The sequence below is a fragment of the Dolichospermum sp. UHCC 0406 genome, from assembly GCF_009712025.1.
GTDB classification, from domain to species: domain Bacteria; phylum Cyanobacteriota; class Cyanobacteriia; order Cyanobacteriales; family Nostocaceae; genus Dolichospermum; species Dolichospermum lemmermannii.
On the sequence record NZ_VILA01000017.1, the window covers coordinates 170693 to 228363 of the forward strand.

General features: G+C 37.4%; 57 protein-coding genes (2 of these 57 running past the window's edge). 26 read left to right on the forward strand and 31 right to left on the reverse strand.

Going from position 1 to position 57671, the window contains the following annotated elements; all coding sequences use genetic code 11:
* Together FJR09_RS16915 and gatA are read right to left on the reverse strand one after the other, a co-directional pair.
* Positions 1-911, reverse strand: partial view of a hypothetical protein gene (locus FJR09_RS16915; protein WP_015078464.1) — the 5' portion only. It extends 94 nt beyond the left edge of the window; the window shows 911 of its 1005 coding nt (coding positions 1-911); it begins with the start codon at positions 909-911; its stop codon lies beyond the left edge, outside the window.
* A 109-nt stretch (positions 912-1020) separates the two neighbouring features.
* The gene (gatA, locus tag FJR09_RS16920; protein WP_168651652.1) at positions 1021-2481 is read right to left on the reverse strand and encodes an Asp-tRNA(Asn)/Glu-tRNA(Gln) amidotransferase subunit GatA; all 1461 of its coding nucleotides are present in this window, start codon (positions 2479-2481) and stop codon (positions 1021-1023) included.
* 208 nt (positions 2482-2689) lie between these two features.
* Between gatA and FJR09_RS16925 the strand changes: the two genes are divergently transcribed.
* The 5 genes from FJR09_RS16925 (at position 2690) to FJR09_RS16945 (ending at position 4263) form a co-directional block, all read left to right on the forward strand.
* Entirely contained in the window at positions 2690-3106 is a 417-nt protein-coding gene (locus tag FJR09_RS16925; RefSeq protein ID WP_041457582.1) for a XisH family protein, read from the forward strand.
* Entirely contained in the window at positions 3094-3429 is a 336-nt protein-coding gene (locus FJR09_RS16930; protein WP_015078467.1) for a XisI protein, read from the forward strand. Before FJR09_RS16925 ends, FJR09_RS16930 begins: the two co-directional genes overlap by 13 nt.
* A gap of 72 nt (positions 3430-3501) precedes the next feature.
* A complete protein-coding gene (locus FJR09_RS16935; protein WP_041457583.1) occupies positions 3502-3687 on the forward strand; it encodes a hypothetical protein in 186 nt (61 codons plus the stop codon).
* Between the two features lie 121 nt (positions 3688-3808).
* Positions 3809-4054: a type II toxin-antitoxin system HicB family antitoxin gene (locus FJR09_RS16940; RefSeq protein ID WP_015078469.1), complete on the forward strand. Its 246-nt coding sequence runs from the start codon at positions 3809-3811 to the stop codon at positions 4052-4054.
* The gene (locus FJR09_RS16945) at positions 4051-4263 is read left to right on the forward strand and encodes a type II toxin-antitoxin system HicA family toxin (RefSeq protein ID WP_015078470.1); all 213 of its coding nucleotides are present in this window, start codon (positions 4051-4053) and stop codon (positions 4261-4263) included. The genes FJR09_RS16940 and FJR09_RS16945 overlap by 4 nt, the downstream gene beginning before the upstream one ends.
* A gap of 315 nt (positions 4264-4578) precedes the next feature.
* On the opposite strand, the gene FJR09_RS16950 is transcribed toward FJR09_RS16945, so the two are convergent.
* On the reverse strand, positions 4579-4740 hold the full coding sequence (locus tag FJR09_RS16950; RefSeq protein ID WP_217361130.1) for a hypothetical protein: 162 nt from the start codon (positions 4738-4740) through the stop codon (positions 4579-4581).
* Positions 4741-4752: 12 nt separating this feature from the next.
* Here FJR09_RS16950 and FJR09_RS16955 point away from each other — a divergent pair, with 12 nt between their 5' ends.
* Positions 4753-6114: an OB-fold nucleic acid binding domain-containing protein gene (locus FJR09_RS16955; protein WP_168652724.1), complete on the forward strand. Its 1362-nt coding sequence runs from the start codon at positions 4753-4755 to the stop codon at positions 6112-6114.
* Positions 6115-6563: 449 nt separating this feature from the next.
* Here the strand turns inward: FJR09_RS16955 and FJR09_RS16960 are convergent, their stop codons facing one another.
* From FJR09_RS16960 to FJR09_RS16975, 4 genes are all read right to left on the reverse strand, one after another.
* Positions 6564-8171 (reverse strand): HlyD family efflux transporter periplasmic adaptor subunit, encoded by a 1608-nt coding sequence (locus FJR09_RS16960; RefSeq protein ID WP_168652725.1) that lies wholly within the window; start codon positions 8169-8171, stop codon positions 6564-6566.
* Positions 8172-8435: 264 nt separating this feature from the next.
* Positions 8436-11429 (reverse strand): peptidase domain-containing ABC transporter, encoded by a 2994-nt coding sequence (locus tag FJR09_RS16965; protein WP_168652726.1) that lies wholly within the window; start codon positions 11427-11429, stop codon positions 8436-8438.
* Positions 11430-11485: 56 nt separating this feature from the next.
* On the reverse strand, positions 11486-12217 hold the full coding sequence (locus FJR09_RS16970) for a peptidylprolyl isomerase (protein ID WP_168652727.1): 732 nt from the start codon (positions 12215-12217) through the stop codon (positions 11486-11488).
* A gap of 639 nt (positions 12218-12856) precedes the next feature.
* A complete protein-coding gene (locus FJR09_RS16975) occupies positions 12857-13624 on the reverse strand; it encodes a COP23 domain-containing protein (RefSeq protein ID WP_168652728.1) in 768 nt (255 codons plus the stop codon).
* A gap of 572 nt (positions 13625-14196) precedes the next feature.
* Between FJR09_RS16975 and FJR09_RS16980 the strand changes: the two genes are divergently transcribed.
* Together FJR09_RS16980 and FJR09_RS16985 are read left to right on the forward strand one after the other, a co-directional pair.
* The gene (locus FJR09_RS16980) at positions 14197-15012 is read left to right on the forward strand and encodes a type 1 glutamine amidotransferase (protein ID WP_168652729.1); all 816 of its coding nucleotides are present in this window, start codon (positions 14197-14199) and stop codon (positions 15010-15012) included.
* Between the two features lie 306 nt (positions 15013-15318).
* Complete coding sequence (locus FJR09_RS16985; RefSeq protein ID WP_174782870.1) at positions 15319-15882, forward strand: GAF domain-containing protein; 564 nt, start codon at positions 15319-15321, stop codon at positions 15880-15882.
* Positions 15883-15909: 27 nt separating this feature from the next.
* On the opposite strand, the gene topA is transcribed toward FJR09_RS16985, so the two are convergent.
* The 3 genes from topA to FJR09_RS17000 form a co-directional block, all read right to left on the reverse strand.
* Positions 15910-18096 carry a type I DNA topoisomerase gene (gene topA, locus FJR09_RS16990; RefSeq protein ID WP_168652730.1) on the reverse strand — a complete coding sequence of 729 codons (2187 nt, stop codon included), beginning with the start codon at positions 18094-18096 and terminating at the stop codon, positions 15910-15912.
* Between the two features lie 87 nt (positions 18097-18183).
* A complete protein-coding gene (locus tag FJR09_RS16995) occupies positions 18184-18675 on the reverse strand; it encodes a DUF29 family protein (RefSeq protein WP_041457586.1) in 492 nt (163 codons plus the stop codon).
* Between the two features lie 181 nt (positions 18676-18856).
* On the reverse strand, positions 18857-22153 hold the full coding sequence (locus tag FJR09_RS17000) for an Eco57I restriction-modification methylase domain-containing protein (protein WP_168652731.1): 3297 nt from the start codon (positions 22151-22153) through the stop codon (positions 18857-18859).
* A 277-nt stretch (positions 22154-22430) separates the two neighbouring features.
* On the opposite strand from FJR09_RS17000, the gene FJR09_RS17005 reads away from it, so the two are divergent.
* The 3 genes from FJR09_RS17005 to FJR09_RS17015 all read left to right on the forward strand — a co-directional run bounded on the left by FJR09_RS17005 (position 22431) and on the right by FJR09_RS17015 (position 25550).
* On the forward strand, positions 22431-22994 hold the full coding sequence (locus tag FJR09_RS17005; protein ID WP_168652732.1) for a Uma2 family endonuclease: 564 nt from the start codon (positions 22431-22433) through the stop codon (positions 22992-22994).
* 61 nt (positions 22995-23055) lie between these two features.
* Complete coding sequence (locus FJR09_RS17010) at positions 23056-24267, forward strand: class I SAM-dependent methyltransferase (protein ID WP_168651662.1); 1212 nt, start codon at positions 23056-23058, stop codon at positions 24265-24267.
* A gap of 404 nt (positions 24268-24671) precedes the next feature.
* Positions 24672-25550, forward strand: a complete 879-nt coding sequence (locus FJR09_RS17015) for an NAD(P)-dependent oxidoreductase (RefSeq protein ID WP_015078484.1) — start codon at positions 24672-24674, stop codon at positions 25548-25550.
* Between the two features lie 47 nt (positions 25551-25597).
* Here FJR09_RS17015 and FJR09_RS17020 read toward each other — a convergent pair whose 3' ends face one another.
* Positions 25598-26125: a single-stranded DNA-binding protein gene (locus FJR09_RS17020; RefSeq protein ID WP_168651664.1), complete on the reverse strand. Its 528-nt coding sequence runs from the start codon at positions 26123-26125 to the stop codon at positions 25598-25600.
* Between the two features lie 723 nt (positions 26126-26848).
* Between FJR09_RS17020 and FJR09_RS17025 the strand changes: the two genes are divergently transcribed.
* Positions 26849-27280: a hypothetical protein gene (locus FJR09_RS17025; protein WP_015078486.1), complete on the forward strand. Its 432-nt coding sequence runs from the start codon at positions 26849-26851 to the stop codon at positions 27278-27280.
* Positions 27281-27428: 148 nt separating this feature from the next.
* Entirely contained in the window at positions 27429-27866 is a 438-nt protein-coding gene (locus FJR09_RS17030) for a helix-turn-helix transcriptional regulator (RefSeq protein WP_015078487.1), read from the forward strand.
* A 7-nt stretch (positions 27867-27873) separates the two neighbouring features.
* On the opposite strand, the gene FJR09_RS17035 is transcribed toward FJR09_RS17030, so the two are convergent.
* From FJR09_RS17035 to FJR09_RS17055, 5 genes are all read right to left on the reverse strand, one after another.
* Complete coding sequence (locus tag FJR09_RS17035; RefSeq protein ID WP_015078488.1) at positions 27874-28623, reverse strand: DevA family ABC transporter ATP-binding protein; 750 nt, start codon at positions 28621-28623, stop codon at positions 27874-27876.
* A 38-nt stretch (positions 28624-28661) separates the two neighbouring features.
* A complete protein-coding gene (gene devC / locus FJR09_RS17040) occupies positions 28662-29843 on the reverse strand; it encodes an ABC transporter permease DevC (RefSeq protein ID WP_015078489.1) in 1182 nt (393 codons plus the stop codon).
* A gap of 32 nt (positions 29844-29875) precedes the next feature.
* Positions 29876-31165, reverse strand: a complete 1290-nt coding sequence (locus FJR09_RS17045) for an ABC exporter membrane fusion protein (RefSeq protein WP_168654138.1) — start codon at positions 31163-31165, stop codon at positions 29876-29878.
* 46 nt (positions 31166-31211) lie between these two features.
* A complete protein-coding gene (locus tag FJR09_RS17050; protein WP_015078491.1) occupies positions 31212-31805 on the reverse strand; it encodes a TetR/AcrR family transcriptional regulator in 594 nt (197 codons plus the stop codon).
* A 119-nt stretch (positions 31806-31924) separates the two neighbouring features.
* Positions 31925-33544, reverse strand: a complete 1620-nt coding sequence (locus FJR09_RS17055; protein WP_015078492.1) for an RluA family pseudouridine synthase — start codon at positions 33542-33544, stop codon at positions 31925-31927.
* A gap of 96 nt (positions 33545-33640) precedes the next feature.
* On the opposite strand from FJR09_RS17055, the gene FJR09_RS17060 reads away from it, so the two are divergent.
* Complete coding sequence (locus FJR09_RS17060; RefSeq protein WP_041457591.1) at positions 33641-33835, forward strand: hypothetical protein; 195 nt, start codon at positions 33641-33643, stop codon at positions 33833-33835.
* Positions 33836-34169: 334 nt separating this feature from the next.
* Here the strand turns inward: FJR09_RS17060 and FJR09_RS17065 are convergent, their stop codons facing one another.
* Positions 34170-34358 (reverse strand): hypothetical protein, encoded by a 189-nt coding sequence (locus FJR09_RS17065; protein ID WP_015078494.1) that lies wholly within the window; start codon positions 34356-34358, stop codon positions 34170-34172.
* A 495-nt stretch (positions 34359-34853) separates the two neighbouring features.
* Between FJR09_RS17065 and FJR09_RS17070 the strand changes: the two genes are divergently transcribed.
* The gene (locus tag FJR09_RS17070; RefSeq protein WP_168654139.1) at positions 34854-35756 is read left to right on the forward strand and encodes a DUF4351 domain-containing protein; all 903 of its coding nucleotides are present in this window, start codon (positions 34854-34856) and stop codon (positions 35754-35756) included.
* A gap of 161 nt (positions 35757-35917) precedes the next feature.
* Here FJR09_RS17070 and FJR09_RS17075 read toward each other — a convergent pair whose 3' ends face one another.
* From FJR09_RS17075 to FJR09_RS25405, 3 genes are all read right to left on the reverse strand, one after another.
* Complete coding sequence (locus FJR09_RS17075) at positions 35918-37069, reverse strand: alanine--glyoxylate aminotransferase family protein (RefSeq protein ID WP_168654140.1); 1152 nt, start codon at positions 37067-37069, stop codon at positions 35918-35920.
* Positions 37070-37240: 171 nt separating this feature from the next.
* Positions 37241-37693 carry a hypothetical protein gene (locus FJR09_RS25400; RefSeq protein WP_254433134.1) on the reverse strand — a complete coding sequence of 151 codons (453 nt, stop codon included), beginning with the start codon at positions 37691-37693 and terminating at the stop codon, positions 37241-37243.
* 60 nt (positions 37694-37753) lie between these two features.
* Positions 37754-38542: an NB-ARC domain-containing protein gene (locus tag FJR09_RS25405; protein ID WP_254433135.1), complete on the reverse strand. Its 789-nt coding sequence runs from the start codon at positions 38540-38542 to the stop codon at positions 37754-37756.
* Between the two features lie 402 nt (positions 38543-38944).
* Between FJR09_RS25405 and FJR09_RS17085 the strand changes: the two genes are divergently transcribed.
* The 3 genes from FJR09_RS17085 (at position 38945) to FJR09_RS17095 (ending at position 40724) form a co-directional block, all read left to right on the forward strand.
* Complete coding sequence (locus tag FJR09_RS17085; RefSeq protein WP_015078498.1) at positions 38945-39193, forward strand: hypothetical protein; 249 nt, start codon at positions 38945-38947, stop codon at positions 39191-39193.
* Positions 39194-39338: 145 nt separating this feature from the next.
* Complete coding sequence (locus tag FJR09_RS17090; RefSeq protein ID WP_015078499.1) at positions 39339-39863, forward strand: N-acetylmuramoyl-L-alanine amidase; 525 nt, start codon at positions 39339-39341, stop codon at positions 39861-39863.
* 108 nt (positions 39864-39971) lie between these two features.
* Positions 39972-40724, forward strand: a complete 753-nt coding sequence (locus FJR09_RS17095; protein WP_168633886.1) for a CHAP domain-containing protein — start codon at positions 39972-39974, stop codon at positions 40722-40724.
* Between the two features lie 168 nt (positions 40725-40892).
* Here FJR09_RS17095 and cruG read toward each other — a convergent pair whose 3' ends face one another.
* Both cruG and cruF read right to left on the reverse strand, forming a co-directional pair.
* The gene (gene cruG, locus FJR09_RS17100; protein WP_168652739.1) at positions 40893-42062 is read right to left on the reverse strand and encodes a 2'-O-glycosyltransferase CruG; all 1170 of its coding nucleotides are present in this window, start codon (positions 42060-42062) and stop codon (positions 40893-40895) included.
* 371 nt (positions 42063-42433) lie between these two features.
* On the reverse strand, positions 42434-43342 hold the full coding sequence (cruF, locus tag FJR09_RS17105) for a gamma-carotene 1'-hydroxylase CruF (protein WP_015078506.1): 909 nt from the start codon (positions 43340-43342) through the stop codon (positions 42434-42436).
* A 278-nt stretch (positions 43343-43620) separates the two neighbouring features.
* Between cruF and FJR09_RS17110 the strand changes: the two genes are divergently transcribed.
* Positions 43621-44046, forward strand: coding sequence for a hypothetical protein (locus tag FJR09_RS17110; RefSeq protein ID WP_015078507.1), 426 nt, complete (start codon positions 43621-43623; stop codon positions 44044-44046).
* Positions 44047-44102: 56 nt separating this feature from the next.
* Here FJR09_RS17110 and rpmA read toward each other — a convergent pair whose 3' ends face one another.
* Together rpmA and rplU are read right to left on the reverse strand one after the other, a co-directional pair.
* Positions 44103-44387 (reverse strand): 50S ribosomal protein L27, encoded by a 285-nt coding sequence (gene rpmA / locus FJR09_RS17115; RefSeq protein WP_015078508.1) that lies wholly within the window; start codon positions 44385-44387, stop codon positions 44103-44105.
* A gap of 138 nt (positions 44388-44525) precedes the next feature.
* The gene (rplU, locus tag FJR09_RS17120; protein WP_015078509.1) at positions 44526-44945 is read right to left on the reverse strand and encodes a 50S ribosomal protein L21; all 420 of its coding nucleotides are present in this window, start codon (positions 44943-44945) and stop codon (positions 44526-44528) included.
* A 470-nt stretch (positions 44946-45415) separates the two neighbouring features.
* Between rplU and FJR09_RS17125 the strand changes: the two genes are divergently transcribed.
* From FJR09_RS17125 to FJR09_RS24465, 4 genes are all read left to right on the forward strand, one after another.
* A complete protein-coding gene (locus FJR09_RS17125; protein ID WP_168652740.1) occupies positions 45416-46504 on the forward strand; it encodes a DNA polymerase beta superfamily protein in 1089 nt (362 codons plus the stop codon).
* A 413-nt stretch (positions 46505-46917) separates the two neighbouring features.
* Complete coding sequence (locus tag FJR09_RS17130; protein WP_168652741.1) at positions 46918-48207, forward strand: tetratricopeptide repeat protein; 1290 nt, start codon at positions 46918-46920, stop codon at positions 48205-48207.
* A 93-nt stretch (positions 48208-48300) separates the two neighbouring features.
* Positions 48301-48570, forward strand: coding sequence for a colicin E5-related ribonuclease (locus tag FJR09_RS17135; protein ID WP_015078512.1), 270 nt, complete (start codon positions 48301-48303; stop codon positions 48568-48570).
* A 64-nt stretch (positions 48571-48634) separates the two neighbouring features.
* Positions 48635-48922 (forward strand): hypothetical protein, encoded by a 288-nt coding sequence (locus tag FJR09_RS24465; protein WP_015078513.1) that lies wholly within the window; start codon positions 48635-48637, stop codon positions 48920-48922.
* 170 nt (positions 48923-49092) lie between these two features.
* Here FJR09_RS24465 and FJR09_RS17145 read toward each other — a convergent pair whose 3' ends face one another.
* Positions 49093-49554: an anti-sigma factor gene (locus FJR09_RS17145; RefSeq protein ID WP_015078514.1), complete on the reverse strand. Its 462-nt coding sequence runs from the start codon at positions 49552-49554 to the stop codon at positions 49093-49095.
* Positions 49555-49670: 116 nt separating this feature from the next.
* Entirely contained in the window at positions 49671-50327 is a 657-nt protein-coding gene (locus FJR09_RS17150; protein WP_015078515.1) for a sigma-70 family RNA polymerase sigma factor, read from the reverse strand.
* Between the two features lie 335 nt (positions 50328-50662).
* Here FJR09_RS17150 and FJR09_RS17155 point away from each other — a divergent pair, with 335 nt between their 5' ends.
* Positions 50663-51364 (forward strand): L,D-transpeptidase, encoded by a 702-nt coding sequence (locus FJR09_RS17155; RefSeq protein WP_015078516.1) that lies wholly within the window; start codon positions 50663-50665, stop codon positions 51362-51364.
* 41 nt (positions 51365-51405) lie between these two features.
* Here the strand turns inward: FJR09_RS17155 and FJR09_RS17160 are convergent, their stop codons facing one another.
* The 5 genes from FJR09_RS17160 to FJR09_RS17180 form a co-directional block, all read right to left on the reverse strand.
* Positions 51406-51942 carry a late competence development ComFB family protein gene (locus FJR09_RS17160; RefSeq protein ID WP_015078517.1) on the reverse strand — a complete coding sequence of 179 codons (537 nt, stop codon included), beginning with the start codon at positions 51940-51942 and terminating at the stop codon, positions 51406-51408.
* Between the two features lie 304 nt (positions 51943-52246).
* Positions 52247-53155 carry a M23 family metallopeptidase gene (locus FJR09_RS17165; protein ID WP_041457595.1) on the reverse strand — a complete coding sequence of 303 codons (909 nt, stop codon included), beginning with the start codon at positions 53153-53155 and terminating at the stop codon, positions 52247-52249.
* A gap of 265 nt (positions 53156-53420) precedes the next feature.
* Complete coding sequence (locus FJR09_RS17170; protein ID WP_168652742.1) at positions 53421-55112, reverse strand: NAD+ synthase; 1692 nt, start codon at positions 55110-55112, stop codon at positions 53421-53423.
* 47 nt (positions 55113-55159) lie between these two features.
* On the reverse strand, positions 55160-55906 hold the full coding sequence (locus FJR09_RS17175) for an NUDIX domain-containing protein (protein ID WP_015078520.1): 747 nt from the start codon (positions 55904-55906) through the stop codon (positions 55160-55162).
* A complete protein-coding gene (locus FJR09_RS17180) occupies positions 55876-56466 on the reverse strand; it encodes a nicotinate-nucleotide adenylyltransferase (protein WP_015078521.1) in 591 nt (196 codons plus the stop codon). Before FJR09_RS17180 ends, FJR09_RS17175 begins: the two co-directional genes overlap by 31 nt.
* A gap of 584 nt (positions 56467-57050) precedes the next feature.
* Between FJR09_RS17180 and FJR09_RS17185 the strand changes: the two genes are divergently transcribed.
* Positions 57051-57338: a hypothetical protein gene (locus FJR09_RS17185; protein ID WP_015078522.1), complete on the forward strand. Its 288-nt coding sequence runs from the start codon at positions 57051-57053 to the stop codon at positions 57336-57338.
* A gap of 2 nt (positions 57339-57340) precedes the next feature.
* Positions 57341-57671: the 5' portion of a type II toxin-antitoxin system VapC family toxin gene (locus FJR09_RS17190; RefSeq protein WP_168652743.1), read on the forward strand. It continues 86 nt past the right edge of the window; only the first 331 of its 417 coding nucleotides appear in the window; its start codon is at positions 57341-57343; the stop codon falls past the right edge of the window.

Consider the following 57671-nt stretch of genomic DNA (forward strand, 5'->3'; position numbering starts at 1 on the left):
CTTTGTAGCTGAGAATCAATTTGACCAAAACGCACTTGCAGGATACTTTCAATCATAGCGCGTCGTTCTCTTTCTACACCTGCTTGGAGTCCTTCTTGTCGTCCTTCCTGAAGTCCTACATGAATTCCTTCCTGAAGTCCTTCTTGTCGTCCTTCTTGTCGTCCTTCTTGTCGTCCTTCTTGTCGTCCTTGTTTTTTCAGTTCTTCTAATTGTTGCTGATAAATTTCCGATAATTTCATAATCAACTCCTGATCATCTTTATCAATATCTTGTTCTTGACGCTGACGAGCCGATAACACAGCAATTAGGTTATGTACTAATTGTATAATATCCGCGAGAAAAGGACTATCATTAGCCAGTGTTTCTAATTCTTCCACCGCTTGTCTTTGCACTTTTCCTTTTCCTAAAACCCTCAAAAACAGTGTTTCTGGTGTAATAGGGAGTTGGTGAATGGCAATAATGATGGTTTTGAATCCTTCTCCAAAAAAATAAATCCCTTTTCCCCAGTTTTCTTCATCCGTAGTCCCATTAAAACTGGCTAGGAGTTCTATTGATGCTGTCGGAGTAAAAATCCACAGCCGAGGTAATTCTGCTTCATTTATTCGCGTATTATTGCGGTTAGATTGCCGTTCTAAGTCAGCATGGATGTCAAATAATTTACCCATACAACTGCGAATTTCACTTTTGCTGACAGCATTGCGAAATGGTTCAAATATAGCATATTTTGTGGCCATTCGCCCTAGTAATCCGAGTCTTTCTAGGCTTTGTGTGGGTTGAGGTGAGGGGATAAATAAAACGTCAATTTGTCTAACTTCTGCGGTGATATCTTTGCTGGTTTCTACTTGTCCATAAGGTGTTAATAGTTCCGTGAGATATTGCTTGGCGAATTGGTCATGTATAAAGCGAGTCATTTAATTTGATTTTGACTAATACAGAAATATTAATTTAACATTCTTTGGATCATGATGATTCCTATTGAGAATATAGGGGTTGACGATGTAAACCCCTACAAGTGAAAAACTAAGCCATTTTAGGTTTTTGTAAATGCCAATTAGTTGATTGTTCATAGGCATAAGCTACTTGAAAAAGTTGCTCTTCTCCTAGCACTTTACCAACTATTTGCAGTCCAATGGGTAAACCTTTACTATCAAAACCGCAAGGTAAACTGATTCCTGGTAAACCAGCTAAATTAGCAGGAATAGTCATTAAATCATTTAAATACATACTCAAAGGATCAGTAGTTTTTTCTCCGGCTCGAAATGCGGTGGTAGGTGCAGTGGGAGAAATTAAAACATCTACTGTTTTAAAAGCTTTTTCAAAGTCTTGTTTAATGAGAGTGCGGACTTTTTGTGCTTTCAAATAATAGGCATCATAATAACCAGCGGAAAGGGCATAAGTACCAATCATAATCCGGCGTTTGACTTCCGCCCCAAAACCTTGAGAACGAGTTTTGGTATACATTGATAAAAGATTGTCCGCATCAGGGGAACGCAACCCATATTTAACGCCATCGTAACGCGCCAAGTTAGCTGATGCTTCCGAGGGGGCGATAATGTAGTAAGTTGGTAAACCATAGCGGAAACTGGGACAGGAAATCGGATGAATTTCTGCACCTAATTCTTGCAGTTGTTCAATGGCTTTGGTGACAGCGGCTTCTACTTCTGGATCTAAACCTTCACCAAAGGTTTCTGTAATGACACCAATTCTAAGTTTCTTCCTAACTTTGAGATCCGGTTTTAAACTAGCCGCATAGTTAGGAATGGCAACTTTGAGACTGGTAGAGTCTTGCGGATCATAACCGGCGATCGCACTTAATAATATAGCCGCATCTTCTACACTCCGTCCAAAGGGGCCAATTTGATCTAGAGACGAAGCATAAGCCACTAAACCATAACGGGAAACTAACCCATAAGTCGGTTTCATCCCCACAACACCGCAGAAGGACGCAGGTTGCCGAATTGAACCCCCTGTATCCGAACCCAGGGAAACCACACATTCATCGGCTGCTACGGCTGCTGCTGAACCACCGGAAGAACCACCAGGAACACGGGATAAATCCCAAGGATTAGCGGTAACTTGGTAAGCGGAGTTTTCAGTAGAACTCCCCATAGCAAACTCATCTAAGTTGGTTTTACCTACCATGACACCCCCAGCGTCAGCTAGTTTTTGGGTGACGGTGGATTCGTAAGGTGGGATAAAATTTTCCAAAATCCGGGAAGCACAGGTGGTGACAATCCCCTTGGTACACAAATTGTCTTTAATGCCGATGGGAATCCCCGCTAACAGTCCAATTTCTTCTCCCGCAGCGACTTTTGCATCCACAGCTTGAGCTTGTTTTAAGGCTTGTTCTGTCGTGACTGTGAGGAAACTGTGCAGTTTGGGTTCTAACTCTTGAATCCGATTTAATGCTTCTTGGGTAATTTCAACGGCAGAACGTTCTTTACTAATTATCTGTTCGTGCAACTCGCGGATGGATGCCATAATTGTTCTCTTTATGATTCAAGTCATTGATTTTAGCATTTACAGGGCTGGGGTTTGGGGAATTTGCGTCTGAAGTTACAGGATATTTTTTGTCTCACGCAGAGGCGCAGAGGCGCAAAGAGAGTTTTGAGAATTTAGTTATACTAAAAATATTAGTTATGGTTGGATAATCAGTTTATACGGATGGTTGGGAAAAGCCAATTTTAATATGCCGGCAAAGGACATCTATCACAATGCTGTTAAAAATGCCTTAATTCAAGAAGGTTGGATAATTACAAATGACCCTCTACATTTAAAATGGGGTCAAAAAGATATGTATGTATATTTAGGAGCAAAACAACTTTTAGCGGCAGAACAAGGAACTAGAAAAATTGCCGTAGAAATTAAAAGTTTTGTCAGTCCTTCGGAAATGGCTGATCTTAAAGATGCTATTGGTGGATTTGTTTTATATCGTGCTGTTATGAATCGTCTAGAACCTGATAGAATATTATATTTAGGAGTGCGTGATACTGTATTCACAGATTTATTTGAAGAACCAATTGGTAAACTTTTAAGAGAAAGCGAAAATCTAAATTTACTTGTTTTTAATTCTGATACTGAGAGGATTACCCAATGGATACCTTAGATAATTATCGCCGGGTTATTAAAGAAGTGTTAATACCTTATACACAAATTCCTTACTCCTATGGAGTGATTGAATGTAAAACAGTTTTTGATGATGAAAATGATAGCTATTTATTAATAACTCTTGGTTGGCATGATCATAAAAGAATTCATGGTTGTCTGGTGCATCTTGATATTATTGATGGTAAAATATGGGTACAAAGAGATGATACAGAAGATGGTGTTACCTATGAATTAGAAGCAGCCGGAATTCCTAAAGATAAAATTGTTTTAGGTTTTCACCCGCAAAATGTTAGGCAACATACGGGATATGCTGTGAGATAAAGTGCTTTAGTAAAAAAGAAATTTGAATTAAAAAAACAGAAATACGTTGGAACAATTCGCTTTGATGATAACATGAATCCACCTCCTTGGACTAAAAATCTCTTTACAGAAGCAGATGCAATTTCTCTTCTTAATGGGAAAAAAGTTACTGCTATGCGGTTTATAAAGTTAAAAGAAAAAATTAAGACAACTTTTGAGTTAGGTAATCAAATTGCTTCCGCACTGAGTATGAGTATTTCTACCTCTGGCGAGGGTTAATAAACAACAATGAGATTGCCTATCTTGTAGCTTGAATTAAAGAAAGCAATCTGTGGAGGAATAGCGATCGCTAAATCCAACCTTAAATAAAATAGAATAAACTCAACTATACCATCACAATATGTTCTACAAAATTCCACTACTACTTACACCTCAACCAGAAGGAGGATTCACTGTAACTTCTCCACTATTACCAGAATTGATAACTGAGGGGGATTCTATGGATGAGGTTTTAGCCAATGTTAGAGATGCTTTTGAAGCAGTTCTGGAAACATATCAAGATTTAGGTAAAGAGCTTCCGCTTAACCTACAATCTGTAGACCAAAACTCACCAGCTTTAATAGAAACAATTATCTCCATCAGATGAACTATAGAGAAGTTGCGAAGAAATTATCTAAACTTGGATGTGAAGAAATCCCCAGACGTGGTGGAGGTTCACATAGAAAGTGGTTTAATGCAATTACTCAGAAAGCAACTGTAATTCCTGATTGGAGTGGCCGCGATCTAAAATTAGGAACGTTACGCGCAGCCATAAAACAACTAGGAATTGAGTGGGCTGACTTTGAAGAAGTATAACAAATTATAGCGACAAATTCTTCCATACTTATGAATGACAAACTCCAGACCGAAAAAGATAAGCTCCAGACAAGCACTAATATAGTGATAAATCAAGAAACAGAGAAGGAAGAGGTTCTCTGTCCCCATTGTCTACGCACTGCAACAAATGGTATTAAATGTAAAGGTATCTGTGTTGCCGATAATGACTATTAAGGTGTAAATAAACAAGTTTTACAAAGCTAAGTAGGGTCTGCGGAATAAACCTATAACTGAGATATATCAAGAGTTGGAAGGTAAAAAAGGTGAAACAAGTGCAAGGAATAAGCATTGAAACTACCAAAACCCTATCACTTGACCAAATTCAAGACTATTCTGATCTTCTTCTAATTCTTCCTCCTGACTCCTGACTCCTGACTCCTGACTCCTGACTCCTGACTCCTGACTCCTGACTCCTGACTCCTGACTCCTAGCCCTCACAGATAACTTTTTCAGCAACCCCTAAGTAATATGGTTAAAATAGTTTCTCGTACTTATGTCGGTCAAGCCAATGTTTATGATATTGGTGTGGAAAATGACCATAATTTTGTGATTAAAAATGGTTTTATCGCTTCTAATTGTTTTAATAAATCCCACTCGACGGCTTACGCTTATGTAACTTATCAAACATCATATTTAAAAGCAAATTATCCATTGGAATATATGGCGGCATTGTTAACCGCTAACAGTGGGGATACAGACAAAGTGCGGAAGTATCTTGATAATTGCTCTAATATGGGGATTGTTATTGATGCCCCAGATGTGAATCGCTCTGGTTTAGATTTTACCCCGGCAGGTGAGAAGATTTTATTTGGATTTTCGGCAGTGCGGAATGTGGGACAAAATGCGATCGCCTCAATTTTAGAAGCCAGGGAAGAATCAGGAGAATTAGTCCCCTTTAAATCTTTGGCGGATTTTTGCGATCGCGTTGATTTACGTGCCATGAATCGGCGTACTTTAGAATCATTAATTAACTGCGGAGCTTTTGACAAAATTCAAGCTAATCGCAACCAATTAATTCATGATTTAGAATTAGTTTATGAGTGGGCGCAATCCCGTGCTAGAGACAAAGCTAGTGGACAGGGAAATATATTTGATTTATTAGGAGGTGGATTTGCAGGTAATAATAATCAACCCCAAAAGAATGCTTATGAATCTGCACCTAAAGCTCCTCCTGTCAATGATTTACCACCTCAAGAAAAATTGAGAATGGAAAAAGAATTATTAGGATTTTATCTCTCAGATCATCCTCTTAAATCCATCAGACAATCATCCTCCGTCCTTGCACCTATTAACCTGGCACAATTGGGAGAACAAAAAGATGATGCTATCCTTTGTGCAGTAGTAATGTTGAATAATGTGAAAAAGGTTGTCACCAAAAAAGGTGACTCTATGGCAATTTTGCAAGTTGAAGATTTATCTGGATCTTCGGAAGCTGTGGTTTTTCCTAAAACCTATGAGCGCATTAGTTCCGTTTTAGAAGTTGATGCCAGATTAATTATTTGGGGTAAAATAGATCGCCGTGATGATCAAGTTCAATTTATCCTAGAAGACGCGGAAACTGTCGAAACAGTAAAAATGATTTTAGTGGAACTGAGTCCACAACAAGCCGGGACAATTGAAGAACAACATCGTTTGAATACAATTCTCAAATCACAAGCTGGGGATAAGGATAAATCAAGAATACCTGTAATTGGTATTGTTCAAGCCGGAAATCACCGGGAAATTGTCCGCTTTGGGAGACAGTTTTGGGTACAAGATTCAGGAACAGCAGTGCAAGCATTACAAAACGGTAAATTCCGCGCTGATATCAAACAACTAACCAGCGGTTAAAAGAATGCAGAATTTAGAATTTAGAATTTAGAATTACGTTTTGCAACGGGGATTTTGCCCCGACGCAAAACCCGCTGCTTGTAGAAGCAGGGGACTTTAACCCCCAAAGGTAAGTTAAAGCATAATAGACATCTGGTGAGAATTAAATGTACGTGACTTGAAACCCTTGTAGAGACCTTCCATGGAACGTCTCTACGATCTTTTTCGGAGATGTCTAATATATCAGTTAGTTTTTCGTCACCTGAAAATCTGCTTTGTAGAATCTTTCCTAAATTAATCTATTTCTCTGCTTAATCTTAGAAAAATAGGAATTACGCAAAATTTGGCTGAAAACTCTCTTCTTGCGTAGCGATAATTTATGAATTACCGCTACTTGTGTTCTATTTTGTTTAATTCCTAAAAAACTAACATCTAATTAGGGCTTGCTGAATAATTAATTTCAACAATCCCTAACGAACCTCATTCAAACTCTCGATTTGCTTTGTAAACATCTCTGTAAACAAACTCATCACTGTCCGTTCTTCCCGGACTTTAATATTAGCAGTAATAGACATCCCCGACTGTAAGGATATCTTTCTCTCTTGATTGGTGAGACTTAATTGTTGTTTATCTAACTTGATTTTGGCTGGGAATCTATAAAATTGATGGTTTTGATCTGGAGGTAAAGCATCTGAACCGATATCAATTACTTTACCCTTAATATCACCAAATTCACTAAAGGGAAAGGAGTCAATTCTCACATCTACATTCATTCCTTTCCTCACAAAACCAATATCTTTATTGGTGATGAAAACTTCCGCTATTAGACTATCTTTAGGGACAATTTGCAGTAATTTTTGGGTAGAATTAGCAACAAAACCGGGATTTTTAGCTTGTAAATCAAAAACTACACCTCCCACTGGAGCGCGAAGTTCTTGATATTTAACATTTAATTGTGTTTGCGATATTTTGCTATTGACATCTGCTAAACGCTGTTCATTGTCTAAAATAATCTTCATGAATTGACTATCAATTTCCGCAATCCGTTGTTTGTTACTACCTATTTTCTCCAAAATAGTCTTATCAGAACTAGCAACTGTATTGGTTGATTGCTGTTTTCCTTTATCAATATCGAATTTTAGACGTTTTTCTTCTTCTTGTAATTGTGATATTTCAGCTTTGAGAGTTTGTACCTGTTGTTGTTGGTTAAGATATTGAAGTTTAGAAATACCACCTTCTTCAGCTAAGGTTTTAAGACTAACTAAAATCTGACTTTGAATTGCTAAACCATTTTTAGTATCTTGGAGTTTAAATTCTGTTTGAGAAAGTTGCTTTCTGGTTTTTTCAACTTCCAACTCTGCGGCTTTGGAACGAGATGCTAATTCTGTTTTAGCAACTGTTAATAGTTGTTGTTCATCAATTCCTGTCCCTGCTGCTCCTGGTAAGTTTCTTAATTGAGAACGTAATAATTCATTTTCTGCTACTAAGGAAGCGCGACTTTTGAGCAGAAAAGCTGATTCTCCCGGTAGTTTACTGCGTAAAAATGCTATTTCAGCATCTATTCCGGTACTTGCTCCCATTAAGCGCCGATAGATATTGTTTTCCTGAATTAAAGCCACACGAATTTTATTCAATGAATTTAATTCGGCTAGGGTAGCAATAGAATCAAAGGTTAATAATAAATCTCCTGTTTTTACCTGTTGTCCATCTTTTACATACAGTGACTTCACAACTCCATTAATAGGAGCTTGCACATCTTTAACTGTTCCTTCTGGTTTTAATTGTCCTGTAGCGGGAACTACTTGTTCAATTTTTGCTAAACAAGCCCAAATAATTCCAAAACACGCTAACCCCATGAGAGTAATCATGATGGTTCGTGACCAAATTGGGGATTGACGGAGAACTACAGATTGCTCGAAGTTATCAAAATTGAAGTCGGGTTTTGGCTGTTTGGGAGTGGGTTTGGGCGATGTTAATACTTGTGCATCTCTATGGGATGCTCTCCCATTTCCGTTACCCTTTCCGTTACCCTTTCCATTGCCATTTCCGTTGGTGTAATTACCATTAATTTGAGTCATAATAAGTTTAGATTTTGGATTTTAGATTGAATATTTAGTGGTGCGTAATTTTATCTTTAATCAGTTATCAGTTGAATCTTATAGCACTTTCCGGTGTTATGAGGTACATATCCAGCGGGCAAGACTTGTACTGAGCTTGTCGATAGCGCAGCGTGGCGTTAGCCATAGTATGCCCGCACTATCAAGAGTTTTATAATTCAAGTTTGTATCTCATTAGAGCGAAATCTGCTGTATAGAAACAACTGACAACTGACAACTGACAAGTTACAAGTTTACTTCCTGTTGTTGATAAAGATAGAAATAATGACCTTTAGCTGCCATAAGTTCTTGATGACTACCTTGTTCTATCATTCTACTATTATCCATGACGACGATAGTATCGGCATTACTAACAGTATTCAAACGGTGGGTAATGAAGAAGACTGTATTACCTTTAAAAGCGCGAGCTAAGTTCAGACCAATTTGCTTTTCTGTCGGATAATCTAGGGCGCTGGTGGCTTCATCTAAAACTAATATTTTAGGTCTTTGCAGGACAGAACGAGCGATCGCAATTCTCTGTCTTTGTCCACCAGAAAGGGCTGATCCTCGTTCCCCAACTCGTGTATTATAACCATTGGGCAAGGTCATAATAAATTCATGAGCAACAGCAATTTGAGCCGCTTCAATAATTTCCTCAGTTGTGGCATCAGGATTAGTTAAAGCAATATTTTCTTGAACTGTGCCATCAAATAAGAGCGTATCTTGGGGAACTACGCCAATTTGCCGCCGCAGCGAATAAAGTTCTACTTTGGAAATGTCGTAACCATCAACTAAAATTCTCCCAGATTCTGCATCATAAAGTCTGAGCAGTAATTTCATCATTGTACTTTTTCCTGAACCACTTTGCCCGACAATACCCACAAATTCACCTGCGGCAAATTCGACGCTGACATTGCTGAGTTGTAGTGGTCCGCTGGCAGCAAATCGGAAGGAAACGTTTTCATATTTAACAGCACCGCTAACAGCAGGAAGGGGAATATTATTCCGATCTATTTCTGCTTCTTGTGGTGTATCCACAATATCACTTAATCGTTCTAAAGATAAACCAGTTTCTTGGAAGTTTTGCCAGATTTGTGCCAAGCGTAAAATCGGGGTAGTAACGTAACTAGAAATAATCCGAAAGGCAATTAATTCTCCTAATGTTAATTCTCCTTTCAAAACTAAATAAGCTCCCACCCATAAAACTAATAAGCTACTAAGTTTACTCAGAAACTGACTGGTTGAATTCGCTAATGTGGAAGTGATCACAGTTTTAAAACCGGCAGCGACAAACTTGGCATATTTCTTTTGCCAAGAAAACCGGGAGCGTAATTCAATATTTTGGGCTTTAACTGTTTGAATACCTGACATAACCTCAACCAAATAAGATTGAGTTTCGGCATTACGTTCAGCTTTGGTTCTTAATTGTCTACTCACTGTGGGAGCAGCGATTAATGTCACTACCACAAATAGAGGAATTGTTCCTAAACCTACGAGAGTTAGTTGCCAACTGTAGAACAGCATGACAACTATATAAACAACGGAAAACAGGGCATCTAATACTACTGTTAAAGCCGTACCGGTGAGAAACTGACGGATATTTTCTAATTCATTAATTCTGGTGGATAGTTCACCAACTGGTCTTTTATCAAAATAGCGCAGTGGTAAGCGCAGCAAGTGGTCAATAATTTGTGACCCCAAACTCATATCAATGCGGTTGGTGGTATCTACAAATAAGTAAGTCCGCAAGGTGGTTAATACTGCTTCAAAAACACCCACTGCTAATAGTAATACTCCTAAAATATTCAGGGTACTAATACTATTTTGCACAATGACTTTATCAATAATTAGCTGAATAACTAGAGGATTAGCGAGGGCTGCCAGTTGGACGAAGAAGGAAGCAATAAATACTTCTATCAGCACCCGACGGTAACGCGATAAATAGGGAACAAACCAAGATAAACCAAAGCGTTCTTTCGGTGTTTCTTTGGTTGCACTCAGTAATAAAACTCTAACTTGTGGTTGAAGATTAGCGTCATCAGTTTCTAATTCTTCTACCAATTGACTAATTTGGCAGTTGATAATACCTTGAGATGGCAAACCCAAAACTACTGTTTTTCCATCTACTGCATAGAGAACAGCAAAACTGTCACGATAGCGAATTAATGCTGGGGTAGGAATCCGATTAATGGAAACAGCAGGAACATCAACTAGCTGGGATTTAAGTCCAATTAGTTCCGATAAATAAGCGCAAACTTGAAAAGATATACTCCCTTGACGCTTAATTTGGTCGGTTAAAATCCGCCGTACTACTTCTTTCCGAAAGGGCATTTCTAAATGCTTGGATAGCATTTGAAAACAAGCCAGACTAGAATCTAATTCTCCTTGTCCCCGGAAAAATGGATAGTTTTGATTTTTTAACGGCTGGTTTGATGTGGTGGGGGGAACAAATTCTGGTTCTTGGGCGTAGGGAATTTCCGAATCTACTCTGCTATCTGATATAGTTTCTAATGTTTCTGATTCGATGGAAATACCATCAAGTAGTGATAGATCTTGAGGATTAATGCCCAATAAACGAACAAGAATGTTGCCTTTAACTTCAATTACGTCGGTTTCTAGACGAGAACCAGGTGGGAAATTGGGCAGGGAACTACGACCACTCACAAACCAAATGCGATCGCTGTCTAATTCTCTTAAGGCGGTTTTTCCTGGTGATAAATAATGAATTTTTGCTTCTAACTGAGCCTGTTGGGTAATGTTTTTGAGGTTGTGATTTACTAAAGCTTTTTGTGCTACCTGGGAACTCAAAATATCAAAGATCTCAATTAGGTGACTTTGATTTTGACGAGCTTTAGCGAAGGCTGGATTGCGGTTGATAAATTGCAAATAATCTGCGGCTTTCCAGGTTAAACAGATTACTTCTGTGGAAGCTATGGCAGTTTCACAAGGAAGCTCACGTAACCAAGAAATTTCGCCAATTGTTGCCCCTGGTTGGAGTAATTTTAATGTAATTGGTAATTGGTTTTGGGGATTATATCCCAATAGTCTGACGTTACCCTGATGAAGAATGGCGATCCTTTCTGGTAGTTGTTCTTTACCAATAATTTTTTGTCCTACACGATAACGTAAAGGCTGGAGAATTTGTGATGATAAGAGGTTGTTAATTTCCTCTTTTGATAATTGATCAAATCCTTCAATACTAGCAATGAATTCTTCAAAGTTACTCTGAATATAAGTCATATTGATTGAGTTAGTTATTTCGCTTTGTATTGGCTAAAAGGTTGATATTTGGCGATTTATACGGTCTGAATTTGAAATTTTTGTTCTGTCATTTGTGTTTGTAACCACTGATTAAATCGTTCATTTAGTAACCGTTGTCTTGTGGAACGATCTAATTGGGCTGGGAGTATTTTTTCTAATCGGACAATTACTATCACATTATTAATTTGAGTTGGTGGTGATAGTTGTTGTGGTTGACTTTTGGCAAGGATATTTACCAATGTAGGATGGAGAGATTGTAAATCTATTGGTCCGACTAAGCCATCTGTTTGCGATTCGGGACCTTGAGCATATTCCCGCGCTAATTGGGCAAAGGATTGTTCACCCTCTTGAATACGAAAGTAAATTTCCTGAGCGATCCCAATTTCTGAGGTGGTAATTAGGGAATAAATCACCCTATCTAACTGGCTTTTACGTTGGAAAAAGTAGGAGTTTAAATCCCCTCCCCAAGTTTCCTCTTTAAACTTTTCTAGTTTTAATTGTCGTACCGCCATAATTTTCAACTTTTGGAAACTTTCGCTCTGTGGTTCTAGTCCCTGATATTGTTGGGCTAATTGTTCGCAGGCTAGTTGTTCTTCTTCTGGAGTACAGACAATTTCTGCGATCGCTTGATCAATGAATATTTCTTTCATTAATAGCGGTAATAGCTGATATTCCGATAATAATGATAAAACCTCTGTGGGCTGGAAGATGCGATCGCCTAATTGTAGAACTTGATTCATATTGCTTGTGATCAGGTTTGTTGTCATTGTTAATTTCTTTTGAAAAGATAATATAACTAGATTGTCACTAAGTTATATTTTGGTTAAATTATACAATTTATTGCAACTTTACTCTGGATTGGTTTCAGTGTAGTATTTAAATACTAATTATTTGCCAATTACCAAAAGTTGATTTTTTGAATTTAAGTAGGTTGGCGTTAAAAATTGTCGTTATGACAAGGGAACAGGGAAGAGGTTTTGGGTAACTTTACTTTTTGTTATATATTACTCTTCGAGAAGCCGCTCCGCGTCTACGGTTTTTTCCCGTTCACCTACTTAGTCACAGTGTTGATATTTGGATATTATCTTACCAAATTACCATAAATTGATAAATTTGTCATATCAAACTTATTTACTAGGGAATGGGGCATAATGACGAATTAGCAACCTAAATTAGATAACCAGTCACCTCGGTTATTGCGGGATCTTCACTTACTAACTAATCTTCAAAAATCAATCCAGCCTGAGAAATAATTACAACACCTAATAAGTTAATACAGGACAAAATTATATAAAGGGTAAATTTAATTTCTCTAAAAAGGTAAATATAATCACAAAAATACTGTAAGGGCAAACCCCCCGTGGTTGCCCGGAATTGTGGTTGCCCAAAATCGGAGACAAACTTAGTTAACGAAATTTGCTAGGATTTAGACGGCTGGGAGCTTGGCGTGTGGTATTGGTATTACGTCTAATTTCTACTCCATTTCTCAGTTTTCCGCCTGTACCACCGTCTTTAGGATCAAGATAAGGTTTCAAATTAATGCCCTGTTTAGCAGAACTCACCTGATTTTTACCACCTAAAAGCGTTTGTCCCAGGCTATATAAGCTATCTCCATTACCTCTGTTACGATTGGTGTAGGTATTAACGGCATTAGTCTGTTGTCCACTATCAGCGGTAGTTAGGTTTTGGAATACACTATTGCGAATAGTATAGGGATCTTTACCACGGGGTACTGTCAAGACAATTCGACAATTGGGCTGAGATTCAGTGGTGACACAGATAATATTTTCGTTATTTTCTACAGCTATTTGTAATTCTTGTAATCCATCGGGGCGATATAATTCTAAACGGCTGGCGATCGTTTCACAACGTCTTTGAGCATCCCAATTCCCGCCTAAAGTTTGAGGTGCAGCCCAAGCAAAATATTGTCCAGGTTGACTTTGGGGCTGATACATGACCGTAGGTTGTCCATTCTTATATTGACAACTAAACCTTTTACTACTGTCAACTGTGGTGGAAGTTGGTATGGTGGTTGATGAGCCTGATGGAACTGTAGTAGATGAACCTGATGGAACTGTAGGCACAACAACTTGAGCAAAAGCTACAGTATTACCAAAAAATAAAGAACAGCCCAGACTACTCAACAATAAAAACCGAAGTGATTGTAATGACATAAATATAACCTCTGTTAGAAACAGGTAAATAGTTGATATCTCTATTGACGGAGAATATATTTTTTTGATTCAATAACAATACCTGTTTTTTGTGTTTTTAGTATACACAGGAGAAACCGCCACAAGCTACGAAGGATTATCAGCAGCTTACAGCGGTTTCTTGATTAGGTTGTAGTTCAATACAAAAATATATAAGTGGACTGGACAAGCAATCAATTAAATTCGACTTAAATTACGCTTCCATTGTTTTCAATTATCAGGTACTTCTGGCTGTGAGTTCCACACCTCCAATAACAATTTGGTGAGATTTAGGCGAAAAAACTTTGATAGGAAGCTACAAGAAAAAATTGATTGCCGGGACACTAGAGCAGGAGGCACAAACTCTAATGAAAAAGTTTGGATTTAAGGTTTGACTTTTAACCTTTTTGTACCATGCCCTTAATCTAGCACGAGTTTTTTGATTTATGTTATCTGTTTACTAAACTTGAAATTCATTAACATATTGCAACAATTCTGACTGGGCGCACGCCCTGCGCTCCTACTTTGGTGACTCCTGCTATATTAGAGGTTTTATGAGTTCTGCACCGATGGAAATTATTATTGGTTGGCTATATCCTAAGTTGATGAGTACCTACGGCGATCGCGGAAATGTGATCACTATTCAACGCCGCGCTCAATGGCGGGGGTATAATGTGATCGTATTACCCTTGGATCAAGACTCTACCGCTGAGGATATAAAATCAGTAGATGTGATTGTTGGTGGGGGCGCACAAGACCGTCAGCAAGAAATTGTCATGCGGGATTTACAAGGGGCAAAAGCGGAGGCAATGCGTGATAAAATCGAACATGGAACGCCGGGAGTTTTTACCTGTGGTTCTCCCCAATTGCTAGGAAATTATTATGAACCAGCCTTTGGACAAAGAATTGAAGGTTTGGGAATTTTAGATTTAGTTTCTATTCATCCTGGTGAAAATACGAAAAGATGTATTGGTAATTTAGTGATAGAAGTTACAGCTTCACGATTGGCACAGGAAATAGAAGCAATGACAGGGACAAAACCTTATTTAATCGGGTTTGAAAATCACGGTGGCCGGACGACATTAGGGCAGGTGGAAGCTTTGGGGCGTGTGGTGTATGGTTTGGGGAATAATGGAGAAGATGGCACAGAAGGAGCGTTTTATCAAAATGCGATCGCTACCTATTCCCACGGGCCATTATTACCCAAAAATCCTTTCGTTGCTGATTGGTTAATTCAAACGGCGTTAAGGCTGAAATATCAACAGGAAATCAAACTGTCACCTTTAGATGATACCTTGGCAATGCAAGGACGGGAAGCGATGTTAAAACGGTTGAAAGTGAATTCACCCAGTGTAGCTGGAGTTAGTTAGAGAATTCCACAAAAAAGATGATCCAATTTTGTAGGATGGGCATCTTGCCCGTCCTTGTGTTGTTAGCGGGCAAGATGCCCGCACCACAAGAGATTTTGGGATATTTTTTTAATTGGAAGTCTCTTAGGAAAATAGGTAATGGGTAATGGGTAAAAGTTTAATCATGCAATTACCAATCACCGATTACCAATTACCAGGTTAATAAACTACATTATTTTTTTATAAAATAAGAACGATTTTCGGTAAAATGTCTGATAAGTTACTATAGAAATCCGAAATTGTTTAGTTAGTCATTATTTTAAATCTGTGCAACTTCCTTTCGACTCCGCTCAAGGTAAACCTTCTTTCCCAGAATTTGAAAATCGCTCAAGTTACCACCCCAATCAGGGTTTGCGAAAATTACTTAATCGTCTTGTCATCAAAATGCAACGGGATGAACTGATCAGACAAACGACAAATCACCTGAGAGAATCACTTCAGGCTAATCGTGTAGTATTGTATTATTTCTATGAACAATGGCAAGGGCAGGTAACATTTGAATCATTGAGTGCTGATGAATATTCGATTCTTGGTTTTACCGGACCAAGCGATTGTTTTAACCATGAGTATGCTGCTTTGTACTTAGAAGGACGGGTTAGAGCGATCGCTGATATAGAATTAGAAGCAATTCAGGATTGTCACCGTGATTTCCTTCGCAGTATGCAAGTTCGCGCTAATTTGGTAGTACCAATTTTGATACCAAGAGGATTATGGGGACTATTAGTAGCACATCATTGTCAAAGTTCCCGTAATTGGACTGTAGCAGATATTGAACTAATGCAAACAGCAGCGCGAACTTTAGCCACAGACTCTAACATTTTAAAGAGTTAAAAATCAAATCCATTAATTCATCCGCGTTTATCTGCGTTCATCTGCGTTCAAATCATTTAAATTCCCAAATTTAGGACTCCACCATCCTTTTGCAGTATGAAAATAAGCCACATCCTTATGTTTGGTATCCTTCCATGAATCCTGACCAGAACACCGCAACATAGTTTTATTTTGCCCATCTTTGAGGTAACTGTATTCCTCCAAAGGTTTCCTGCATACAGGACAGGGATATGCAGTGATTTTTGCTGAAGGTTTGGGAGCATTTTCATCTGCAGATGTTTTAGTTTTCGGTGCTTCCCACTTTTTGTGAAAATCACTCCAAAATAGCACAATGTTTTCGCAACCACTCACACATTTAAGAAAGTATTTCTTTTTAACTTTACTGCTGGGAATTTTGGCTAAACAGTTCTTACAATCAGGACAACGAGTTTTAGAAGTTTCATATTTACGCTCAAGAAAATTATTAGTTTTAGCTGTATTTGATGAATTAGCAACCACAGTTTTAGCTTTGGAAAGTGCAGGAACAAAATAACTTTGATTCCAAGTAGTTAGGTAATGTTGCCAAGAGTTTTTTCCTTCAGAAATTGCATCTAGGGCATCTTCCATTTTAGCAGTAAATTCCGCTTCTAATAAATCTGGTAAAGCCTTTTGTAAAAATTCATCAACTTCTAAACCCAAAGCTGTGGGTTGAAGATTATCTTTTTTCAACTCCACATAATTGCGTTTCTTTAAAGTAGCAATTGTTGGAGCATAAGTGCTAGGACGACCAATGCCTTTACGTTCCATTAATTGGACAAGTTTGGGTTCGCTATATCTGGGTGGTGGTTGGGTTTGTTTTTGGTCATGTCCAGCTTTGGCTAAAGTTAGGATTTGTCCCTGTTGCAATAAGGGTAAAACGGCATCTTTGCTAAGATTCAGCCAATATTTTGCATAACCGTAAAATTCAATTACCTGCCCTCTAGCTTGCCATAAGATATTACCTGATTTCGTAATTACCAACGTTTTACGAAGTTGTGCTGGACGACATTGGGAAGCGATCGCTCTTTTCCAAATCATCACATATAGGTTAAACTCATCTTCAGGTAATTCTGCCCGTAATTGCACCGAAGGACGAAAAACATCTGTGGGACGAATGGCTTCATGTGCTTCCTGAGCCGTTTTACTACTACGCTGCTTGGCTACTTGTTGGGGGACATTCTCAGGGTCATTTTGTTCCAACCATTGACGAGCGCTCGCACAAAATTCAGGACTCAACATCACTGAATCGGTTCGCATATATGTAATTAATCCTGCCTCATATAGCTTTTGTGCCACCTGCATGGTTTTGTCAGGGGAAAATTTCAACTTTGAACCGGCAGCTTGTTGGAGGGTAGAGGTGGTAAATGGTGGAGGGGGTTGACGATAAACCAGTTTCCCTTCTAAGTGAATAATTTGATGAAGATGACGTTTTGCTTCCTCAACTAATCTGTTTGCTTCTGCTTCCGAAAGAACGCGCTGAGATTCGGGTTTTTCTGGGTTGTTACTAGCTGCATCATCATGAGTTTCTGTTTCTGGTTCTGATGTTTCTTTCTCAGTATTGTCCGTACCTTTGTAAAAAGCCCGAAATCCTTCTTGATAATCTACCCACACACTCCAATAATCTTGGGGGACAAAAGCCAGAATTTCTCTTTCGCGCTGACAAATTAGATGTAATGTGGCGCTTTGAACTCTACCGACACTTTTTGCCCCGTTATTTAATGCCCAAACCAGGGGACTACCTTTGTAACCTACCAGTTTATCAAGACAATCTCGACATAATCCGGCACCGATTAAGTTAGTGTCAAGTTTTCGGGGGTGTGCGATCGCATTCCGCACTGCTGATGGTGTAATCTCAGTATAAACTACTCGTTTGGGGTCTTTTAATCCTAACGTTTCTTTAAGATGCCAAGCAATGGTTTCTCCTTCTCTGTCTGGGTCTGTAGCTAAAACAACTTCATCAACCTGTCTAACAGCCGCTTTTAATTGTTGAATTGTTTCCTTTGCACGTTGGTCACGGGGGATATAATTGCAGCGAACAGTATTACCATCCATTGTAAATCCTAGTGAATCATCACCCTCATTACTGAGTTCGCGGATATGTCCACAACTAGCGCGGACAATCCAATCTGCACCGAGAATTTGACTCAGTTTTTTAACTTTTCCGGGAGATTCAACCACTAGGAGACGTTTGGGCATAGCATTTATTTTTTATATCCGTTAATTCATCCGCGTTCATCTGCGTTTATCTGCGTTCAATTATTCTTAATATCTTATTCTTCGCACCTACTTACAATCATTCAGATAATCATCCATAATAGCTGGTAACTCCTTTGCTGAACAAGTATAAGTTAGGGATAAAAATGTAATAGCTTTCGTAATTATTTCTTTTCTATCTAGAATTTCTGATAATTGAGAACGAGTGTATTTACCATTCATTGTTTCTAGACTAGCATCAGCGATCGCATCTTCAATTACTTCTTCCTCAATTAAATTTTCCCATTCATCTTCATTTACATAATAGGATCTTTTATTTTCTTTAAGATTAATTTTTTGAATTTCCCTAATTGAATTACGAATAGAAGCCATCCAAGAATTTGTTAATCGCTGTTCTATTTTATTTTTAATCAAGTGAATCAGTAAAATCTTTAAATACGATTCTATATTTCGCAATATTGCTTGTTTACTCATTCCTTCTAATTCATCTACAATTGCTAAAGCATCTGTATAATTTCCTTGTAAAATGCTGTTTCTGAGGTCTATTAATTCTTGAGTCATTTTCATTAACCTCCAGTATAATTTACATATTGATAATAACACATATTTTTCTGAAAAAGCACATTCAGGTAACTTTAAATTTAATGCTTAAATATCTATGCAATAAGAGTTTTAAGATAAAACTCGTTCAGAAATCAAATGGGATTCCTGTATTTTTATAATTGTCAAAATCAGGATATCTTTATTCTAACAATTGCGGCATTCTTGGTGGTGCTGTTTTCCACATTAAATCAATTTCTTCCGGTGTGAGTTGATACGCTTGATTAATTAAATCAGAAAGACGCTGTTCTAATTTTAAAGCTTCGTTTTTCCGGCTGTTAATTTCGGGAACATAATCATTATGTGCTTTACGCAAAGCTGTAAAAGCAGATATATCTAGAGGAGGTATAATTTTTTTTGCAGTTGTTTTCCTTACCATTCTTCTTCTCACTTCTTCTACAAAGTCTGGAAATTCCAAAGTAGCAAAATCTTCTAATTTATTGCCCAGTTTCTCAATTTTGTATTCTATTTGCAACCAGTCAAGAACATCTTTATAAACTTGTCCGTTGAGTTTGGTAATTTCAATTAACCGGGTGACAATTGCTTCTACTTCTGCGCGGATTTTTTCTGTGGGTTGTGCAATCGGAATATTTTCTGTATAAATGTTTTTCAGACGTAATACTTCATCTTTACCATGAATTGTATTTCTCCACAACCATGACCACATAAGAGGTGAATTGAGAACAGCAAGCAACCATAAATCAGAACAAGGTAAAGCAAAACAAGTCATGTCTATGAATACATTTTGTTTATCTAAACAAAATCGTGAATGAAAAGCTAAATCCTGCCAAATAATTTTAGGTTCTTCAAAAAGATGATAAGATGATGGTGATGCTTGTAATTGCCACCATAACTGTTTACCTGCTCTAGCCTCTAACTTATTTCTATAAATTTCTAAATGTTCTTTAATCACAGGATATTGTTCTATATCTATATCTTTGTGAGCAAAAATTATCCAAACTTTATCCCATTCAGGAATCCATCTTTTAATATCTTGACCTCTCAATAATGGCTTGATGATTTCTGCACATTTTGGGTCAGCTTGAACTAATTTATTCTTAGTAGCATCATCTATGAAAAAAGCCTCATTAAAACCTGTTTTTATTCCACATATCGGTTTAACCCCAGCAAACTCCTTTAACGGAACTCCTACCCGTTGAATTTTCCGCATTAAATCATCAACCGCAGGAGGTTCTAAACTCCAAGCATTAGCAGTAAACCGCGACCAAGGAATAGTAAAACTGTTTTCTGGATTCTGCACATATTGAATGAGGTTAATATTTTTCAACTCCCCACGGGGAACAGCACAAATTAAAACCGATTTTTCCTCATTCTCTGTATTTGAAACTTCAGATTTCCTCGCAGCGATAATACAAGGAAAAGTATCAGCGTCTTCAAAAATTGGTGCGTGTCCAAAATCAATAATTTGTTCAAAGACACTTTCTTGAGAAAAGAACCGTCGCAAAGGTTCACCATAACCAGAACGTAACCATTTATTAGTGACAATATAAGAAATAATTCCTGCTGGTTTGAGCAGATTTAAACCCTTTTCATAGAAATAAATATAAATATCTGCAACTCCGTCATAAGTTTGATAATTTTCCTGTAAATAAGGTTTAAATGGTGATAATAACTCCTGACGAATATAAGGAGGATTTCCAATAACCACATCAAAACCACCTTCAGCAAATATCTGGGGAAATTCATTTTCCCAATTAAAAGGTAAGTCTGTGATTTTTGCATCATTAATGATGGAATTACCGATTTTAATATTATCGTCCAAATAACTTAAAGTTTTTCCCTGAGTTGCAGTTTTTAACCACAAAGATAACTTAGTAATTTCTACCGACTCTGGAGATAAATCAACCCCAAATAAATTATTACTGAGAATAGTTTTATCTAATTCCATATTTTCTGTAGTTTGATGTTTCAGAAATTGCAAATTATCATTAACTCGTTGATACTGACTTGCAAAATAATCAAAAGCTGCAATTAGAAACGCACCAGAACCACAAGCAGGATCAATAACTCGCGTTTTTACTAATACTTCGTCTCTGTAACTTTGCCAAAATTCAATTTCCCGTTTTTGATTTTCTGCTGTATCTGTAAATTCCCCTAATTTAAACTTTTCTCTTAATTCATCTTCACGGTTTTGTAAATATCCACCAATTGCAACTTCGACAATATATTGAGTAATATAAGCAGGAGTGTAAAATACGCCTAACTTTTTCCGTTTACCTTGTTTTCTATCAAATTCCTGTTTAGCAACATCAGCTTTTAATTCTTCTAAATCTGTAATTGACTGCTCAAAAATTCGTCCTAAAATATCTACAGAAACTTCTGAATCAAAATCAAAGCGTGTTAGTTTTTTAAGTTTAGTACATAAAGGATCGGGAATATCTAATTGTGCATCTAAAATTGGATCATATTGAAATAAACCACCATTATAACCGGGTATTGGTGGATCTTCATTACCTTGGTCAACCCAACGAAAAACGGCTTTATAATTTTCCCAAATTCGTCGCGGATTATAAGCATCTTTGCTATCATGAGCTTTAGCAATTGTCTTTTCTGGCAATAATCCTCTATACTCACAAAAAGCAATAAATAAAATTCTGTCTAATGTTTTTTGTGCTTTCTCAATTAATACTTGATCACGGTTAGGAATATTCAACTTACTACCAAAACGAAACCGGAAATCTTTAACTATATTTAATCTAACTTGTTTATATTCTTCATAAAGTTTTTTAGTAATGTCCTCTTGTGCTTCCTCAGAAGTTACTAACAAAGTATCAATTTTAGATACATCTTTAATTGGTAAAAAGTTTTCCCGACAAAGCAAAAAATAAAATCTTTTAAATTCCTCTAAATTTGCCAAATCAACTAATAAAAACTTTTCATAATAAGCCGGAGTTTTATTGGTATGATATAATCGTAATTCTCGATAATTAGAAATAATAATCCAATGACAATCAGGTGTATAATTAGCATAGCGCCAACCCTGATCAACGGCGGATTCTTTTCTTCCTGGTGCGGGTCTATCTAAATCATCTTTTGTCCCTTTTAACTCAATTGGTGCAACAACTTTACCCTGTAATTTTACCTTTCCTTTGTTATTTTCTGTAGCGGTAAAAAAGCCCACAGCAGCATCAGCAGAACCCCCACCGTCAGCAATAGTTTGTTCTGCGTGAATTTCCCAAAGTTTGCCACCACCTGCAATAATGGAAGAATAACCTAAAACATCTTGAAAGATATCTTTGAGAAAATCACCATGCAAAGAAACTTCTTTTACTTGATTAAGAGTCCCTGAATTTAAAGCTTCAATCCATTTTTTAATAATTTTGTGCCGTTCTTCCAAATCTGACGGAAATTTAAAATTAACCAAGGCATTTTTTAACGTCTTTTTCTGAAATAAAGTTTTAGAAAATTGTTGATTCATAACTATAATTTATAAATGTAGATCATTTCATTTAGCTCCCCGACCTCTCAAATAAGTCGGGAATCTGGGTAACATATCAATTTAATGATATCATACAAGAGTAAAAAAGTTTCTAGTACATCACAAAAATCTTTACATCTAAAAAACCTTAACGCAAACCAACATCCTATACATCCTTAAATCCTGTACTTCGACTTCGCTCAGTAACCGGATATCCTGATTCTGACAATAATTAAAAAATGGTACAATATTAATAATCCACAAACCCGAAATGGTAATGCTTCAAACTCCTATCAAAACCTTAACCCTTGATGAATTTCTCAAATTGCCAGAAACCAAACCAGCAAGGGAATTTATTAACGGTGAAATCATTCAAAAACATAAGCCTCAAGGAAAACATAGCACAGTTCAAAGCGATTTTGTTTCTGCGGCTAATACGGTTCTCAAACCCCAGCGTATAGCCCGTGCATACTCTGAATTACGCTGTACCTTTGGCGGTAGATCCATTGTACCTGATATTGCCATCTTCACTTGGGAACGCATTCCCCGCGATGAAAATGGTGAAGTTTCTAATACTTTTGCTATCCCTCCTGACTGGACAATTGAAATACTTTCTCCTGAACAAAGTCAAACTAAAGTTGTGCGGAATATCCTCCATTGTCTTAGTCATGGTACTCAAATGGGTTGGCTAATTGACCCCGCAGAAAAATTAGTTTTTGTCTATTTTAATGATCAACGGATTCTATTATTTGAACTAGAAACAGATAGCTTACCTGTTCCATCTTTTGCAGAATCATTTAATCTTACAGTAGGTCAACTTTTCGGTTGGCTAAATGAATAAATATTCGACATATTCTTTTATTTGAGTTAGAAGCATTAGTTAACAATCAACTACAAACTTTATGGATTCTCATTCCCCGTTATGTCAAGCCATAGCTCATCGGATTATCACCAGTCCTCAAAAAAGAATTACCTTTGCGGAATACATGGATATGGTGTTATATCATCCAGAATATGGTTATTATTCCAGTGATGCTATCAAAATCGGATTTCGGGGCAGTGATTTTTTCACATCTGCCAGTTTAGGCGCTGATTTTGGGGAATTACTAGCAAAGCAATTTTACCAAATGTGGGAGATTCTAGATCAACCTATCCATTTTGATTTAGTAGAAATGGGAGCAGGACAAGGTATCTTAGCATCCCATATTCTCAATTATATACAGCAACAATACCCAGATTTTTTGGCAGCAGTCAAATATATTATTGTTGAAAAATCACAAAGTTTAAAACAAGAACAACAACAACGGTTACAAGATTTTTCTGTAGATTGGTGTAACTTAGAAGAAATTCCCTCCAAATCTATTAACGGCTGCTTCTTTTCCAATGAATTAGTAGATGCTTTTCCAGTCCATCAATTTACTTTAGAAGCAGGGGAATTGCGGGAAATTTATGTCACGATTGGGCAACAATCGGAGGAAGAAAATTCTGCTTTACCTTTCGACTCCGCTCAAGGTAAACCTCTATTTATGGAAATAATAGGAGAACCATCAACACCACAATTAGGAGAATATTTTAAGTTAGTGGAAATTGATTTAAGCCAAAATACTTATGAAAATGGCTATCGTAGTGAAATTAATTTAGCAGCTTTGAATTGGTTGGGTATAGTGGCAGACTGCTTGGAACGGGGGTATGTGCTAACAATTGATTATGGCTACCCTGCTCATCGTTATTATAACCCCAGGCGATCGCAGGGAACTCTCCAGTGCTACTACCAGCATCGTCATCATGATAATCCTTATATCAATATTGGGCAACAAGATATCACTGCCCATGTTGACTTTACAGCCTTATCATCTTGGGGTGAACGGTGCGGACTCAAAAACATGGGTTGGACTCAGCAAGGGCTATTTTTGATGGCATTGGGAATAGGTGAAAGGTTAGCTGCACTCTCCTCTCAACAGCAACCAATATCACAGTTGCTACAACGCCGAGAAGGATTACACCAACTAATTAACCCGGGGGGATTAGGCAACTTTGGCGTTTTAGTCCAAAGCCAGGGACTAACTGAACAAGAAGCATCACAACCACTCCAGGGATTAGTCGTACCAGAGTAGAGATCAAAGAGAAAGGTTAAAAATCTCTTTAACAATCCTGTATTAGTCCTGATTGCACTAGCATAACAGAGATGACATTTAAGTCAAAAATCTACCCAAGAGAAATAATTATGAATGCTCATGATCTGTTAGTGCTAGTAACTCTACTTTCCCCCGGACTCTTACTTTCCGTCATCATTATGGTGACTTTTGCCGCTGGAGGCTAGTACCGCTTCGCGGAAGTCAAAAGTCAAAAGTCAAAAGTCATAAGTCATAAGAGGAAAGAGAAAGAAAAAGGAAGAGGAAACGGAAAGGACTTTTTTTATTTATTCTTTCACTTTTCTTTCTCCTGACTCCTGACTCCTGACTCCTGACTCGGTGACTTCTTCTACTAACAACTGACCACTGACAAAGGAACGTAAAACATGAAGGTGGCATTTCTGGGAACTGGATTGATGGGACTACCGATGGCTCAAAGGTTATTAGCTACCGATATAGAACTAATTGCCTATAATCGCACCCCAGAAAAATTAGAACCGCTACGGAAAGCAGGGGCGCAAATTGTGACGAAACCCCGCGAAGCCATCCGTGCTGCTGACTGTATCGTGCTAATGCTTTCTAACGCCGCAGCTATTTATCATGTACTTCTGACAGATACTTCTTGGCATACTTTATCAGGACGCAGCATCATTCAAATGGGGACAATTAATCCCTTAGAAAGCCAAGAAATCAGAGATACAGTAGTTGCGGCTGGTGGTGAATATATAGAAGCACCTGTCCTCGGTAGTATTCCCGAAGCTCAAACTGGCAAATTAATTGTCATGGTAGGTGGAGAGGAAGAACAATATCAGCGTCATTTAAAGTTACTCCAACATTTTGGCGAAAATCCTGTATATATAGGCGCTGTGGGTTCGGCATCAAACCTCACCCTGGCGCTCAATCAACTGATTGCTTCTCTCACAACTAGCTTTGCTCTGAGTTTGGCATATATCCAGTTGCAAGGCATTGATGTTGATTTGTTTATGCAGGTTCTGCGCGAAAGTAAACTTTATGCGCCTACTTTTGATCAAAATTTGCGGCGAATGTTAGATGGCAATTATAATAACGCCAACTTGCCGACAAAACAACTGATCAAAGAAATAGATTTATTTATCTCGGAAGCAAAATCCTTGGGTTTGAATCTCAACAGCATTGAGGGTGTAAGGCAAATCTTACACGCAACTATGAAAATGTCCTATCCAGAAGATGATTATTCATCCGTATTTCCAGCAATTCGGGAATGGGGTGAAGTCAGTGGAGGTTGAAAAAGAATGTAGAGACATTCCATGGAACGTCTCTACAAGGATTATGACTAAAACGGGATGTCATCTGGATCGGGTTCTGGCGTAACTCCTACAGGGGATGGAGACTGCACAGGGGCGGGTTGGTATGTCGGCTGAGATGGCGCTACCTGGGGCATTGGGGCTGATGTCGGATAGTTTGATTCATAATTAGTCTGGCTGTAGGTTGGTGGCGCTACAGGGGTTTCATAGGCTGGTGTGGTTCTCGTGGCTGCTGGTGGTGAACTGGTATAAGTACCTTGTCCGATGGCGTGAATCCTTTGGACTGTTAATTCTGCGCGTTTTTCCTTAAATCCTTCGGGGCGATCAATTGTATTCATGCCTAAGCGCCCTTCAATAATAACGCGATCGCCCTGATGATAACTTTGGTGAATCTCTTTGGCTAAATTTCCCCAACCTACGACTTTTAAAGGATGCGTTGGATCTTCTGGTTTTGCTCCCGCGACATGAACGATCATTTCTGTAACTTCTAACCCATCTGGTGTGTGACGCAGTTGGGGATTATCGTAAATTTCTGCCATCAAAATACAACTGTTCATTGTCTTCTCCTGATTTTTAATACTTTTTCTCACGGTGAATTTCACCTCACGAGAAAAGTCAAGCATAATTAGTTAGGGCAATCATCACACGGATCATTGTTTTTCTATATTACACCTGACTAGAACGAGCATTATGTTTTGTCTGTATAGAACAATTGTACTATATTACGGTCTGGACTGTGATTTATATAATTAATTGGATTTATGTGATTGATAGTTCTGTTTGTTACAGGTATCGCAATTGGCTTTGATTGAAATATCTCATTCGATTAAGCCTGCTCTTTTGATGATGAGATATAGACACAACAAAATTGTTGTGCTATGATTAGTGATAGAAGAATCAACTACAAAATTACAGGCCGTTGCTGAATAATGGAATGATTTTATTGACTGCGGAACAAAATTTTAATGTTTCCAGCCCCTATCAGCCCACAAATATGCAACGCCAATTACGCCTTTACGTGAGTTGAAAAATCTTGTTGTTTTATAAGTTTTTCCAGGGTTTTCCAACACGATAATTTTGGAATTATTAACGAAATTACAAGAGTTTTAATACTAACTCACATAAGCCGTAAATTCTTCTATTAACACCGATAAATTAATCTAGAAATAAGTATCGAAGCTTTGTAAATCACAAGCTGATGTCTAATTCTATTTAAGTTTAATCGGTTAATTTAGTGAATTTATCGGAGGAATAAATTTATGGCAGGATAAAAACATAGTATGAGTTTGATATTCGATCAAAATGGCAATTTGCTACCAGGTATTCATTTGGCTACTTGGAATGAAATTGAAGAGCATCTAGCTCACAACACACGCCGAAGAAATCTTTTATCTGGACTCAAACAAGGGTGCGAGATATTAAAGCAGTGTGGTTGTCAGAGAATTTATATTGGTGGAAGTTTTGTAACTACTAAAAGACTTCCTAATGATTTTGATGTTTGCTGGGAAGACGATCAAGTAGATTTTAAACTCTTGCAAAAACTAGATTCAGTTTTACATCCTAGTAGCAGAAGGTCGGCACAAAAAAATAAATATGGTGGCGAGTTTTTAATTGCTAACATAAATATTGAAGATCCATTTACCACTTGTTTAGAATTTTTCCAGCAAGACCGTAATGGTAATATCAAAGGTATAGTAGCAGTTGATCTGTAAGGATAGGGTGCAAAATACTTTTTGCTGCTTTTGATTATTAAAATTCAAAATTAGCAATATAAAACAGTAAGATAAATTGGCATTATCTAATTAATTTTTATTATTAGGTAATGCCATTCTTGAACAAATGAGTTATGGGTTAAACATTATGATTTTCAATGAATGGCAGTACAGTATTACTAAAGCACAGATGAAGAAATTTGAGTTAGCAATGACTCAATATGCTAGTAAACCAGTTCCAGAAGATGAAAACCAAAAGCTACGCCATGAGGCTCGTATTGATTCACTACAAAGCCAAATTGAGGAGTTTACTGAAGAGATAGAAGAGTATGAAAATCTCAAAAACAATCAAGGTAAAATTGAGCGATTGCAATATGATAGTTTAGAAAAATTACCAGAAGCACTCATCAAAGCGCGGATTATTCGCGGACACACTCAAGAGAGTTTTGCCAAACTTTTAGGAGTTAAACCTCAACAGGTGCAACGTGATGAAGCAAATGGATATGCTAGTGCTAGTTTGACAAAACTTTTGAAAATTCAACACACTCTCAATTTAGAGATTCGGGAAGAAATTATCTTTAAATAAATAAGTGTTAATTTAGTTTAACTCCCATATCTACACCATCACTTTTCAATTGTCCATCTTCCATGTAAATAATCCGATCAGCTATATCGAGAATACGGTTATCATGGGTGACTAATAAGATAGTACAGTTTTGTTCTTTTGCTAGAACTTGCATTAATTCCACCACATCGCGTCCAGATTGTTTATCTAATGAAGCTGTCGGTTCATCTGCTAATACTATTTTGGGATGACTGACTAAAGCGCGGGCTATAGCTACCCGTTGTTTTTGTCCACCGGATAAATTCTCTGGATAGGAATTAATATGTTCTCCTAAACCGACGTGTTCTAACATCGCTGTAGCTGTAGCATTAATATCGCCATTGAGATGATTTTCATGTAACTCCAAAGACATTCGCACATTTTCTTTGGCTGTTAAAAAACTCATCAAATTATGTGCTTGAAAAATATAACCAATTTGGCGACGCAATTTAGTTAATTGCCCTTTTTTTGCACCAAAAATTTCCTGTCCTAATATTTGTAAACTGCCATTTTGGGAAGAACGTAAACCCCCCATTAATGATAATAGGGTAGTTTTGCCCGAACCAGATGGACCAGTCATAATGACAATTTCCCCCGCATTAATCTCTAAATTAATGTCGAATAATACTTGTTTTTGCAACGCACCTTTACCAAAATAATGATTAAGATTACCAACAGAAATAACCGTTTCTGAAGTAGAAATAACTTCAGAAGGAATAGTTGTAACTTCCAATGACATAGTTCCTTACCTTTGCGTGAGATATAAAAATTGTAACTTTAAAAAATATCCGCCGGATCAGCAGAACGGAGTTTTCGCATCGCTATTGCGCCAGAAACAGTACACATAATTACTGTTAAGAAAAAAACATTAATTGCCCGATCTACCTTCATATATATTGGTAAAAGAGTTGCGGCAAATGTAACTTGATATAACCCAAAAGATAGGAAAAATGCAGGTAAATAACCTAATGCAGCTAAGAATAATGCCTCTTGCAATAAAACTCGCAATAGATAATTATCGGTATAACCCATTGCTTTAAGAGTAGCGTATTCTGGTAAATGATCGGAAACATCAGAATACAGCACTTGATAAACAATGACAATACCAACAATAAAACCGACTATTACACCCAAACTAAAAATAAACCCAATCCCTGTCCCCTCAGCCCAATAAGTTTTTTCTTTTTGGGCAAATGTTTCGGGAGTACCAACTTCAACAAAGGGTTTTTGAGGATCTGGATTTAATCCTATTTGCAGTTGTTTCCTAACTTTTTCAATATCAGCACCAGGTTGAAGAGTAATTAAACCAACTTCAATTTGATCAGCTTTGCGAGTAGGAAATAATTGTAAAAAAGTAGAATCACTAGTGACGACATTACCATCAGCAGCAAAGGAAGCACCATTTTGAAATAAACCCTTAACACTGACATTCTTTCCGCTTAATTCGGCGTTAAATTTCCCAGTTTCTCGAAAAATCTTGCCAATCTCTCCATATTCTGGACGACTGGCTTCATCAAACAAAACTTGATTCAATTGTTTAAGATTATCTTTTTTGGCTTGAAGTTCAGGAAACTTTAAACCAGGTGTAGCCGGATCTACACCCCAAACTAAAATAGAGCGATTCATTTTTGTTTCAGGGTTGCGCCATTGTCCCGTACTAATGTAAATAGAACTAACTGATTTTACACCGTTATAACTTAATGTTTGATAAAGTCTTTCTCTAGAAAAGCTTTTGACTGAAAGTAGGGTTTGAAATTGAGGATTTATTAAGACTAAATCTGCTTGTAAATTGCGGTGAGGTTGAATAGCAGCATCAAATAATGCACTTTCAAAACCCATCTGAATAAATATCAGCATATCTGCGAAGGTAATTCCCGCAACTGCAACCACTAGCCGGGTTTTTTCCTTCATTAATTGTCGCCAAGCTAGGGGCGTTTTCCGAAAGATTTTATTAATCATGAGTTTTTTTATGCATCTTGATGAGAAATTAATTACAATTTAATTGCTGTTTGCACTTGCAAATTGGTTAAGCCAGAAACTTTTTTGCTATCTTCAGGATTGAGGCGAATTTTTACTTCGATAATGCGACTGTCTAAATTTTCTCCTGGTTGATCACTAAAAACATTTTGGCGTTTGACTTGTAAACCAATTTGTTGGACTACACCTTTTAATTCTCCAGTAAATCCTTGACTGGTAATTATGGCTTTTTGTCCTAATTTTATCTTACTAATATCAGTTTGATAAACTTCTGCTACTGCCATCATTGTGTTAGTTTGGGCAAAGTCAGCAACCCCTGGGTTATCAATTTTTTCACCGACACGGGCATGAATTTTAATAATTTGTCCCGTCATAGGAGCGCGAATATAAGCTGCTTCTAGTTCAGTTTTTGCACGTTGCAAATTAGCGATCGCACTTTCAACTTCTGTTCGTGCTAACTGCACATCTACAGGACGAATTTCGGCAATACTATTGAGTTTACCTTGAGTTTCACTAATTTGTTGATTGCTAGTATTATTAATGCGATTGAGGGCAACTTTAGCTTCTGCTAGTTGTTTATTAGCTGTAGTATTAATCCGGTTGAGAATAGCTTGGGATTCACTTAATGTCTGTTTAGCAGTTTCTACATTTAAACGTTTACTATCAATTACAGAATTAGAAATTGCCCCTTCAGAAAATAACTGTTGATAGCGTTGATATTCTGATTCTGCATTTTTGAGTTCTGCGGTTAGTTTATTAATAGTTGCTGTTTGGGCAATTCTATCCCCTTCCCATTGGGCTGATATGCGAGCAATATTTTCCGCTTGGGCTTGTTTATCTCCTGTATATTGTGCCTTGACTCTATCAACAATTGCGGACTGTTCTTGAATTTCTCCTGATTTAGCCCCGGCTTTAATTTGTGCAAGTTTAGCTTTAGCAACTTCTACCTGTTTTGTGCTTTGAATAACAGCATTTTTTAAAAGATCACGAGATTGTAAAATGGCAATTACTTGACCGACTTTAACATTATCACCTTCTTGAACTAATAGTTGAGAAATGCGATCGCCATCCAATGCTAAAGGTGCAGATAACTTAATTATTTCTGTTTCTGGTTCTAATCTTCCTAAAGCAGTAACTATTTCAGCGATAGGAACAATTGGTTTTGATTCAGTTACAGAAGTTTTACCCATTTGTCCAAAGTTGGAAACTCCATAAATAATAATTCCTACTGGAATCGTAGTAGCCGCAACCATTAAACCAATCAAACCTGGACTTGGGGACTTGAACGACAGTTTGTAACTCATTTTCACTACCTCATCACAAAATAAATTTATCGGTATTTATTGGTGGTTAATTATTAATTTTAACCTCAGCTTTTTGCTGTAAATATGCTGTAATCATTTCTCCCAAAAGCTGGCATTGTTGAGGGAAATCAATGTTCTCATTACCCCATAATTTCTCCAAAACAACACCATTCACGAAACTTAAAACAAAAGATGCTAATACTACGTCCCTAACACCTAATAAATCACAGGCTACTTGTTGACATCGTTGATTTGCACGCTTAAAAACAGTGCTATTAGTTAGCATTATTTTTGAGTCTTGATGTTGACAAAAATCAACCCATACATAAGTCCATTTAATTAAATAATCCTCATTTTTAACAAGGTATTGACCCAAAGTTTCCATCAATTCTAATAAGTTATTTTTTCCTCCAAATTCTGTTAAAGCTGTAATGATATCCTGCTGACTAATTTCTTCCACCAATTGCTCAAACAAAGCTTGTTTGTTGGGAAAATAATGATATAGCGTACCTGTGGAAACCTTTAAACTCGCAGAAATCTGCCGCATAGTAATAGCTGAATAGCCTTTTGTAGCGAACAAATCAAAACATTTACCGAGTAATTCTTTCCGGTATTGTTCGTGATTAACAATTTTCGGCATAACATGGCTTGTTCCTCACTATGGGGGCTATCTGTTTTTATATCGAACGCTTGTTATATTAAATAATAAAATAAGTATATAGTATTTGTCAATATATCTTTACAAATTAGATGTCCTGATTAAAATGGTGTTTTTACCTGTAAGTGGAGGATTTTTTCTACATGAGGATGCTGAAACCTCAACTCTCTCGCGTGCAGATATAATCTATCAGTATCACTATGATAACCATAGAGTTTATCCCCCAAAATTGCCATTCCCAGTCCTCTTGTATCAGCAGCATGAACCCGTAATTGATGAGTCCGTCCAGTCAAAGGCACAAATTCAATACGGGTATAATCTCCTGCTCTGTTCATAACGCGGAAGTGAGTTAAACTAGGTTTACCTCGTGATAAATCCACTTCTTGATAAGGACGATGATCAGGATTTCCCCACAAAGGTAAATTAATTTCACCTTCATTAATAGCTAGAGAACCTGTCAGCAAAGCTTCATAAACTTTATGAATTTGTCTTTGTTGAAATTGTTGACTTAATTGAGAATGAGTAATTGGATCTTTAGCTATTAAGAGAATCCCGGAAGTATCTTGATCTAAACGATGTACCGCGATTATTTCTTGATTATATAGATGACGTAAACGACTAATTACACTATCTTGATTATGAAAATAACGACCGGGAACAGATAACAGTCCTGATGATTTATTCACAGCAATTAGCCATTCATCTTCATAAATTATTTCTACTTGATTTGGCTTTAATCCTGATAGCAAAAATCCCATTAATGGCTGACATCTTTCCAAGCAAGCACCATAAAATTCTCCAGAAACCTTATTTTCTATAGAAGAATTACCCCACCAAAATTCAGCCATTGCTAAAGGTTTTAATCCATGGGTTGCTGCATAATGTAATAATTTAGGAGCGCAACATTCTCCTGTTCCGGTTGGTGTTCCTGCTGGTAATAATTGCTGTAAAGATAGAGATTGTCCTTGAAAATTAGTTAAGCTATAAGCAGCGTGCATTTCTGTTTGTAATTGCCGAGATAGTTGTTTCCGCTGTTGTTTGAGTTCTGTAATCTTCCTATCTGCGGACGTTATAATTTGCTGTAAAGGCTGTAAAATTTCATTTTGATGGCGTTTAAGATTTCGGCGGTCAATTCCCTGCTGACGGCTTTCTGCTTCTAGTTTTTCCAAAGCAGTTGTGAGAGATTTATCTGTGAGAGTTTGATAAAATTCTTGACGTTGTTTGTGTCGTTGCTGTTTGCTATGATCATGATGTAAGCTCATAGTTTGTAACTGTTGGGTATATTCAACGGACAGAGTTTTATATTCTGCTCTTTCGGGAATTTGTTCAAGGGTAATAATTTCTTGTTTAATTGCTGCTAACTTTGCTAAAATCTGAGTTTCTAATAAAGCCACTTCCTCTCTACCAGGAATTGGTAACACCCAACCTGTAACCATACTATTACCATTTAATAAACCGGAAAATGCTTTAATAACTCTTTGTTCACCATTGGGTAATTCAACTAACAAAATACCATACATTTTTCCCTCATGGGAATAAAGATGATTTTGTTCAAGTTGCTGCATGAGACTATCAGCTATAGCTTCTGCTAAAGGTGTGCGGGGTAATCTCAATATTTCACCAGTTTGGGGACATTTTCCTTCATAGTAATAGTTAGGCTGTGCGGAATAAATGATAAAATTGGATTCGATAAAGTCTGAAAGCGGATGAAGAAGAATCATAAAATGTATATAGTATGATAAATTATTTGATAGTTAACAAATTTTTGTTTAAGTTGTTTGTTTTAATTGGGAAGCTTTTTTTGGTATGGATGTTAGATGTTAGTATATTTTACAATACCTTTGATTATTCTCACACCAGAAATTATCAATAATCCCGTCGGCAATTTTATCATTATTTTGGTATTTTTGTTTTTACCATTTTTTCTCATATATTTTTTTGTAGATGAGGATATGAAACTTTCCCGAAACCTGTGGGAACATCTTTGGGAAAATCCTGTGGAGGAAGTTTAGATAGGCTTTGGTTTGGACAATCTGTAGGTTGTTATCACAAAGTATTTGTTCCCATAGATAATTGTCAACACTCAGAATAAAAAATAAATGGTTATATTTAATTTAGCTTGTGTTAAAATAGTTATTTTTCAGAATTATACCAAATGCGTGATCCACAAAAGAACCACATTAAAATTGATCCGGCTACCCTGGTTTTAATCGGATCTGCTTTGATACTATTACCACTATTACTCGCTGGTTTTTTGGGGTAATTAGCTATCCGCAAAATTAAAAATTGGTTATTTCCATTGACTGAAAATAACCATAAACTAAGAGTAATTTGTTTTCGCAATATTTAAATATCAACATTGATATTTTCTATCTGTCTAGCTGCTTTCTCCCAAAGCTTTGCGGTTTCTTCATCATTCCAGTGAGTTCTCAGATTTTCCGCTTTTTTATGACATATCCGTTCTAGCATCTCTAAAATTGCAGCTAGTGTTAATTGCTCGACTAATCCTTCTAAAGCACTCATGTATTCTTTCATGACAGATACCCCTTTAATTTCTACTGGAAACTGAGGGAATTTTTTAAACTTCCTGAGTTCAAAATCAATACAAGAAGTATAAATTCTCGTCAATTAGTTGTGACTCTTCTATTATCTACCTCATCAGTTGAAGAATTTGCACTTCTTCTTGATTCTCTACATTTGCAGGAAGTAGAGTTGTAATCTACTTTTTGGAGTGAGTTAAGAATCTCTATTTTACCTAAAATTGTGAGATGCTGTACTAAGAGGTTGTTTGAAAAGTATTATATGAAACCCATAATCTCCAAAAACCTAACCCCCCTCCCCCCCTTCCCTACAAGGGAATGGGGGTTTTAAAGCCTCTCCCCTACCAGGGGAGAGGTTTGGAGAGGGGTCTGTTTACACATTAAAAACTTTTAAAACATCCTCTAAGCTGGGATTTCGTGATTTATAGAATTTTATACTTTACAAATACCCTTTGATACTTAAAACACAATATACTGATATAATTATTACATGACAAGATTCATTCATGATCAATTTGCTAAGGACTATTTAGAGGAACTTCTCAAAAACTATGGAGAAGTTCAAGCGCCGAGTCGTGTAGCGGGAGAAGTCAGAGAAATTGATGTTTACTTTTCTCCCTATCCTCAAGCAAATCCTAATTTACAACTTTTAGGTTTATTAGGTAAATTTGCATCTACTCCCGCGATTTTTGAACCTTATCGCAATCCGGCATCATCTGATGAGATTTGTGATTGTTTGTTAAAATTATTAGAAGTAAAGGGAGTGTTAAAAAGAGAAGCGAAACGCAATAAAACTAATCTTCAAGAATCAGAAATTCCGAAACTGTGGATACTTACTCCGACAGCATCACCAGAGATATTATCTGGCTTTAATACTACCTTAAAAACTGACTCTTTACCAGGAATATACTATTTAGGGGCAGCGTTACGTACAGCCATAGTAGTTATTCATCAACTACCACGGACGGAAGAAACTCTTTGGATTAGAATGTTAGGAAGAGGAAATGTTCAAAAACAAGCTATTGAGGAATTAGCAGAATTAACAGCCAACCACCCATTTAGGAGAATCACGTTAGAATTATTGTACAACCTGCAAAAACACCTGGGAGTCAATCAAGAAACCGAAGATAGGGAGATAATTATGAGATTAGCACCATTGTATCAACAGGATAGAGATTTAGCGGTTCAGGAAGGGAAAATTGAGGGGAAAATTGAAGGAGAAACTTTGTTAATTATCCGGCAATTAAATCGTCGTATTGGAGAAATTAATTCAGAATTAATTGCCAAGATTCAAAAATTATCACTTGAGAAATTAGAAATGTTGGGAGAAGAATTATTAGATTTCACCAAACTTGATAATTTAGAAAGTTGGTTAAATCAAAATCAAGAATAATGTAGTTGGGCTTGAGTTCTAAAATTACAGCACTTTCCGGTGTTATGAGGTACATATCCAGCGGGCAAGATACCCGCACTACAAGAGTTTCATAATTCAAGTTTGTACCTCATTAGAGCGAAATATGCTGTATCTTAGGCTTTAGCCCAACTACGAACTAACTAATTATTAGAGATCATTGTTCCCAGAGCAGCTATCAACTTATCCACGCTTTCAGGACGACTATTAAAACCCATTAAACCTACACGCCAAACCTTGCCAGCAAGTTCACCCAAACCGCCACCAATCTCAATATTATGCTCAACTAACAACTGCCTGGCTACAGATTTACCATTTACCCCTTCAGGAATACAAACAGTAGTTAAAGTTGGTAATCTATACTCCTTTTCAACGTGCATCTTTAAACCCATATCTTCCAATCCTTCCCACAGATACTCGACATTCTTTTGATGACGTTGCCAACAACTAGCTAAACCTTCTTCCGCCACTAAACGCAAAGCTTCCCGTAAACCATAATATAAATTAATCGGTGCAGTGTGGTGATATGTGCGTTCAGTCCCCCAATATTTCCCCAACAATGTCATATCTAAATACCAATTTGCCACTTTAGATTGACGCTTCTGCAACTTCTCCATTGCCCGCCCACTCATTGTAAACGGTGACGCACCTGGAGAACAACCCAAACCCTTTTGACTACAGCTATAAGCCAAATCAACACCCCACTCATCCAAAAAGATGGGAACACCACCCAAACTGGTAACGGTATCCACTAACAACAAAGTTCCATGTTGACGACACAACTCACCCACACCTTCTAAGGGTTGACGAGCGCCGGTGGAAGTTTCTGCATGAACTAAAGCCAAAATTGCTGGTTTATGGGTGGCTACTGCGGTGCTGATTTCCTCTAAATTGAAAACTTGTCCCCAAGGTTTAGTAATAGTTCTGACATCTGCGCCATATCTGCCCGCCATATCTACCAAACGATTACCGAAATAACCAGCCACACCAATTAATACCACATCACCCGGTTCTACAGAATTAGCCAAAGTAGCTTCCATTGCGGCTGTACCCGTGCCACTGACGGCGATAGTATGGGGGTTTTCTGTTTGCCATGTGTAACGCAACAGGGATTGAATTTCATCCATGAGGGTTAAAAAAGCTGGATCTAAATGTCCCACTGGTGTGGTATTCATCGCCTGTAATACCGCTGGATGGGCATTGGAGGGACCTGGACCCAATAGGAGACGGTGGGGGACTTCGAGGGGTTCAAGTCCTAGACGCTGACTATCGTTGATGGAAATGGTGGATGTCATAAACTTAATTTATGTGAGATGAAATTGTAATTAATCGCATCATATAGCGGTATGTGGTCAATGACTATGCCGAAGTGCGACTAATTAATTAAGTTCCATATTTTCTCTCGCGCTATTCAATTATACGTTTTGTTAAAAATAGAAATCTCTATAATCTTGTTCTGTTCCCTGTTATCCAAATTGATTGGTAACATATTCCATCACATCGTTTTGCATTGTGAATCCGTTTCCATTGAATTCAATCAAAGATAGCAATTTCAAACTCTCTAGTATTCCCAATAGTTTCTGGGAAGTGACAGGGGGAATAATCTCGTTTATTAATTCTGGCATTAATATGGGTTTGCGGTGAATTGCTAAGGAATAGATCACGGTTTTTTCTAAATCTGATAAGCGTTGAAATTGTTGATCTAATAAATCGTAAATATCGCCAAAGACGGTGACACCGTGGGCTAAAAAAATATCAATTTTGCTAGAAAATAGAAAATGAATAGTAGTGGCAACAATTTTCAGCATCAGGGGATTTCCGCCATAGTGATTATGTAATATTTGCCATTCTGCTTGAGTTTCGTCAATGCCTTCTGACTGAAAAATCTTGAGTCCGTCTTCAGGAAGCAGCCCTTTCAAGATCAGTGATTTAATCAAATTGGCTTTTTTCTCTAGTAGACTAAATGCGATCGCTGGTTCTCAACTGATGATAATTAAACAACTTTGGTGGGTAGACTCCCCAATTGTTCTAATTAGTTGTCCATAGCCTTCAAATCCTTCTCGATATGATCCCCCTCGTTCTCCCCATTGCAGAATGGATTCTAGATTATCCAAAACCAGCAAACAACGAGTTTGATGGAGATACTGCATTAACTTTGATATTAATTGATCTGGAGATTTTGGTAAATTAATGGCTTTCTGGTCAGAGAGGATGTGAATTAGATCAGTTAAGGTTTCTTCTACTGTTGGGGTATGATGAAGAGATCGCCAAATGACATACTGAAATTCTGATGATGACGAGTCTGTGCTGTTGGTAAAACCTGCCATTAACTTGGCTATGAGGCTGGTTTTGCCCATACCACCCATACCTAAGACCATGATTAATTGACAGCGATTAACCTGAATCCATTGGTTCAATGTTGCCAGTTCTGCGGTGCGTCCATAGAAAACGGAGACATGGGGGGCTAAACTATAATCCCCATCAGGCTGAATTGGAGGCTGTAGAGGTGATTGATAATCATCAGCCTCTAGCACCAGATTAAATGCTTTGAAACATTTGACTAGAGACTTTTTATCAACTCTGACATTGCAGTTAAAAATTTTGCATAAGGTATGAGAGTCTAATTCAGTCTGATTACTGAGATTATCAAGGGTAAATCGCTTGCCGTTATTTTCAGCATATTCCTTTATTTTTATGGCGTTCTCAAGTTTATTTAAACCTTGATGTGTGAGGATTGTCCCACGTTTACGTTTTCTTGGTAGATCCATAAGTTATAAATATAAATTGTTTTAAGCAAAGCCAAATAGGGTAAGATAATTAACTCTAACCGCCGGAAAAATGACTGATTTCCGGGAAAACTGTATTAATCTGACAAGAGTATAAAGATACAACTAAGAAATTGAACAGAGTATAGCGGTTAATTGATGTGTTTATCAATACAGCATTTTGCAAAAAAGGGAAGTTTTAACAATTTGAAATAATTGTGCGGTCTAATTGCTTACAGTCTTAACGCTTGAAAGGCTTGTGGTAGAGGGGTGTGAGCGATCGTTTGTCAGGATTTTTAAGTTCCTTGCTTAAGTTGGCAAACTTCCATTGCTTGAGAGGGATTGTAAAGTATACTCTCTTACCATGTTTCAAATACTGAAACTTTTACGCAAAAGCGAAATGACATGACATCAAAAACTCCCAGACCTCGCCGTAAAGTTTTAGGTGCAGCATTTACAGGTGCTTTAGTGACATTAACAGTTTTTGTTCTTAACACTTACGTAATTAGTGGACAGGATAAAAGAATTACCTCTGAAGCATCGGCAGCAGCAACAACTGTGCTTTCATCTCTTATTGCTTATCTAATTCCACCTGATCCCAATGAAACTACAGTTGATGAAGATGGAAACACAAAATCAGCACTTAAACAATGAGGAGTTGGTAATAAATATCCTAAAATTGAAATTGAAATTTATGAGACTTTTGAGATGATAAATGAATGCTAGACTATTTTAGTCAAATCATGTATTCGTTTGTGTGATTTTTGCAAAATCAACCCTAAAAAAAAGGAAATAAACAATGAAAGTATGTATTGATCCAGGACACGGTGGAACAGATCCAGGAGCAATTGGAAAAGATCCATTTGTATTGAATGAAAAAGACGTTAACTTGTCTATTTCTTTACTTTTAAAAAAAGAACTGGAAGCAAACGGACATACAGTTTTCTTAACAAGAGATACAGATATTTCTGTGTCGTTGGGCAGTAGAGCTTCCTTTGCAAATCAGAAGAATGTAGACATTTTTATTAGCATCCACTGTAATTCATACTCCAACAATAGTGCGGAAGGTATCGAAACATGGATATTCTCAGGTTCAAATGCAGGAAAAAACCTAGCGGAACCTGTACAACAAAGTTTGATCTCAACTTTTTCAACTCATAGGAATAGAGGAGTTAAAGAAGCAAATTTTCAAGTGTTAAGAGAGACAGAAATGCCAGCTATTTTAGTAGAGTGTGAATTTATTAGTAATCCCACACAACTACAATTTTTGTCAAATAATAACAATCAAAAGAAAATAGCACAAGCGATTGCATTAGGTATCTAAATTTAATTAGTCTCTCTAAATCAAGGGTTTTTCCAATTTGGACAAGGTATTGGTCAACAGACATAAAAACTTAAAATAAACACAACAATCTACGAGGAATTTACAACTATGACTACTGCACAACAAGTTATTAAATTCGCAGCCAATGAAATCGGTTACAAAGAGAATCCCCCAGAATCTAACAACAACAAATTTGGTATTTGGTATGGGATGAATCGTGAGCCTTGGTGTGCCATGTTTGTATCCTATTGTTTACACAATACTGGATTACCTTTAAAAATTACTACTAACAAAGGTTTTGCTTATTGTCCTTTCGGTATTAAATGGTTTAAAGAGCAAGGTTTGTGGCATACAAGTAACCCTAAAGTCGGCGATATTGTCTTCTATGACTGGAAAAATGATGGAGTTTCAGATCACGTTGGTATTGTAGAAAAAGTCAATTCTGACGGCTCTATCGTTGCTATTGAAGGGAATACTTCTGTAGGGAATGATTCCAATGGTGGACAGGTTATGCGACGCACAAGGCGTGGAAACATTGTGGGTTATGGTAGACCAAATTATACATCGGGTGACGATGTTACCCCTCTTCCTCCTCATCCATTATGGACAGGACGGTATATCTTCCTAACCAGTCCCTACATGGAAGGGAGTGAAATACTACTGTGGCAGCGGCAGATGATTCACCGGGGATGGAATCTGGGTTCTGGTGGCACTACTGGCAAGGGAGACGATAGCGTTTTTAGCGAACGCGATCATGAAGTATTAATCAAGTTTCAGCAAGAAAAGGGACTGGAGGTTGATGGTAAAATCGGACCTCAATCCTGGAATGCAGCATGGGAAGCGCCTATTACTGAGGATTAGACTGATCTCCATATCCTCATGAGATTTTGTTCAATCCACAAATGATTTCCTTGCTCATACTTGAATTTTAATCAGTATGGCTTGGAAATCAAGATATTTTCTAATGATTGCGATCGCTCTCCCCAATCAGATAAAGAGCGATACCCTCAGTCAACGCCCTAAATAGCATTAATCACCGTATTTCCGGCCGCGCCATTCTTTGGGAGTGTGAAATGCAGATAAAAAGATGCGTAGCACCGCTAAAGGGTCAGCTAAAGGAGAAAGCCAGAATAACCAACCACCGTTGGCATCTTGACGATCATAAGAGGGAGCGATCGCTAATAATAAAGCAAAACGAATCACCACCAAAAATATATTCAATCCTAACAACAACATCGCCGGCAATGAAAGCACCAAACTAGGAAGCAACAAATAACCCAATAAAATCAAAAGAGGTAAACCCTGCACCGCAGACAATAGCCATAAATCCCCCCAAATCTGAGCAGGAGAAGCAGCATCTTTCAAATCTAAGCTGCGTCCCCATTCATTCCAAGTTTCTAACGCCCCCTCATACATCCTCACCCTTAGCACCTTAGCACCATCTAAAAAGCCCACCTTAAAGCCTTGAGAGGCAATATTCCGCGCCAAAGTCACATCATCACAAAAAGAACCTTTAGCACTGCTATAGCCATCCACAGCCCTTAATACAGACCGACGACATAAAAAACACTGACCATTAGCCATGACCCGTTCCGGTTGTTCAGTATAAATACCCGTAGGATCAAATCTGTACAGTAACGTCATTAACAAAGCCGGTTGTAACCAGCATTCTCCCGGATACTTGAGAATAAACTGCGGTGATAAAGATACCAAATCATAACCTTGAGCGATCGCAGTTTTCACCAAACTCGCCACCAAACCAGGATGGGGTTGAATATCTGCATCCATGCCCAAAAACCATTCACTCCCCTCAGATGTGAATAAAAAGCCATTATGCAACGCCCAAGGACGACCAACCCAGCCAGGGGGTAAAGGGTCATCTGTGATCACCCAAAAGCGGGGGTCTGTTATTTGTGCGGTTTTCACCAAGTCGGGAGTACCATCTTGTGAGCGACTATCAACCACAATAATTTCCCGAACTTCGTAACTTTGGCGACTCAAACCCTCTAACAGCGGACTAATCCGTAATGCCTCATTTAGTGTCGGTACAACCACACTCACAGTTCCCAAAAGTTCTGGTGTCGGTTGTTGTGGTTCGAGGGCTGGATAACGTCCTGGACCTTTGAGCAACCGGGAAAGTAAAATGGCTGTTGCAGGTACTTGGATAAGTAGCAATAGAAGCGGAATAATATTTAGCAATTTTAACCCTGACTTTTTTCTATAAACTAGCTAGTTTAGATTTTCGCGCAATTTAGGCAAATTAACTTAACAGTATTGGAGTGATGCCAAAATTGACGCAATACTTTACGAGAAATAATGTGCTTGACACTCCCCGGTCTAAGAGGATGTTTTCAAAGTTTTTCATGTGTAAACAGACCCCTCTCCAAACCTCTCCCCGACCAGGGGAGAGGCTTTAAAACCCCCCTTCCCTACAAGGGAATGGGGGTTAGGTTTTTGGAGATTATGGGTTTCATATAATACTTTTCAAACAACCTCTTAGCTTTCTTTTTGTGTAATTGGGAAAGAGGTAATTGGCAGAATTTCTTCTCCTATTCCCTCTTCCCTCTTCCCTATTTGAAAGCAACCTTCACATTAGCAACAGCAACTTCTTGAGTAGCTGCTTCAATATTCACCGTTGCAGGTGTACTAGAACCTTTAGACCACAGCAGCACAGCCGGAGCTACACCCAGTGCCACACCTAGCAGTACAGGAATAGGAAACCCAGCGGCTAAACTCATGACTGTGGCAAAACCAAAGTTACCCAAATAAACCAATAAAGGTACATTTAGTTGGTAATGGTCTAACTTAACCGGGTTTTTGCTCCATAACAAAGCCGCTACAGTCATAAATAACGAACCAGTACCCATCCAACCCGCAAAGTTTTGATAAGGCATTCCAAAGAAAGCCCCCGGTTGGTGCCAATACCAGAAGGGAAGGGAAGTTTGACTCATGGCTGGGTCAAGCACAAAATCCCAAGAAGTGAGTAGTAAAGCCCCTAAACCAATAGCTCCCACGTGACGGAACAAGCTGGGTTTTTTATCTACTTCTAAACCCGCACGAGCCAACACATAAGAAACTAATCCCACATAAAACCAGGAAAGGGGAATTGTAAAAGGGACCAACCCGGAAATTTTATAACCCAGACCGCTCAAATAGCTATAGTAACCAAAGGGAAAGCCTGTGCTAGTTCCTAGTAATTCGCTAGTTAGGGAAATTGATAAAGATGGGATTAAAAATCCTAAAGCGCGTGCTAAACCTAAAGTTCGGTAAGCATAAAGGAACACTCCCAGCGCCCCCAAAATCATATATACCACACCACCACCCGCCATACTCCACTGCATGACGCTCTGTCCGACTTCTGATAAGCTAACAATTAGTTCAGCATTGGGAATAACAATCAATATCCCCAGCAGTCCAAATACCATAGAAACGATATGACCAATTAGGCATACGCGCTCGACGATAACAATTTGTCTCATGATCAATCCTTAATGATATGCCAGATGGCTATTCAACTGCTAACAGTTTACAAATATTTATGAACATATTTAACTAAATGTTGATCTTTATTCTCTTAAATTGGGAATTAGGGATGGAATTCAACATTTAGAAACCTGATGAGTTCAGTAAATCTGTGAAATAATCAATGAAACCGATACTGATTACATCAGTATAGAACGATTTGTAACTGAGTAAGGTACAGAACTTTTACATTTATCAACTGCTTAAAGCCCGTTTTATTCCTGACTCCTGCTATATGTCAATTTTGAAAAAGATACCTTGGTTTTCCTTAACACTTATATTACTGAGTTACAGTACATTGGGCTGGTTGATATTTGAAGAAAAGGCCCCGTGGTATGTACGGCTGATAACTGCGGTAACTATCCTGCTGTCCCTGATATTGCTCACTAACCCTTGGCTAAAACTAGATGATTATTCTCATATTTTCTTCAAGTCAAACGCTAGGACTTTTCTTGTGGCTATCTTAGCAGCTTTCCTATTTTTTCTAATGATTGCCTGGTTTCGGGTATTTCTTGATACTTTACTAATTTTGTCAGCGACCATCCTAGCCAAAATAGACTTTCAAACAGTTGGTTTAAAACCAGCACTAGCTTTTGGCTGTATATCTTTTTGCTCACTGTTAGGACTAGGAATAGGCGCACTTATCAATCACTACATTTAAAATTAGTCACTGGTCATTAATTAATTAATAACGAATGACCAATGACTAATAACGAATTAACCAGCTACAGCTTCTACGAGTTCTGCGGCTACTGCATAAACGCTAACTTTCTTCTGGCTTTTACCTCTTCTTTCAAAGGTAACTACACCGTCAATTAAAGCAAACAAGGTATCATCACTACCAATACCAACGTTGTTACCAGGGTGAACCTTAGTACCACGTTGACGGACTAGAATATTACCTGCGCGTACAGTTTGTCCACCATAACGTTTTACGCCTAGTCGTTGAGCATTCGAGTCACGACCGTTTCGCGTACTACCAGTTCCCTTCTTATGAGCCATGATTCCCTCTTTTCTATTTACTTTATTTATCCCAGGTTGCTAGTTATCCAGTTTAGGCTGGGAAAAAAGTAATTGGTAATTGGTAATTACTCTCTATCACCTTTTCCCCCTTGCCTAACTAGTAACTTAAACCTTTTTTTATGATTCTTCGGATGATTCGTCAGCGGTTTCTTCCACAAAGTCAGTATCAAGAACGGGAAGTTCAGGACTCGTTGGTGCTTCTTCGTAAGCTAAAACTTCGCCGTTGAGATTGATAGAATTAATCAAAAATCTGGTAATTTCCTGGCGATGTCCCCGTTTTTTGCGGGTTTTCTTTTTAGGTTTCATCTTATACACCAGGACTTTGCGACCTCTAAAGTGTCGCATAATTGTCCCTTCCACGGTTGCACCTTCTACTAAAGGTTGTCCAATGGAAACTGCGCCTTCGTGATGTACAAGTAATACTGCGTTGATGGTAACTTTTTCATCTGGTTCAGCGGTTAGTAGTTCAATGTCGTAAAAGCGACCTGCTTCTACTTTCATTTGTTTACCGCCAGTTTCAATAATCGCGTAAGTCATTAAATCGTCCTTGAGGTTGCCGTACAGGTAGCTGGCTATAATCTCCTGTAGAGACGCTATTATTTATAGCTTTGCCAGCTTTTGCAGTATGTCTACCTGATCCGAGCAGGAATTAGACAGACAATCTACTATATTACCTGATTGATGGTTAATCAGTCAACCTTTGAGAAAATATAATTTTATTTCTCGCTGATTTCCGAAAAGATAATTCTGGTGTTTGTAGTTAACCATGACACAGACGGAAAATTTTTTAACTAATCTGAGCAATTTAAATAGGGTTGCTCAGATTTTTTTACTATTCACTTTCAGATTTTTCATAAATAATTTAAGAAAATTGTAGGTTGGGTAGAGGGAGGTGAAACCCAACAAAATCGGGAGAACTTTAGTAGAAAAAGGTGATAACTGTTACGAATTATCAATTATAATTTAGTTAATACTGAAAATGAAAATTTAATTTTTATTAGATAAAGATGAAAAGAATTGAAGTTGAACAAAGAACTATTTTTGTGGGTTTAGCTGGTAGTCATGGTTATGGTTTAAATCGTCCTGAATCAGATTATGATTATCGTGGTGTATTTATTGCTCCTAAACGCTATTATTTAGGCTTTGATAGTATTGAACAAAAGGATTCTGGTTGGGATGAAACGGGGATATTTCCGTTTATAGATGGTAATGAAGATACGGTTATTTATGAATTAAGAAAGGTTATTCATTTATTAGCTGGTGCAAATCCCAATGTTTTAGAATTGCTGTGGTTAACGAATTATCCTTTTTTAACAAATGTCGGACAACATTTAATTAATCACCGTCATTTATTTTTGAGTAAAAAGGTAAAGCATACTTATTCTGGTTATGCTTTTGCTCAAATTAAGAAGATGGAAACTCATCGTAAATGGTTGTTAAATCCACCTACGAAGAAACCTCTTCCTGCCGATTTTGATATTATGGATGAAGTTCCGTTAAGCAAAGATGAGTTAAATGCTTTTTTGGAATATCTTTATCTTCTAATTAGGGGGAAAATTGAGTTTTTGGAAGAATCAGAACAGTTATATAAGTTGCTGACTGGGGATATTGATTTTAAAGGTGTTTTGAAACAGTACACTTTAGCAGATGAAACTTTAGCATATACCCAAAATTTAACTCATAGCCGTAAAGATTTTATTCGCCTTTTGCAAAAAAGTCAAAGTTATCAAATTGCTTTAAGAGAATGGAAGGCTTATATATCTTGGCAGGAAAATAGAAATCCTGCTAGAGCCGAAATGGAAAAAAAATCAGGTTATGATTTAAAACATGGAATGCACTGTATTCGATTACTACGCAGTGGCTTGGAAATTTTGCAGCGGGGAGAAGTGACTGTAGATAGAAATTTAGCTGGTGATATTGATGATTTAAAGGCTATTTTGCGAGGTGATTATAGTTATGAGCAATTAATGAAAATGGCGGAAGATTTGGTTGCTCAAATGGATGTTTTTTATGAGCAATCTAGTTTATCACATCGTCCTGACTTGGAGCAAATCAATGATTTGTGTATGGAGTTGGTGGAAATGCAAGGTTGGTAAAAAATCTGGAAATTGGAAAGATACCTGGGGTACGCTTCGTGGACGTGGCTAAATAAACAAAATTCAACTGCGTGGGTTATTTCATTAGTCCATGCAGGTTCGTTTAAATTGTACCAACATCTTTACGTAATTTTATATAAAAAAATCAAATTATTAGCCAAAAGTGGGAAATTGAGTCATATAATACATTTAATTTAGCAATACCTTGTCCAAATCGCAAAAAGTCTTGATTTGTAGGTTGGATTGAGGTATGAAACCCAACAAATGCGTCGGGTTGCGCTGTCGCTTAACCCGACCTACAAAAAATGGACAAGGTATTGATTTAGGAAACCCTCTTTATATCCCAATCAGATGACTACACTTCTGAGTAGATACAAAATTATCAAGCAAATTGGTGAAGTGGCAAAATTGTTTTGATTGATTTTGGTGCAGTTAAAGAAATTGGGGTTTATACTGTTAATTCCAAAGGGCAAACCAGTCTAACTGTAGGCATTGGTACACCTGGATATATGCCGGGGGAACAGGCAGGTGGTAAACCTAAATTTGCTAGTGATATTTATGCTGTGGGCATGATTGGTATTCAAGCTGTAACTGGATTAGTACCAGGACAATTTCAGGAAGACTCGAATACTGGGGAAATTATCTGGCGTAATTATGCCCAAGTTAGTGATGAGTTTGCAGAAGTTTTAACTAAGATGGTGCGTGACCATTTTAGTCAGCGTTATAAGAATGCAACTGAGGCGTTACAAGCACTAATTCCACCTGATAAAACTATTGTAATACCACCTCCACCCCCTAAAAAGTTTCCTACGAAAATTATGCTTGGTTTGGGTATGGCAGTGGCTATTAGTTTTGCTGGTGGTTATATTGTTAATCAGGTATTATCTTATCAAGCTGCTCTAACAGCAACAACAAAGAAAGCTGAGGAATTTTTAAAGCAAGGTAATGATAAACTTGATAAAAGAGATTCTCAAGGAGCTATTAATACTTTAACTGAAGCTATTCGTTTAGATCCTAAATTTGCTGAAGCCTATTCTCGTAGAGGAGTTGCTTACAGCAATATTGAAAACAACCAGAAGGCTATAGATGATTTACAAAAATCAGTAAAACTATTTGCTACACAAGGAAATAACTCTGCATCTAAACATGATCAGGGCAGAATTCGTGATTACTTGAAAGATTATCAAGGTGCGATCGCTTTATATAATGAATCAATTAATCTTGATCCTCATGATGCCAGAACCTACCAAAATAGGGGAATTGCCCATTACTCTTTAGGAGATAAACAAGCAGCCATAGCAGATTTTAACCAAGCTATCAAGATCAATCCTAACTTTGCCATTGCCTACCACCAGAGGGGAAATAGCCGTTCTGATTTAGGAGATAAACAAGCAGCAATAGCAGATTTTAATCAAGCTATTAAGATTAATCCTAACTTTGCCATTGCCTATAAAAACCGGGGATATATCCATTATGAATTAGGAGATAAGCAAGCAGCTATAGCTGATTACACCCAAGCTATCAAGATTAATCCTAAATATTCTAAAGCCTACCACGTTCTAGGATATATCCATTATGATTTAGGAGATAAGCAAGCGGCTATAGCTGACTTTCAGCAAGCAGTGAAACTTTACCAGCAACAGAAAGGGAATGAAGAATTGTTAAAAATAGCGCAAGATAGAATTAGAGAATTACAAAAATAGTGAAAGTATCTGTTCCATATCCCCTTATTACGCAATGTAATTATAATTAAAATATATCAACTAAACAAATATTAAAAAACAATTTCAATCAAGATGCCAAAATTAAATATTGGAAGAAAAATAAAACAACAAATGAGTAAAAGGGGTTGGACAGAAGAAATGCTGGAATTAGTTTACTTAAATCCTGGTAAAACGGAAAAAACAAGAGATAAAAGGTATAATATGGATGGTACAAGAAAAGATGATCCTGCTACTGTATATTACAGGAGTGATGGTGCATACATCGTCTGTAATGACATCACAGGTGATGTAGTTCAGGTAAGTGATATTAATGATCCTAACTGGATTGAAAAACAATACTAAATTAAATGTTGATTAATAAATATCAGGAATATTTTCACTAATAAGTAAATTCAGGAGTACAAACATGAAATTAATTGATAAATATCAAAAAACAGGATTTATTAAAGCTGGAGAATTGCTATTAACTCCTGCTAATGCACTGGAATTTATTAACGAAATTGCCGAAGGAAATATTTCCGTTTTAGGTGTAGATTTATGGTATTATATCAATAATCAAATATCCGAAGATCCTGGATCATTAGATTTAAGTGAAATTGATGATCCTCAACAAAGTGTATCTATAGCTAAACAATTTATTACCCATAATTTACCAAAAGGAACAGCTTTTGTTTCTTTGGTTTTGAGTGATTAAAATTAAAAGAATGCATTAGATAATTTAGAAGATTACTAGCAAAGAAATTAACCGACATCAAAAAACCTCTATAATCGCCATTACATAGAGGTTTACAAGCTAAACGGCTCATTTCCAGATTGGGCTTGGTTGTATTTTATGATATTACAAAAAGTTTACCCGCCAGGTAATTAATTGAGGTTATTAACTGGCTTTTGACCGGTAGCGACTGCTGTTTTGGGAATTTCAATGACTGGGTTATTTAAAGCCACCATTAAAGGCGAATCTGTGGCTGTTGGTGTTAATTCTGTTGGTTGTGTTGTGGCTATTTCTACCATTCTGGAATTACCTGGGAATAAACCAGATATTGTTCCCAGAATACAAGCCGCAGCGGCTGCACCACCTAACATCCAGTTCAAGCGGTAACGGCGATTAACACGCGTTAAAACTTGGTTAATCGTTACCTCTGATGACTGAGCAGTTGCGGGAACAGGGATGTCATGTAAACCCTTTCTAAGATTTAACAGTCTCTTATACAAGCACTTAATAGAAGTATCATTTGAAAGCCACTCTTCAACTTGCCTGCGTTCAGTAGCTGTGACTTCGCCATCCAGGTAAGCACTTAATAACTCGAAACAATCGCGCTTCTCCATATTTATAGTACCTGTTGATTCATTTTTGCTTCTCAATGGCAGAAAATATATATTTTCGTTGACAGTCCTTAATATTTCTTAAAATCTGCCATAAAATTGAGGAAACATGATGTAGATTATGTATCTAGATAGGTTTGCAATTGAGTTTGTAATCTTGATCTGGCCCTGGCTATTCTAGATTTCACCGTTCCCAGGGAAACTCCGGTAATTTCGGCGATTTCTTCATAGGCCAGTCCTTCAATTTCTCTCAAAACAATTGTAGTCCGAAAAACCTCTGGTAAATCAGCGATCGCTTCTCGCAACTGTTCATAAAATTCTCTGGTCGTCATTTCCTCATCTGGACTTGGGGTATCACCGGCAATTTCCCAATCCATTTCCCCGTCGGCTAACAATCGCGGAGCATCTAGGGATAGAGGACTGGCTACCCGTTTGCGTTTACGTAATTCATCATAAAACAAATTAGTGGCAATCCGACTTAACCAACCTCGGAACTTGGCAGGTTCTTGTAGTCGGTTAATATTTCGGTAGACACGAATCCAAACTTCCTGGGCTAAATCGGCTCTGTCAGACCAGTCAGGGGCTAGATGATATAAAACTCGATCAACTTGAGTCTGATAGCGGCGCAATAGTTCTGAAAAGGCAGCACGGTCTGGACGCAATCCGACTTGACAGCGTAAAATAAGGTCGTGGTTTGAGAGTTTGTCAACTTGCACCGATGCTGCTGGGTAGGTGGCATCAACTGTTGACCAAGATACACTAATGGATTGACTCATGGATCGGTCTAGCTTTAAATCACTCCTTCCTATTAGACTTGATCATTGGTCAAAAGTTCCTCAGTAAGGTGACGGATTTATAATCGGAACACGGAAATAAATATAGAAAGGAGTTTTCAGGGTTTTATTGGTCATAAGATTAGGGATGGGAAAGGAAGACAAAAGAAAACACGGATCAAATTTTTGTGAGGTTGGGAATAGTGATCAGATTGAAAACTGGCCACTAAATACTTGACTAGTAACTGGTAATAGGCAATAAATAATGGCTAATTGTCAATTGTTAATCAGTAAAATTCTCACCTCCAGCTAAATATGTCAGGGATAAATAATAGGCGATGGCAATGGCAAGAAATGAATCTGTAGCGAGTATGGTCATGTTTCTCTGTTTTGGTACAGCAATTTTATCTCTGGCTGTCCATTGGCAAACGATGAGAACAACAGGGCAGTTAAATCAATCTGCATCCACAGAGGTTTATCCGCAGGGTTCACCAGTGGAAATTGGGAGTAGTGCCATTGCGGCTTCTGTACCTACCTCTCCCCAAAAAGCTGCGGTGATTAACTTGGATTCTCCCTGGAAAACACAGAAATCAAGCCTGGATGCTGTTACAGATCCAGTTAATAATCCAAAGCCATCAGTACCGGACTTAAATGCAACTAAAGTAGTTGTAGATTTAAGCGATCGCCGTGTTTATGTTTCTCGATATGATGAGGTTATAGCTAGTTACCCAATCGCTATCGGTAAAAAGGGCTGGGAAACACCAACTGGCGATTTTAAAATTATCCACAAAGAACATCATCCTATCTGGCGACATCCAATTACAGGAGCTATCTTTGATGGTGGTACTGATAGTCCTTTGGGGGATAGATGGATTGGTTTTTGGTCAGACGGCCGGAATGAAATTGGCTTTCACGGGACACCAAATGTTGACTTGGTAGGAGCGGCGGTTTCTCATGGTTGTCTAAGAATGCGTAATTCTGACGTGAGAATGTTGTATAGCCAAGTAAATATCGGCACACAGGTATCAGTTCGTGAATAAAAATATTAAGTAATTGATAATTGTCAATTATCAATTATCAGTTATTGTGGCTCAAAATTAGCCGCATGGGTCTGAAGCAATGTACTAACTTGAGTTAAAACTTCATTGCCAGTGGTCTTGTTCAATGATTGACGTTCTGGGAAGAAATCTGGTGTATCTAAATACTTACAGATGGCTTCGCTAACTTGTTGGGATATTAAAGCATCAAGTTCTGTGTTAGCTCTTTCTCGTTGATATTTCGCGCCTTCTTCCGTCGTTGCATACAGAGGAGGCAGCCTGTTCAGAGCATAGGCGGTTATATCGCCCACATCTAGAGAAATTTCGCTGGTTACTTCAATTTCTGCTACTTTGGCAATGACGTTGCTGAGTACCAATTCTTCCATGACGTTGATAAATTGTTTGCGAGGTACTGCTACTACTTCACCGGTCAACAATGCCCCCATGAGGCGATCTAAAGCCATGTACTCTTCGATCAGCAGTTCTGAGGCGTTACCGCAAATCCGCCCAACTTCTGCTTCCATTGCTGGTGTCAAGTGACCATCTTGAAGAGCTTGTTCTACTATTTTTTCAATACTCATAAAACATTGTGGGTAGTATGGAAGGAACACAGGTTAAAAGTATATATTTTTTACTTAGAAATATATACTTTGCGATAGCCAAACTAAACAGATATGCTATCAATCACCCAGAATACAATAGCAGAATTAGTCTAGATTAGGGAATAAATCAGGGGTTGAAGTCCCCTATTACTGTGTTACTGAATTATTTATTTTACCAAATTATACCATTTGTATATAAGTATTTTGGGTTAAAAAAGTCACAATATCAATACCTTCGCCAAATTCAAAAAAGCCTATGGCAAAGGTATTGAAGATGAGAAACTTAATCAATTTGTTGAGATTTCCAAGGGATTGGATCAACAGATTGTCCGTTTACATACAAACCCCAGTGTAAGTGTGGTCCGGTAGATGCACCTGTTGAACCGACTGCACCAATTTTTTGCCCTGCTTGCACAAAATCACCTTCTTTGACATCAATCCGACTTAGGTGCATGAAAATACTGATAACACCTTGACCGTGATCAATGCCGACTACGTTACCATGAACGCGGAAGCCTTGGGATACTGTACCAACTAAAGCCACTTTCCCCGCCGCTGGGGTAACTACAGATGAACCTGTTGCTCCTGCATAGTCTTGTCCACGATGGTAGTAGTCATTGGCAAATTCGCCATTGTAGTAGCGACGGACACCATATTTAGTAGAGGTTCGCCCCGCGTTGGGGGTGAGAAACAGGCCATGCCAATATTTTTTCGGTGTTTGTAAGGCTTTTAATTCTTTTACTCGCTTGAGTTCGTATTCGGTAGCATTAACTCCAGCTTTTCCGGGTGGTAAGGTGATGCGTTGCACGGGAAATTTGCGATCGCGCACTTTTATTGATAAGTTTTGTTCTTGTCCATCTTGGGAAATTCTGATTGTTCTCACTCCAGCTTTCTCTAAGGGAGTTGTGGGAATAAAAGAACGGTATTGACGAGGGGCAATTTTAAAAGCTGGATATGTTGTTTCCCCAACTGTTACTGTGGGGTTACTAATCTTTTCTTGGGAATCTGCCTCAATTACTACGGAAATTGTATCCCCCAATTGGGGATTTTTAGGTAATACCTGTATTTCTAAAGCTTTTGCGGGTAAGCCTAAAGCTATGGGAACAGTGGCAATTATACCTATTAATATTTTGGTAGGGTTGATGATACTAAAATTTCGCAATTTATGCTGTGGATGAATAGTGTTAGTCATGGTAAGTAGGTTAGCATTGAAAATCGTCATTATGGCACTAGGCAAGAGGCAATACTTCGACTTCGCTCAGTAACCAGAGGCAAGAGGCAAGAGTGAAGAGGGTTTGGGCGATTTTACTTTTCTTTACATATTACTCTTCGAGAAGCCGCTTCGCGTCTACGGTTTTTTCCGTTCACCTACTTAGTTATAGGCCAATAAGCCGTTATTTAGGGATAATTTGGATAAGTGTGTGGAATTAATTGAGGTTAATACACATCAGTAAAAATTATGGAGAAGAAGTATTCCTCAAGGCTGACCAACTACTAGCAATAGGCATTCTCCAACCAGTCCCAAAAGCGCGGTCAGTAATTTTTAATCCCGGCGCTGCTTGTCGGCGTTTAAACTCCGCACGAGATAATAATTGTAATACTCTATCTACAATTGCCGGTTCATGACCTGCGCTAATAATTTCTGTTGCTGATTGATGTTGATGAATCAAACGGTCGAGAATATCATCTAAAATTTCATAAGGTGGAAGAGAATCTTGGTCAACTTGACCCGGTTTAAGTTCTGCGCTTGGTGCTTTCGTGAGAATATTTTCGGGAATAACTTCTTTTTGTTGATGAGAATTTAACCATTTGCAGATAGAATAAACGCTAGTTTTGGGAACATCAGCAATGACTGATAAACCACCATTCATATCACCATAAAGGGTGCAATAACCAACAGCAACTTCTGATTTGTTGCCAGTAGATAAAAGTAGATAGCCAAATTTATTAGAAATTGCCATTAATAAATTACCACGAATTCGAGATTGCAGGTTTTCTTCCGCAATCCCAAATTCTGTTCCTGCAAATAATTCATCTAGGGAATTATCAAAACTTGCCATTAATTCCCCAATAGGTAAAAGTTGAGTTTGAATATCTAAATTTGCTGCTAATTTTAAAGCATCACTAATAGAATGTTCCGAACTATAGGGAGAAGGCATTAACACACCAATCACATTTTCCTTTCCTAATGCCGCAGTCGCAATAGCCGCAACTAAAGCGGAATCAACTCCTCCACTTAAACCCAATAATACTTTAGAAAAGCGACATTTACCAACATAATCTTTTACTCCCAAAACCAAAGCATTCCAAATTTCCTCATCTTCAGATTCATCAACAGGAGAAATATCACCGAAATCTAAATCTTGTTTATTGCTATTAAATTCAACAGTCAAAAAGTCAGATACAAAACCTTTTGCACGACAAACAATTTCACCTTGTTTATTTAAAGCAAAACTGCGTCCGTCAAAAACTAAATCATCATTTCCACCAACTTGATTTGTATAAATAATCGGTTGCTGGAAATTAACTACACTATGTTTTAACATCGCTTCTCGCAGATGTTGTTTACCAACAGTGTAAGGTGAAGCGGATAAATTCACAATTAAATCTACTCCTAAATTTGCTAAATCAGCAATAGGATTAACTGCGTAACTCCGCTTACCCCAAAATTCCTCATCATTCCATAAATCTTCGCAAATTGTTACACCAATTTTCAGATGATCTAATATAAAATAATTAGCTTCTAGTCCTGGTTCAAAATAACGTTTTTCATCAAAAACATCATAAGTAGGTAATAGCCTTTTATGGAAAAATTGCTGAATTTTACCATTTTCTAATAAAGCAGTGCTATTAAATAAATTTTTTCCTCCAGAAATGTGCGCTTGGGAATTTTTAACAACAGTTCCTACTAATACAGCTAAATTTGCTGGTAAATCTTCAGCTAATTTTTGCAATGTGTTATCAATTACTTCTATAAAACTAGGATTAACTAATAAATCCCTCGGTGGATAACCACAAATTGATAATTCAGGTGTTAATAATAAACGAACATTTTCTGATGCTGCTTGTTGGGACATTTCCAGGATTTTTTGAGTATTTCCTAGTAAATCACCAATAATAGGATTAATTTGAGCGATAGCGATTTTCATAATTTATCTGCGTCTATTTGCGTTCATCTGCGTTCAATTATTATTCCTTAAATAAACACCAAAGGTTTATCTTTAAACGGTGCGAATGCTTCTTTATCAAACTTATACAAACTGGCAGGACGACCCGCACCTCGTGATACTTTAATGCCGGTATCTGATAAAAAACCTAACTTTAGTAACCGCGCTCGAAAATTAGAATAATCGGCAAAATTTTCCCCTAAAACTGTGGTGTATAGTTGATACAAATCGTTTAAGGTAAAAGTTTCTGGTAAGACTTCAAAAGCTACTGGACTATATTCTAATTTGTTTTTTAATCTTCCATGTCCATAGGTAATAATTTCATTGTGGTCAAATGCTAATTGTGGTAATTGTTTGACAGGATACCAAGCAATACCTGCGACTTTATCAGCAATTAATTCTGCTTCTTCAAATCTGACTAAGGCAAAATAACTAACTGATAAATAACGGACTCCATAGCTATCAATTTTTTCCCTGGGGTCACGATTTGGACCACCAAAAGTATAAAGTTGTGCTAAATAAAGATTATTTACCTTTATTTTCTCAGCCATAATCCGATAAGCAGCATCTTCTAAAGATTCTCCTTGACGAACTAAAGTGCCAGGAAGACTCCAATCATTTAAAAATGGTTCTTGCTGTCGCATAACTAAGAGAACCAACAACCGATTTTGGGCAGTATCTACAGAAAAAATCACATTATCAACACCAACTTTAAAATCAGCTAAAGGTTGTTGATTTATGGGGTTTAAAATCTTTTTTTGGTTACGTATTGGCATTCGTACAAATGCTGTTGATGAATGTAGGCAATGACGGGAGGTGTGAGAGTATTAATATCTCCTTGTTCACGAAAAGCGGTAGAGGAAACATCTAAACCAATCAAATTAGCAATGGCAATTTTTCCGCCAATTTGTTTAACTTTATCTAAACCAGAATCATCTATTATATATCCTGGTCTGGGAATTACGAGTAATTGCACTTGTTTTAATAAATCTTCAACATGATACCAGCGCGGTAATTGATTTACTAAATCAGCACCAATTACTAAAGTATATTCAATATTTTCTCCCCATTTTAATTTTGCTTTACCTACAGTTTCTAGAGTTTTCCAACTACTTAAATCTTGTTCTAAGGCAATATTTTGATTAGCAACATTAATATCTTTAATTAACAGTTCTAACATTGCTGCCCTGTGTGGTAAAGGTGTTTGTTGGGACTTCATGGGATTATCCGCAGCCCATACACCTACCCAATCATAACGTTCAGATAACCATTTGAGAATTATTAAATGTCCAGCAGTTGGAGGATCTGCACTTGTACCAAATAAGGCTATTTTCATGATTTTTGATTCTGCTTTTTTGCAATTTTTAGAGTAATTTAAACGAACCACAGAGACGCAGAGGGCGCAGAGGTAAGAGAAATTATATTAATTTATCACTTCGTTTTGTCATCTGAGATGCCCTTACCAAGAATGTCTCTTCACTTATGGTAGTATTCACCATAAATAATGTCAAGCCTTGGCTAATAAATAATGACAAATTCCTGAAAAGCCTATATTTACAAGGGAGTTAGGATATTTTTTACAATTAATTTATATTTCTTAATAGTACAGCCAGTCAATATCCAGGAGTTGGATAAGATTTTAAGAATAATTGACCGCAGATAAACGCAGATAAACGCAGATGAAAATGGATGAATTAATTAATGGATTTTATGATTCTGTGCAGCTTTACATATAATAAGTTTAAGGGTTTAACCCGAATTAGACTAACAAATAGTTTTTGTGTTTGTATGGGGAATAATTGCGTTATTATATAACAGTAGAAACTAAATTTATATAAGCATAGGAAAACCAAGAAGAAATTAATACCAATTTCTTTGAAAACAGATAAAAGTTATTTCGATAGAAGGATGATATCAATTATGGATTCTGTAAGTCTCACCCACGAACAATTATCTCAAGCTATTAATGAACTTCCACTGGCAGCACTTCCTGAATTAGCTGATTTTATTGAATCTTTACTTTTTAAGCTGAATTTAACTCCTGCGGCTATTAATAATGAACCAGAGGAGAGTAATTTTTTATTAAGTATTTCTGGTATAGGAGAGTCTAGTGAACCCAATTTATCAGACAAAGATACAGAAAACGGAGAAATGGAAATTGATCCAACTAGAGGTATTAAGGAATTTAATCATGAGGTAAATAAATAATCATGACGGCTATTTTAGATATAAGTTTCTTAGTGGCAACTGTTGATATTAAGGACGAAAATTATGGGCGTATCCTTGATGTTATAGTTGATTCGAAGGAAGTATTGGTTTTACCAACGACAGTTTTACCTGAAGTTTGTCATTTGCTTGCTTCTCGGTTAGGATATCCGACAACAAAACAGGTTTTAACTGAATTAGCTCATAGTAATGTCATTATTGAAGGGATTGATAAAACTGATTTAAAAAGGGTGACGGAGATTCTAGACCAATATACTGATAGTAAGTTAAACTTTGTGGATGCAACGATTGTTGCTATTGCGGAAAGGATGAATA

Coding starts and splice junctions, on each gene's coding strand:
- gatA (WP_168651652.1), bottom strand. CDS start 2,481: ATGGCATCCATCCGCGAGTTGCACGAACAGATAATTAGTAAAGAACGT.
- FJR09_RS16925 (WP_041457582.1), top strand. CDS start 2,690: ATGCCGGCAAAGGACATCTATCACAATGCTGTTAAAAATGCCTTAATT.
- FJR09_RS16930 (WP_015078467.1), top strand. CDS start 3,094: ATGGATACCTTAGATAATTATCGCCGGGTTATTAAAGAAGTGTTAATA.
- FJR09_RS16935 (WP_041457583.1), top strand. CDS start 3,502: ATGAATCCACCTCCTTGGACTAAAAATCTCTTTACAGAAGCAGATGCA.
- FJR09_RS16940 (WP_015078469.1), top strand. CDS start 3,809: ATGTTCTACAAAATTCCACTACTACTTACACCTCAACCAGAAGGAGGA.
- FJR09_RS16945 (WP_015078470.1), top strand. CDS start 4,051: ATGAACTATAGAGAAGTTGCGAAGAAATTATCTAAACTTGGATGTGAA.
- FJR09_RS16955 (WP_168652724.1), top strand. CDS start 4,753: ATGGTTAAAATAGTTTCTCGTACTTATGTCGGTCAAGCCAATGTTTAT.
- FJR09_RS16960 (WP_168652725.1), bottom strand. CDS start 8,171: ATGACTCAAATTAATGGTAATTACACCAACGGAAATGGCAATGGAAAG.
- FJR09_RS16965 (WP_168652726.1), bottom strand. CDS start 11,429: ATGACTTATATTCAGAGTAACTTTGAAGAATTCATTGCTAGTATTGAA.
- FJR09_RS16970 (WP_168652727.1), bottom strand. CDS start 12,217: ATGACAACAAACCTGATCACAAGCAATATGAATCAAGTTCTACAATTA.
- FJR09_RS16975 (WP_168652728.1), bottom strand. CDS start 13,624: ATGTCATTACAATCACTTCGGTTTTTATTGTTGAGTAGTCTGGGCTGT.
- FJR09_RS16980 (WP_168652729.1), top strand. CDS start 14,197: ATGAGTTCTGCACCGATGGAAATTATTATTGGTTGGCTATATCCTAAG.
- topA (WP_168652730.1), bottom strand. CDS start 18,096: ATGCCCAAACGTCTCCTAGTGGTTGAATCTCCCGGAAAAGTTAAAAAA.
- FJR09_RS16995 (WP_041457586.1), bottom strand. CDS start 18,675: ATGACTCAAGAATTAATAGACCTCAGAAACAGCATTTTACAAGGAAAT.
- FJR09_RS17000 (WP_168652731.1), bottom strand. CDS start 22,153: ATGAATCAACAATTTTCTAAAACTTTATTTCAGAAAAAGACGTTAAAA.
- FJR09_RS17005 (WP_168652732.1), top strand. CDS start 22,431: ATGCTTCAAACTCCTATCAAAACCTTAACCCTTGATGAATTTCTCAAA.
- FJR09_RS17010 (WP_168651662.1), top strand. CDS start 23,056: ATGGATTCTCATTCCCCGTTATGTCAAGCCATAGCTCATCGGATTATC.
- FJR09_RS17015 (WP_015078484.1), top strand. CDS start 24,672: ATGAAGGTGGCATTTCTGGGAACTGGATTGATGGGACTACCGATGGCT.
- FJR09_RS17020 (WP_168651664.1), bottom strand. CDS start 26,125: ATGAACAGTTGTATTTTGATGGCAGAAATTTACGATAATCCCCAACTG.
- FJR09_RS17025 (WP_015078486.1), top strand. CDS start 26,849: ATGAGTTTGATATTCGATCAAAATGGCAATTTGCTACCAGGTATTCAT.
- FJR09_RS17030 (WP_015078487.1), top strand. CDS start 27,429: ATGATTTTCAATGAATGGCAGTACAGTATTACTAAAGCACAGATGAAG.
- FJR09_RS17035 (WP_015078488.1), bottom strand. CDS start 28,623: ATGTCATTGGAAGTTACAACTATTCCTTCTGAAGTTATTTCTACTTCA.
- devC (WP_015078489.1), bottom strand. CDS start 29,843: ATGATTAATAAAATCTTTCGGAAAACGCCCCTAGCTTGGCGACAATTA.
- FJR09_RS17045 (WP_168654138.1), bottom strand. CDS start 31,165: ATGAGTTACAAACTGTCGTTCAAGTCCCCAAGTCCAGGTTTGATTGGT.
- FJR09_RS17050 (WP_015078491.1), bottom strand. CDS start 31,805: ATGCCGAAAATTGTTAATCACGAACAATACCGGAAAGAATTACTCGGT.
- FJR09_RS17055 (WP_015078492.1), bottom strand. CDS start 33,544: ATGATTCTTCTTCATCCGCTTTCAGACTTTATCGAATCCAATTTTATC.
- FJR09_RS17060 (WP_041457591.1), top strand. CDS start 33,641: ATGTTAGTATATTTTACAATACCTTTGATTATTCTCACACCAGAAATT.
- FJR09_RS17065 (WP_015078494.1), bottom strand. CDS start 34,358: ATGAAAGAATACATGAGTGCTTTAGAAGGATTAGTCGAGCAATTAACA.
- FJR09_RS17070 (WP_168654139.1), top strand. CDS start 34,854: ATGACAAGATTCATTCATGATCAATTTGCTAAGGACTATTTAGAGGAA.
- FJR09_RS17075 (WP_168654140.1), bottom strand. CDS start 37,069: ATGACATCCACCATTTCCATCAACGATAGTCAGCGTCTAGGACTTGAA.
- FJR09_RS25405 (WP_254433135.1), bottom strand. CDS start 38,542: ATGGATCTACCAAGAAAACGTAAACGTGGGACAATCCTCACACATCAA.
- FJR09_RS17085 (WP_015078498.1), top strand. CDS start 38,945: ATGACATCAAAAACTCCCAGACCTCGCCGTAAAGTTTTAGGTGCAGCA.
- FJR09_RS17090 (WP_015078499.1), top strand. CDS start 39,339: ATGAAAGTATGTATTGATCCAGGACACGGTGGAACAGATCCAGGAGCA.
- FJR09_RS17095 (WP_168633886.1), top strand. CDS start 39,972: ATGACTACTGCACAACAAGTTATTAAATTCGCAGCCAATGAAATCGGT.
- cruF (WP_015078506.1), bottom strand. CDS start 43,342: ATGAGACAAATTGTTATCGTCGAGCGCGTATGCCTAATTGGTCATATC.
- FJR09_RS17110 (WP_015078507.1), top strand. CDS start 43,621: ATGTCAATTTTGAAAAAGATACCTTGGTTTTCCTTAACACTTATATTA.
- rpmA (WP_015078508.1), bottom strand. CDS start 44,387: ATGGCTCATAAGAAGGGAACTGGTAGTACGCGAAACGGTCGTGACTCG.
- rplU (WP_015078509.1), bottom strand. CDS start 44,945: ATGACTTACGCGATTATTGAAACTGGCGGTAAACAAATGAAAGTAGAA.
- FJR09_RS17125 (WP_168652740.1), top strand. CDS start 45,416: ATGAAAAGAATTGAAGTTGAACAAAGAACTATTTTTGTGGGTTTAGCT.
- FJR09_RS17135 (WP_015078512.1), top strand. CDS start 48,301: ATGCCAAAATTAAATATTGGAAGAAAAATAAAACAACAAATGAGTAAA.
- FJR09_RS24465 (WP_015078513.1), top strand. CDS start 48,635: ATGAAATTAATTGATAAATATCAAAAAACAGGATTTATTAAAGCTGGA.
- FJR09_RS17145 (WP_015078514.1), bottom strand. CDS start 49,554: ATGGAGAAGCGCGATTGTTTCGAGTTATTAAGTGCTTACCTGGATGGC.
- FJR09_RS17150 (WP_015078515.1), bottom strand. CDS start 50,327: ATGAGTCAATCCATTAGTGTATCTTGGTCAACAGTTGATGCCACCTAC.
- FJR09_RS17155 (WP_015078516.1), top strand. CDS start 50,663: ATGGCAATGGCAAGAAATGAATCTGTAGCGAGTATGGTCATGTTTCTC.
- FJR09_RS17160 (WP_015078517.1), bottom strand. CDS start 51,942: ATGAGTATTGAAAAAATAGTAGAACAAGCTCTTCAAGATGGTCACTTG.
- FJR09_RS17165 (WP_041457595.1), bottom strand. CDS start 53,155: ATGACTAACACTATTCATCCACAGCATAAATTGCGAAATTTTAGTATC.
- FJR09_RS17170 (WP_168652742.1), bottom strand. CDS start 55,112: ATGAAAATCGCTATCGCTCAAATTAATCCTATTATTGGTGATTTACTA.
- FJR09_RS17175 (WP_015078520.1), bottom strand. CDS start 55,906: ATGCCAATACGTAACCAAAAAAAGATTTTAAACCCCATAAATCAACAA.
- FJR09_RS17180 (WP_015078521.1), bottom strand. CDS start 56,466: ATGAAAATAGCCTTATTTGGTACAAGTGCAGATCCTCCAACTGCTGGA.
- FJR09_RS17185 (WP_015078522.1), top strand. CDS start 57,051: ATGGATTCTGTAAGTCTCACCCACGAACAATTATCTCAAGCTATTAAT.